This window comes from Pseudomonas stagnisoli, assembly GCF_048595745.1.
Taxonomy (GTDB): Bacteria; Pseudomonadota; Gammaproteobacteria; order Pseudomonadales; family Pseudomonadaceae; genus Aquipseudomonas; species Aquipseudomonas alcaligenes_A.
The window spans coordinates 669273-725090 of the sequence record NZ_CP184361.1; the positions used below are offsets into that span (position 1 = coordinate 669273).

52 protein-coding genes, 8 tRNA genes and 6 rRNA genes (2 of these 66 running past the window's edge) are annotated in these 55818 nt (G+C 59.2%); 57 read left to right on the forward strand and 9 right to left on the reverse strand.

The window, feature by feature from the left end:
* Together trpD and trpC are read left to right on the forward strand one after the other, a co-directional pair.
* A protein-coding gene (gene trpD / locus ACOAPY_RS03155) for an anthranilate phosphoribosyltransferase (RefSeq protein WP_465155014.1) crosses the window boundary here: on the forward strand, window positions 1–551 show its 3' portion. It extends 496 nt beyond the left edge of the window; only the last 551 of its 1047 coding nucleotides appear in the window; the start codon falls outside the window, past its left edge; the stop codon is at window positions 549–551.
* Window positions 548–1384, forward strand: coding sequence for an indole-3-glycerol phosphate synthase TrpC (gene trpC / locus ACOAPY_RS03160; protein WP_465155015.1), 837 nt, complete (start codon window positions 548–550; stop codon window positions 1382–1384). The genes trpD and trpC overlap by 4 nt, the downstream gene beginning before the upstream one ends.
* Before the next feature lie 77 nt (window positions 1385–1461).
* Here trpC and crp read toward each other — a convergent pair whose 3' ends face one another.
* Window positions 1462–2106: a cAMP-activated global transcriptional regulator CRP gene (gene crp, locus ACOAPY_RS03165; RefSeq protein WP_021702474.1), complete on the reverse strand. Its 645-nt coding sequence runs from the start codon at window positions 2104–2106 to the stop codon at window positions 1462–1464.
* Between the two features lie 226 nt (window positions 2107–2332).
* Here crp and ACOAPY_RS03170 point away from each other — a divergent pair, with 226 nt between their 5' ends.
* Both ACOAPY_RS03170 and speD read left to right on the forward strand, forming a co-directional pair.
* Window positions 2333–2755: an OsmC family protein gene (locus ACOAPY_RS03170; RefSeq protein ID WP_021702473.1), complete on the forward strand. Its 423-nt coding sequence runs from the start codon at window positions 2333–2335 to the stop codon at window positions 2753–2755.
* Window positions 2756–2966: 211 nt separating this feature from the next.
* Window positions 2967–3761, forward strand: coding sequence for an adenosylmethionine decarboxylase (gene speD / locus ACOAPY_RS03175; protein ID WP_076427551.1), 795 nt, complete (start codon window positions 2967–2969; stop codon window positions 3759–3761).
* Window positions 3762–3815: 54 nt separating this feature from the next.
* Here the strand turns inward: speD and coq7 are convergent, their stop codons facing one another.
* On the reverse strand, window positions 3816–4463 hold the full coding sequence (gene coq7 / locus ACOAPY_RS03180; RefSeq protein ID WP_076581031.1) for a 2-polyprenyl-3-methyl-6-methoxy-1,4-benzoquinone monooxygenase: 648 nt from the start codon (window positions 4461–4463) through the stop codon (window positions 3816–3818).
* Window positions 4464–4549: 86 nt separating this feature from the next.
* Window positions 4550–4888 (reverse strand): histidine triad nucleotide-binding protein, encoded by a 339-nt coding sequence (locus tag ACOAPY_RS03185; RefSeq protein ID WP_076581029.1) that lies wholly within the window; start codon window positions 4886–4888, stop codon window positions 4550–4552.
* A 71-nt stretch (window positions 4889–4959) separates the two neighbouring features.
* On the opposite strand from ACOAPY_RS03185, the gene ACOAPY_RS03190 reads away from it, so the two are divergent.
* Window positions 4960–6441, forward strand: a complete 1482-nt coding sequence (locus tag ACOAPY_RS03190; protein WP_465155016.1) for an AAA family ATPase — start codon at window positions 4960–4962, stop codon at window positions 6439–6441.
* On the opposite strand, the gene ACOAPY_RS03195 is transcribed toward ACOAPY_RS03190, so the two are convergent.
* From ACOAPY_RS03195 to hemJ, 4 genes are all read right to left on the reverse strand, one after another.
* Window positions 6438–7259 carry an SDR family NAD(P)-dependent oxidoreductase gene (locus ACOAPY_RS03195; RefSeq protein WP_465155017.1) on the reverse strand — a complete coding sequence of 274 codons (822 nt, stop codon included), beginning with the start codon at window positions 7257–7259 and terminating at the stop codon, window positions 6438–6440. The genes ACOAPY_RS03190 and ACOAPY_RS03195 overlap by 4 nt on opposite strands.
* A 3-nt stretch (window positions 7260–7262) precedes the next feature.
* The gene (locus ACOAPY_RS03200; RefSeq protein WP_465155018.1) at window positions 7263–8273 is read right to left on the reverse strand and encodes a DUF805 domain-containing protein; all 1011 of its coding nucleotides are present in this window, start codon (window positions 8271–8273) and stop codon (window positions 7263–7265) included.
* Window positions 8274–8360: 87 nt separating this feature from the next.
* Window positions 8361–9323, reverse strand: coding sequence for an NAD(P)H-dependent flavin oxidoreductase (locus ACOAPY_RS03205; RefSeq protein ID WP_465155019.1), 963 nt, complete (start codon window positions 9321–9323; stop codon window positions 8361–8363).
* 18 nt (window positions 9324–9341) lie between these two features.
* Window positions 9342–9767 (reverse strand): protoporphyrinogen oxidase HemJ, encoded by a 426-nt coding sequence (hemJ, locus tag ACOAPY_RS03210; RefSeq protein WP_061905535.1) that lies wholly within the window; start codon window positions 9765–9767, stop codon window positions 9342–9344.
* Window positions 9768–9911: 144 nt separating this feature from the next.
* On the opposite strand from hemJ, the gene argC reads away from it, so the two are divergent.
* Window positions 9912–10946, forward strand: a complete 1035-nt coding sequence (gene argC, locus ACOAPY_RS03215) for an N-acetyl-gamma-glutamyl-phosphate reductase (protein ID WP_465155020.1) — start codon at window positions 9912–9914, stop codon at window positions 10944–10946.
* Between the two features lie 133 nt (window positions 10947–11079).
* A complete protein-coding gene (erpA, locus tag ACOAPY_RS03220; protein WP_021702463.1) occupies window positions 11080–11430 on the forward strand; it encodes an iron-sulfur cluster insertion protein ErpA in 351 nt (116 codons plus the stop codon).
* A 61-nt stretch (window positions 11431–11491) separates the two neighbouring features.
* Here erpA and ACOAPY_RS03225 read toward each other — a convergent pair whose 3' ends face one another.
* A complete protein-coding gene (locus tag ACOAPY_RS03225) occupies window positions 11492–12586 on the reverse strand; it encodes an anhydro-N-acetylmuramic acid kinase (protein WP_465155021.1) in 1095 nt (364 codons plus the stop codon).
* A 1-nt stretch (window position 12587) separates the two neighbouring features.
* Window positions 12588–14006 carry a peptidoglycan DD-metalloendopeptidase family protein gene (locus tag ACOAPY_RS03230; protein WP_465155022.1) on the reverse strand — a complete coding sequence of 473 codons (1419 nt, stop codon included), beginning with the start codon at window positions 14004–14006 and terminating at the stop codon, window positions 12588–12590.
* Between the two features lie 180 nt (window positions 14007–14186).
* Here ACOAPY_RS03230 and tyrS point away from each other — a divergent pair, with 180 nt between their 5' ends.
* The 50 genes from tyrS to rpsE form a co-directional block, all read left to right on the forward strand.
* Window positions 14187–15386 carry a tyrosine--tRNA ligase gene (gene tyrS, locus ACOAPY_RS03235; protein WP_465155023.1) on the forward strand — a complete coding sequence of 400 codons (1200 nt, stop codon included), beginning with the start codon at window positions 14187–14189 and terminating at the stop codon, window positions 15384–15386.
* 552 nt (window positions 15387–15938) lie between these two features.
* A 16S ribosomal RNA gene (locus tag ACOAPY_RS03240) occupies window positions 15939–17474 on the forward strand.
* A 91-nt stretch (window positions 17475–17565) separates the two neighbouring features.
* Window positions 17566–17642: transfer RNA gene (locus tag ACOAPY_RS03245), tRNA-Ile, on the forward strand.
* 25 nt (window positions 17643–17667) lie between these two features.
* A tRNA-Ala gene (locus tag ACOAPY_RS03250) sits at window positions 17668–17743 on the forward strand.
* Between the two features lie 230 nt (window positions 17744–17973).
* Window positions 17974–20864 (forward strand): 23S ribosomal RNA (locus tag ACOAPY_RS03255).
* A 137-nt stretch (window positions 20865–21001) separates the two neighbouring features.
* Window positions 21002–21117 (forward strand): 5S ribosomal RNA (gene rrf / locus ACOAPY_RS03260).
* Window positions 21118–21482: 365 nt separating this feature from the next.
* A 16S ribosomal RNA gene (locus ACOAPY_RS03265) occupies window positions 21483–23018 on the forward strand.
* 91 nt (window positions 23019–23109) lie between these two features.
* A tRNA-Ile gene (locus tag ACOAPY_RS03270) sits at window positions 23110–23186 on the forward strand.
* 25 nt (window positions 23187–23211) lie between these two features.
* Window positions 23212–23287, forward strand: a tRNA-Ala gene (locus tag ACOAPY_RS03275).
* 230 nt (window positions 23288–23517) lie between these two features.
* A 23S ribosomal RNA gene (locus ACOAPY_RS03280) occupies window positions 23518–26408 on the forward strand.
* A gap of 137 nt (window positions 26409–26545) precedes the next feature.
* Window positions 26546–26661 (forward strand): 5S ribosomal RNA (rrf, locus tag ACOAPY_RS03285).
* Together the 16S, 23S and 5S rRNA genes with 4 tRNA genes alongside form the textbook arrangement of a ribosomal RNA operon.
* 255 nt (window positions 26662–26916) lie before the next feature.
* A complete protein-coding gene (gene birA / locus ACOAPY_RS03290; protein WP_465155024.1) occupies window positions 26917–27882 on the forward strand; it encodes a bifunctional biotin--[acetyl-CoA-carboxylase] ligase/biotin operon repressor BirA in 966 nt (321 codons plus the stop codon).
* Window positions 27872–28630: a pantothenate kinase gene (locus tag ACOAPY_RS03295; RefSeq protein ID WP_465155025.1), complete on the forward strand. Its 759-nt coding sequence runs from the start codon at window positions 27872–27874 to the stop codon at window positions 28628–28630. The genes birA and ACOAPY_RS03295 overlap by 11 nt, the downstream gene beginning before the upstream one ends.
* Window positions 28630–29307, forward strand: coding sequence for an SPOR domain-containing protein (locus tag ACOAPY_RS03300; protein WP_465155026.1), 678 nt, complete (start codon window positions 28630–28632; stop codon window positions 29305–29307). The genes ACOAPY_RS03295 and ACOAPY_RS03300 overlap by 1 nt, the downstream gene beginning before the upstream one ends.
* Before the next feature lie 128 nt (window positions 29308–29435).
* Window positions 29436–29520, forward strand: a tRNA-Tyr gene (locus ACOAPY_RS03305).
* A 25-nt stretch (window positions 29521–29545) separates the two neighbouring features.
* Window positions 29546–29619, forward strand: a tRNA-Gly gene (locus tag ACOAPY_RS03310).
* Between the two features lie 26 nt (window positions 29620–29645).
* Window positions 29646–29721, forward strand: a tRNA-Thr gene (locus ACOAPY_RS03315).
* 84 nt (window positions 29722–29805) lie between these two features.
* Complete coding sequence (gene tuf, locus ACOAPY_RS03320; protein WP_021702710.1) at window positions 29806–30999, forward strand: elongation factor Tu; 1194 nt, start codon at window positions 29806–29808, stop codon at window positions 30997–30999.
* Between the two features lie 54 nt (window positions 31000–31053).
* Window positions 31054–31129: transfer RNA gene (locus tag ACOAPY_RS03325), tRNA-Trp, on the forward strand.
* Between the two features lie 51 nt (window positions 31130–31180).
* The gene (gene secE, locus ACOAPY_RS03330; protein ID WP_465156696.1) at window positions 31181–31549 is read left to right on the forward strand and encodes a preprotein translocase subunit SecE; all 369 of its coding nucleotides are present in this window, start codon (window positions 31181–31183) and stop codon (window positions 31547–31549) included.
* 9 nt (window positions 31550–31558) lie between these two features.
* Window positions 31559–32092 carry a transcription termination/antitermination protein NusG gene (gene nusG / locus ACOAPY_RS03335; protein WP_021702718.1) on the forward strand — a complete coding sequence of 178 codons (534 nt, stop codon included), beginning with the start codon at window positions 31559–31561 and terminating at the stop codon, window positions 32090–32092.
* A gap of 118 nt (window positions 32093–32210) precedes the next feature.
* On the forward strand, window positions 32211–32642 hold the full coding sequence (gene rplK / locus ACOAPY_RS03340; protein WP_110683326.1) for a 50S ribosomal protein L11: 432 nt from the start codon (window positions 32211–32213) through the stop codon (window positions 32640–32642).
* Complete coding sequence (gene rplA / locus ACOAPY_RS03345; protein ID WP_021702717.1) at window positions 32642–33337, forward strand: 50S ribosomal protein L1; 696 nt, start codon at window positions 32642–32644, stop codon at window positions 33335–33337. Before rplK ends, rplA begins: the two co-directional genes overlap by 1 nt.
* A 207-nt stretch (window positions 33338–33544) precedes the next feature.
* Window positions 33545–34045, forward strand: a complete 501-nt coding sequence (gene rplJ, locus ACOAPY_RS03350; RefSeq protein WP_021702716.1) for a 50S ribosomal protein L10 — start codon at window positions 33545–33547, stop codon at window positions 34043–34045.
* Window positions 34046–34122: 77 nt separating this feature from the next.
* A complete protein-coding gene (gene rplL / locus ACOAPY_RS03355; protein ID WP_021702715.1) occupies window positions 34123–34491 on the forward strand; it encodes a 50S ribosomal protein L7/L12 in 369 nt (122 codons plus the stop codon).
* A gap of 218 nt (window positions 34492–34709) precedes the next feature.
* Window positions 34710–38783, forward strand: coding sequence for a DNA-directed RNA polymerase subunit beta (gene rpoB / locus ACOAPY_RS03360; protein ID WP_076580069.1), 4074 nt, complete (start codon window positions 34710–34712; stop codon window positions 38781–38783).
* A gap of 56 nt (window positions 38784–38839) precedes the next feature.
* On the forward strand, window positions 38840–43039 hold the full coding sequence (gene rpoC / locus ACOAPY_RS03365; protein WP_076426752.1) for a DNA-directed RNA polymerase subunit beta': 4200 nt from the start codon (window positions 38840–38842) through the stop codon (window positions 43037–43039).
* Between the two features lie 155 nt (window positions 43040–43194).
* Window positions 43195–43566 (forward strand): 30S ribosomal protein S12, encoded by a 372-nt coding sequence (rpsL, locus tag ACOAPY_RS03370; RefSeq protein ID WP_021217014.1) that lies wholly within the window; start codon window positions 43195–43197, stop codon window positions 43564–43566.
* 106 nt (window positions 43567–43672) lie between these two features.
* A complete protein-coding gene (gene rpsG / locus ACOAPY_RS03375) occupies window positions 43673–44143 on the forward strand; it encodes a 30S ribosomal protein S7 (protein WP_021702712.1) in 471 nt (156 codons plus the stop codon).
* A gap of 30 nt (window positions 44144–44173) precedes the next feature.
* Window positions 44174–46303: an elongation factor G gene (gene fusA / locus ACOAPY_RS03380; RefSeq protein WP_076580071.1), complete on the forward strand. Its 2130-nt coding sequence runs from the start codon at window positions 44174–44176 to the stop codon at window positions 46301–46303.
* A gap of 30 nt (window positions 46304–46333) precedes the next feature.
* On the forward strand, window positions 46334–47527 hold the full coding sequence (gene tuf, locus ACOAPY_RS03385) for an elongation factor Tu (protein WP_021702710.1): 1194 nt from the start codon (window positions 46334–46336) through the stop codon (window positions 47525–47527).
* Window positions 47528–47679: 152 nt separating this feature from the next.
* Window positions 47680–47991 carry a 30S ribosomal protein S10 gene (gene rpsJ / locus ACOAPY_RS03390; protein ID WP_003243886.1) on the forward strand — a complete coding sequence of 104 codons (312 nt, stop codon included), beginning with the start codon at window positions 47680–47682 and terminating at the stop codon, window positions 47989–47991.
* Window positions 47992–48074: 83 nt separating this feature from the next.
* Complete coding sequence (gene rplC, locus ACOAPY_RS03395; protein WP_076580073.1) at window positions 48075–48710, forward strand: 50S ribosomal protein L3; 636 nt, start codon at window positions 48075–48077, stop codon at window positions 48708–48710.
* Between the two features lie 14 nt (window positions 48711–48724).
* Complete coding sequence (rplD, locus tag ACOAPY_RS03400) at window positions 48725–49327, forward strand: 50S ribosomal protein L4 (protein ID WP_021702708.1); 603 nt, start codon at window positions 48725–48727, stop codon at window positions 49325–49327.
* On the forward strand, window positions 49324–49623 hold the full coding sequence (gene rplW / locus ACOAPY_RS03405) for a 50S ribosomal protein L23 (RefSeq protein WP_021702707.1): 300 nt from the start codon (window positions 49324–49326) through the stop codon (window positions 49621–49623). Before rplD ends, rplW begins: the two co-directional genes overlap by 4 nt.
* A gap of 14 nt (window positions 49624–49637) precedes the next feature.
* Window positions 49638–50459 carry a 50S ribosomal protein L2 gene (rplB, locus tag ACOAPY_RS03410; RefSeq protein ID WP_076426754.1) on the forward strand — a complete coding sequence of 274 codons (822 nt, stop codon included), beginning with the start codon at window positions 49638–49640 and terminating at the stop codon, window positions 50457–50459.
* A 16-nt stretch (window positions 50460–50475) separates the two neighbouring features.
* On the forward strand, window positions 50476–50751 hold the full coding sequence (rpsS, locus tag ACOAPY_RS03415; protein WP_003448728.1) for a 30S ribosomal protein S19: 276 nt from the start codon (window positions 50476–50478) through the stop codon (window positions 50749–50751).
* 13 nt (window positions 50752–50764) lie between these two features.
* The gene (gene rplV / locus ACOAPY_RS03420; protein WP_003210077.1) at window positions 50765–51097 is read left to right on the forward strand and encodes a 50S ribosomal protein L22; all 333 of its coding nucleotides are present in this window, start codon (window positions 50765–50767) and stop codon (window positions 51095–51097) included.
* Between the two features lie 13 nt (window positions 51098–51110).
* Entirely contained in the window at window positions 51111–51797 is a 687-nt protein-coding gene (gene rpsC / locus ACOAPY_RS03425) for a 30S ribosomal protein S3 (protein ID WP_021702705.1), read from the forward strand.
* Window positions 51798–51809: 12 nt separating this feature from the next.
* A complete protein-coding gene (gene rplP / locus ACOAPY_RS03430; RefSeq protein WP_021702704.1) occupies window positions 51810–52223 on the forward strand; it encodes a 50S ribosomal protein L16 in 414 nt (137 codons plus the stop codon).
* A complete protein-coding gene (gene rpmC, locus ACOAPY_RS03435) occupies window positions 52223–52414 on the forward strand; it encodes a 50S ribosomal protein L29 (RefSeq protein ID WP_021702703.1) in 192 nt (63 codons plus the stop codon). The genes rplP and rpmC overlap by 1 nt, the downstream gene beginning before the upstream one ends.
* Before the next feature lie 2 nt (window positions 52415–52416).
* Window positions 52417–52683, forward strand: coding sequence for a 30S ribosomal protein S17 (gene rpsQ / locus ACOAPY_RS03440; protein ID WP_076426755.1), 267 nt, complete (start codon window positions 52417–52419; stop codon window positions 52681–52683).
* 22 nt (window positions 52684–52705) lie between these two features.
* Complete coding sequence (gene rplN, locus ACOAPY_RS03445) at window positions 52706–53074, forward strand: 50S ribosomal protein L14 (RefSeq protein WP_003243907.1); 369 nt, start codon at window positions 52706–52708, stop codon at window positions 53072–53074.
* Between the two features lie 12 nt (window positions 53075–53086).
* Entirely contained in the window at window positions 53087–53401 is a 315-nt protein-coding gene (gene rplX, locus ACOAPY_RS03450; protein WP_021702701.1) for a 50S ribosomal protein L24, read from the forward strand.
* Between the two features lie 19 nt (window positions 53402–53420).
* On the forward strand, window positions 53421–53960 hold the full coding sequence (gene rplE, locus ACOAPY_RS03455; RefSeq protein ID WP_021702700.1) for a 50S ribosomal protein L5: 540 nt from the start codon (window positions 53421–53423) through the stop codon (window positions 53958–53960).
* A gap of 12 nt (window positions 53961–53972) precedes the next feature.
* Window positions 53973–54278, forward strand: a complete 306-nt coding sequence (rpsN, locus tag ACOAPY_RS03460; protein ID WP_021702699.1) for a 30S ribosomal protein S14 — start codon at window positions 53973–53975, stop codon at window positions 54276–54278.
* A gap of 175 nt (window positions 54279–54453) precedes the next feature.
* Complete coding sequence (gene rpsH, locus ACOAPY_RS03465) at window positions 54454–54846, forward strand: 30S ribosomal protein S8 (RefSeq protein WP_021702698.1); 393 nt, start codon at window positions 54454–54456, stop codon at window positions 54844–54846.
* 12 nt (window positions 54847–54858) lie between these two features.
* A complete protein-coding gene (rplF, locus tag ACOAPY_RS03470) occupies window positions 54859–55392 on the forward strand; it encodes a 50S ribosomal protein L6 (RefSeq protein WP_076426757.1) in 534 nt (177 codons plus the stop codon).
* Between the two features lie 10 nt (window positions 55393–55402).
* Window positions 55403–55753 (forward strand): 50S ribosomal protein L18, encoded by a 351-nt coding sequence (gene rplR / locus ACOAPY_RS03475; protein ID WP_021702696.1) that lies wholly within the window; start codon window positions 55403–55405, stop codon window positions 55751–55753.
* A 3-nt stretch (window positions 55754–55756) separates the two neighbouring features.
* A protein-coding gene (rpsE, locus tag ACOAPY_RS03480) for a 30S ribosomal protein S5 (protein ID WP_076426758.1) crosses the window boundary here: on the forward strand, window positions 55757–55818 show its beginning. Its footprint extends 469 nt past the window's final position; only the first 62 of its 531 coding nucleotides appear in the window; it begins with the start codon at window positions 55757–55759; its stop codon lies off the right edge, out of view.

Here is a 55818-nt window from a genome sequence, read left to right on the forward strand (position 1 = left end):
CGCGCCGCGAGCTGGGCCTGCGCACCGTGTTCAACATGCTCGGCCCGATGACCAATCCGGCCGGGGTCAAGCACCAGGTGATCGGCGTGTTCAGCCAGGCCCTGTGCCGGCCGATGGCCGAGGTGCTGCAGCGCCTCGGCAGCCAGCACGTGCTGGTGGTGCATGCGCAGGACGGCCTGGACGAGATCAGTCTGGCCGCACCGACCCATGTCGCCGAGCTCAAGGACGGTGTGATCAGCGAGTACCGCATCCAGCCGGAAGACTTCGGCATCCGCAGCCAGACCCTGATCGGCCTGACCGTGGAGGGCGCGCAGGACTCGCTGGCGCTGATCCGCGATGCGCTGGGCAAGCGCAAGACCGACAACGGCCAGAAGGCCGCCGACATGATCGTGCTCAACGCCGGCGCGGCCCTGTATGCCGCCGACATCGCCACCAGCCTCAAGGAAGGTGTGCAGCTGGCGCAGGATGCCCTGCACACCGGCCTGACCTGGGAGAAGCTGGACGAACTGGTGTCCTTTACCGCCGTGTTCCGCGTGGAGAACGAAGGATGAGCATTCCAACCGTGCTGGAGAAGATCCTCGCCCGCAAGGCCGAGGAAGTCGCCGAGCGGCGTGCCCGCGTCAGCTTCGCCGAAGTCGAGGCCGCAGCCCGCGCCGCCGACCCTGTGCGCGGTTTCGCCCGCGCCCTGCAGGAGCGGGTGGCACGCAAACAGGCGGCGGTGATCGCCGAGGTGAAGAAGGCTTCGCCGAGCAAGGGCGTGCTGCGCGAGGACTTCGTGCCTGCCGAGATCGCCAGGAGCTACGAGGCTGGCGGTGCGGCCTGCCTGTCGGTACTGACCGACATCGACTTCTTCCAGGGTGCCGACGCATACCTGCAGCAGGCCCGCGCGGCCTGCAGCCTGCCGGTGATTCGCAAGGACTTCATGATCGACCCGTATCAGATCGTCGAAGCGCGTGCTCTGGGCGCCGACTGCGTGCTGCTGATCGTCTCGGCGCTGGACGACGTGCGCATGGCCGAACTGGCTGCCACGGCCAAGGATGTCGGCCTCGATGTGCTGGTGGAAGTGCACGACGGCGCCGAGCTGGAGCGTGCCCTGAATACCCTGGACACGCCGCTGGTGGGTATCAACAACCGCAACCTGCACACCTTCGAGGTCAGCCTGGAAACAACCCTGGATCTGTTGCCGCGTATCCCCAGTGATCGTCTGGTGATCACCGAGAGCGGCATCCTCACCCGCGCCGATGTGGAGCTGATGGAGATCAACCGGGTCTATTCCTTCCTGGTTGGCGAGGCCTTCATGCGCGCCGAAGATCCGGGTGAGGAGCTGAAGCGCCTGTTCTTCCCGGATGGCAAGCGAGTGGTGCTAGGCGCCGATCCGGACTGATCCGCTGCAGGCATGAAAAAGCCCGCCAATTGGCGGGCTTTTTCATTCATCGGATTCGCCTACGCGTAGCAGCCCGATCAGCGGGTGCCGAACACCACCATGGTCTTGCCTTTGACGTGCACCAGGCCCTGTTCCTCCAGGGACTTGAGCACGCGTCCGACCATTTCCCGGGAGCAGCCGACGATACGGCCGATTTCCTGACGGGTGATCTTGATCTGCATGCCATCCGGGTGGGTCATGGCGTCCGGTTGCTTGCACAGGTCCAGCAGGGTACGGGCCACGCGTCCGGTGACGTCGAGGAAGGCCAGGTCACCCACTTTGCGCGTGGTATTGCGCAGGCGATCGGCCATCTGGCTGCCCAGGGCGTAGAGAATCTCCGGGTCCTGTTGGGTGAGCTCACGGAACTTGGCGTAGCTCAGTTCCGCCACCTCGCACTCGGTCTTGGCGCGGACCCAGGCACTGCGCTCCTTCTCGGTGCCTTCCTTCTCGAACAGCCCCATCTCGCCGAAGAAGTCGCCGGCGTTGAGGTAGGCGATGATCATCTCGCGGCCGTCGTCGTCCTCGATGAGGATGGTGACCGAGCCTTTGATGATGAAGAACAGGGTTTCGCAACGATCCCCTGCATAGATGATGGTGCTTTTGGCCGTGTAGCGGCGGCGGTGACAATGCGCGAGCAGTTTGTCGATGTTCTTGATCTTTGGTGTAAGGGTAATAGCGACCATGCCCGAGTCCCGAAAATTAGAGTAAGCCTTTGTCCAGCAGGCGAATTTCTTATTAGTTATCCGAACAAGTGTGCCAGTTATCCGGAGTCAGCTTAACAGACAGAGGGGGGGCGGCAATGCCAAATTGCGACGCAGTCGGCACGCAGTGCGGCCCATTGGCCGGGAACGGGCGCTACAGCGCGCTGTGATAAGCTACTCGCCTTTTTCGGGCAGTGGAGTCCTGGCAATGAAAGCGCGCATTCAATGGGCCGGCGAGGCCATGTTCCTCGGCGAATCCGGCAGCGGTCATGTGGTGGTGATGGACGGCCCGCCCGAGGCTGGTGGTCGCAACCTCGGCGTGCGCCCGATGGAAATGGTGCTGATCGGCCTGGGCGGCTGCAGCAACTTCGACGTGGTCAGCATCCTCAAGAAGGCGCGCCAGCCGGTGGAGAGCTGCGAAGCCTTCCTCGAGGCCGAACGTGCTGACGAAGATCCCAAGGTGTTCACCAAGATCCACCTGCACTTCGTGGTCAAGGGGCGTGGCCTCAAGGAGCCCCAGGTCAAGCGCGCCGTCGAGCTGTCGGCGGAGAAGTACTGCTCGGCCTCGATCATGCTCGGCCGTGCCGGCGTCGAGATCACCCACGACTACGAAATCGTCGAACTGGGCTGACCCACGTTCGTCATTCCCCGCGCGCATGCTCTGGCGGAGCCGGTCCCGGCTCTGCATAATGCGCGCCTTTTCGCGGGCCCCCGCCCGCAACCCCAAACCACAATCGCCATCGCGAAGAGGTGTTAACCGTCCTACGCAGCTGAGTTGTTCCCAGCTGACGGGCATGCTCGATCACGCGGCAGGGCCGCATCCACATAGAGAGTTCCAAACGGTGAAAAGCAAACTCAAGCTCCACGGGTTCAACAACCTGACGAAGACCTTGAGCTTCAACATCTACGACATCTGCTACGCGGAAACGCCGGAAGACCAGCAGGCCTACGTCCAGTACATCGATGAAGAGTACGACGCCGAGCGCCTGACGCAGATCCTCACCGATGTTGTCGACATCATCGGCGCCAATATCCTGAACATCGCCCGTCAGGACTACGACCCGCAAGGCGCCAGCGTGACCATCCTGATCTCCGAGCAGCCGGTGGAACCCACCGCCAGCCAGATCGAGGAGTCCCCGGGGCCGCTGCCGGAGACCATCCTGGCGCACCTGGACAAGAGTCACATCACCGTGCACACCTACCCGGAGATTCATCCGGTCGAGGGCATTGCGACTTTCCGCGTGGACATCGACGTGTCGACCTGTGGCGTGATCTCGCCGCTGAAGGCGCTCAACTACCTGATCCACCAGTTCGACTCGGACATCGTCACCGTCGACTACCGGGTGCGTGGCTTCACCCGCGATGTGGAGGGCAAGAAGCACTTCATCGACCACGAGATCAACTCGATCCAGAACTACCTCTCCGACGACACCCTCGACGCCTATCAGATGATGGACGTCAACGTGTATCAGGAGAACCTGTTCCACACCAAGATGCTGCTCAAGCAGTTCGAGCTGGACAACTATCTGTTCGGCGACGCCACTCGCAACCTCACCGCCGAACAGCGCAAGCAGGTGGAAGAGCGCGTGCGTCACGAGATGCTGGAGATCTTTTACGCACGCAACATGCCGCGTTGATCCTCCTGCAATGAAAAAGGGCGCCGATTGGCGCCCTTTTTCGTGGCTACTGCGTTAAATGCGGTAGGTGCTCGTGGTCATCACTTTCGACAGCAGGCTCATGCCCAGCTTCACCGGCGCCGGGAAGCGCAGCCCGCCGGCATCCAGGGCGCTGGTGGCGTGCTGCTCTTCGTCCTCGCGCATCTGCTCGAGAATGGCGCGGGTCTTGGCGTCGTCCGCCGGGATCTGCTCCAGGTGTTCGTCCAGGTGCTTGACCACCTGATCCTCGGTGGCGGCGACGAAGCCCAGGCTGACACGGTCGCCGATCAGCCCGGCCACCGCGCCGACACCGAAGGATAGGCCGTAGAACAGCGGGTTGAGCACGCTCGGATGGCTGCCCAGCTCACGGATACGCTGCTCGCACCAGGCCAGATGGTCGATCTCTTCGTCAGCGGCATGCTCCATGGCCTTGCGTACCTGCGGCAGCTTGGCGGTCAGCGCCTGGCCCTGATACAGCGCCTGGGCGCAGACTTCGCCGGTGTGGTTGATGCGCATCAGGCCGGCCACATGACGGGCTTCGTCGTCGCTCAGCTCTGCCTCGTTCTGCAGGATCGCGGGTGAGGGGCGCGCCGGGGCGCCACTGAAAGGCAGCAGCGTGCGCATGGCAGCATCAGCCTGGATCAGCAGGCGGTCGAGGGGGGAAAACTGGCGTTCGTTGCTCATGGCCAACTCCACGGAAAGCATGCGGTCAGTTTACCTGAAGGACCGGACAGAAAAATGACCGGTGACAAGAGGCCGCAGTGCGCCGCTCAGCCCGGCGGCCAGTGCAGCTGGCGCTGGCCGAGCACGTGCATGTGGATGTGATGCACGGTCTGCCCGCCCAGGTCGTTGCAGTTCATCACCACGCGGAATCCCTCCGCGCATCCCTCCTGCATGGCCAGGCGCTGGGCGGTGTAGAGGATGTGTCCGGCCAGGGCCCGGTCACCCTCGGTGAGCTGGTCGAGGCGGGGGATGTGGCGCTTGGGGATTACCAGAAAGTGCACCGGCGCCTGTGGGCCGATGTCATGGAAGGCCAGCACCTGGTCGTCCTCGTACAGCGTGCGGGCCGGTATTTCGCCGGCGACGATGCGACAGAACAGGCAGTCCATGCGCTTTCCCTCGATGACTTTGGGTATTCTGCGAGTTTAATCGTGTTGGCAGGCTGCACAAGGAGTGCGTGTTGAAGAACGATATCCACGATCTCGGGCTGGTGCTGGAGTCGCGCGTCAAGCTGGTGGTGATCGAGTCCTGGGATGAACCGCGGGTGCTGGAAACCCTCACCTCGCTGGCGATCAAGCGTGGCCTGGGCATCTGCACCTGGGCGGTCACCGAAGGCCTGCAGCGCCTGGCCTTCGGCGGCGAGCCGGTGGGCGAGCAGGACAGCCGCGAACCGGAGCAGGCGCTGCGCCTGATCAAGGCCGATCCGACGCCCAACCTCTACGTGATGTGCGACCTGCATCCGTTCCTGGTCGATGACCCCAAGCTGGTACGCCTGCTCAAGGAAATCGCCATGAACGAGGCGCCGCACAAGCCGACCCTGGTGCTGGTGTCGCATGCGGTCAAGCTGCCGGCCGAAGTGCAGCGCTACGCCGCACGCTTCAGCCTGGCGCTGCCGACCGAGGAGGAGCTGCTGGCGATCGTGCGCGAGGAGGCTACGCGCTGGAGCGAGCGCAACCGCGGCGCGCGGGTGCGTACCGACAACCGCACCCTGCAGCAGGTGGTGAAGAACCTGCGCGGCATGAGCCATGCGGAGGCGCGGGCGCTGGCGCGCAACCTGATCTGCGACGATGGCGCCATCACCCAGGAAGATCTGCCGGAGTTGAACAAGGCCAAGTTCCAGCTGCTTGACCTGGAAGGCGTGCTCAGTTTCGAGCACGACACCGCGCGCTTTGCCGAAGTCGGCGGCCTGGCCAACCTCAAGCGCTGGCTCGGCGAGCGTCAGGACATCTTCCTCAACGGCAAGGGCGAAGACATGCCCAAGGGCATGCTGCTGGTCGGCGTGCAGGGCGGCGGCAAGAGCCTGGCGGCCAAGGCCGTGGCCGGGCTCTGGGGTCTGCCTCTGCTGCGCCTGGACTTCGCCAGCCTGTACAACAAGTTCTTCGGCGAGACCGAGCGCAACCTGCGCGAGGCGCTGAAGCTGGCCGAGCAGATGGCTCCCTGCGTGCTGTGGATGGACGAACTGGAGAAGGGCCTGGCCACTGCCGATAACGACGACGGCGTGAGCCAGCGCGTACTGGGCTCCCTGCTGACCTGGATGGCCGAGCGCAAGGCGCCGGTGTTCATGGTGGCCACCGCCAACGCCATTCACCGTCTGCCGCCGGAACTGGTGCGCAAGGGCCGCTTCGACGAGCTGTTCTTCGTTGACCTGCCGGATGCGGCGGTGCGCGCGGAGATCTTCGCCATCCACCTGCGGCGCCGCGAGATGGACCCCGAGCAGTTCGACCTGGCTGCGCTGGCGACGGCCTGTGACGGTTTCTCCGGGGCTGAGATCGAGCAGGTGGTGGTCAGCGCCCTCTATGCCGCGCAAGCCCGCCAGCAGACCGTGGATCAGGCGTTGCTGTTGAGCACTATCCAGGGCACGGCGCCGCTGTCGGTGGTGATGGCGGAGGATCTGGCTGCCCTGCGCGCCTGGGCGGATGGCCGCACGGTGAACGCCGGCTAGTCGAGCGTGCGGGCCTGCTCGCCGTCCGGCGTTCGCGGCAGCAGCGGGCGCACCATGCGCATGGCGATGCGGCGGACCAACGCGCGCGGGGTCAGGCGCAGCAACTGGGGCAGCAGGCGGTTGCGCCATCCGGGGATGATGATGGCGCGATTCTTTTCCAGACCGCGCATGGCAGCCAGGGCAACCTGCTCGGGGCTGGCCAGTTGCTGGTGCCGCTCCAGCCCGCCGCTGTAGAGACCGGCGCGGCGGAAGAAGGCGGTGGCCACCGGCCCCGGGCACAGCACCGAGACCTTGACGCCGAAGGGCGCCAGCTCGCAGCGCAGGGCTTCGGACAGATGCAGCACATAGGCCTTGCTGGCGAAGTAATTGCTCATCAGCGGCCCGGGCTGGAAGGCCGCCACTGACGCGACATTGAGGATCTGCCCGCCGCCGCGCCGCTTCATGTCCGCGCCCAGGGCATGGCAGAGGCGGGCGACAGCCAGCATGTTGAGCTCGATCAGGTCCTGTTCCTGTCCCCAGTCCTGGTCGACGAACAGCCCGGCGCTGCCGATGCCGGCATTGTTCACCAGCAAGTCGATGTGGCGCTCGCCCTGTTCCAGTTCCTGGATCAGCCCGGTGAGCTGCAGGGGTTCGGTCAGGTCACAGATGCGCAGCAGCGCCTCGATGCCGAAGCGCTGGCTCAGCTCGCAGGCGATACTTTCCAGGGCGTCGCGCTGGCGTGCCACCAGAATCAGGTTATGCCCGCGCCGGGCCAGCGCCTCGGCCAAGGCCAGGCCGAGGCCGCTGGAGGCTCCGGTGATCAGGGCGTAACCGCTCAAGATTTACTCCTCGAAGTCCGGACTCACGTAGGGCTCGGCGGCGTCTGCGGGCGCCACCTGTTCCATACCCTGGGCGCGCTCGACATAGTCCTGATAGGCCGGAATCGAGATAGCCGCGACAATACCAATGATGGGCACCAGCAGCGCACACCAGGCCAGCACGATCACGCCACGGCTGTTTGGCGGCGGTGGTGCACCGTAGCGGTTGGCGCCCTGGGTGCCGGGTACGACCAGCATCAGGAGAGCGAATACGCTGCCGACCAGGGGGACCAGGTTGAGCAGCCACAGCCAGCCGGACCAGCCGATATCGTGCAGGCGCTGTACGCCGATCATCACGCTGACCACCACGGCGGCGATCACCAGCGGGATCATCAGGATGCCGCCCAGTATCGGCGAGACCAGCATCAGGCCCGCCGAGATGCCATAGGCCAGCATGGCCAGCAGCATCACCGCGATGGACCAGCCCAGGTAGCGTACACGGCCGATGCGACCATCCACGGTGAGTACCTTCAGCGCGCCATATTCCGGCAGGCCGTTGCTGACTTCAGCGCGCGGTGGGCTGTAGGGCGATTGTGCGCCGAGCGCGGCCGCTGCCGGGGCGCTCTCGGCCAGCTGGGCCTGGCGCGCCAGGTACTTGTCGATGATGATGCCGCATGCCGCGCACTCGGCGGCCTTGTCCTGCTGATGGCCACACTTGGGGCAGGTCATGCCATAGGCGGGGACCGCAGGCTTGCTGGTGCTGGCCGGCTCCGGTGTGCTGTCCACCAGGCTCAGCGCGACCGCTTCCTGCTCCTTGCGGGCCTGGGCCCCGGCCTGCTGCAGAGCAGCCAGGTATCGGTCCGCTTCGGTCTCTGCGAGGTCGCGCTTGAGCGCTACCGGCGAGCCGCTGAACAGTGCGTCGATCTTGCTCGGGTCGCTCTTGAACAGGCGAGCGAGGTTGTCCTTGACCGTTGCGAGCGTCATCTCCGGCATCAGCTGGCCGTCGAAGACGATCTTGTAGCGAGCTTCTGTCATGCGTGCATCCCTGTCTGCGTTATTAAAATGCCTAGAGCCTAGGGGCTTTGCCGAGGGCGGACAAGCGACGGCTGTGCAAATTCCTGCTCAGCGCGGCCAATGCTGGCCGAGCTGCGTGGAGCGTTCCCGGGCTGCGCGGTACTCGGCATCCAGGCGCGCCACCAGCTCGGCTACCGAGGGTACATCGGCGATGCCGCCGACACCCTGGCCAGCCGACCATACGGTTTTCCAGGCCTTGGCCTCGTCGCTGATCGGTTTGAGCTTCTCGCCGTAGTTGACGTCTCCCTTGTCCTGCAGGCGTGCCAGGTCGTAGCCAGCCTTCTCCAGGCTCTGGCGCATGAAGCTGGCCGGTACGCCGGACACCGCTGGGGTGTGCACGATATCCGCGGCGCGGGCGTCGAGGATCATCTGCTTGTACTCGGCGTCGGCGTTGCTCTCGCGGGTGGCGATGAAACGGGTACCCATGTAGGCCAGGTCGGCGCCGAGCAGCTGCGCGGTCAGCACCTCATGGCCATGATTGAGGCAGCCGGAGAGCAGCAGCGTCTTGTCGAAGAACTGGCGGATCTCGGCGATCAGGGCGAACGGGCTCCAGGTACCGGCATGCCCGCCGGCGCCGGCGGCTACCGCAATCAGTCCGTCGACCCCGGCCTCGGCGGCCTTCTCGGCATGACGGCGGGTAGTGACGTCGTGGAACACCAGGCCGCCGTAGCTGTGCACCGCGTCCACCACTTCCTTCACCGCGCCCAGGCTGGTGATCACCACCGGCACCCTATGTTCGACGCAGATGGCCAGGTCGGCCTGCAGGCGCGGATTGCTGCCATGTACGATGAGGTTGACCGCATAGGGCGCGGAATCGGCCTTGAGACCGGCCTCGATTTCTTCCAGCCAGGCCTTGAAACCACTGCTCTCGCGCTGGTTGAGGGCGGGAAAGCTGCCCAGCACGCCGCTGTGGCAGCAGGCCAGCACCAGTTGCGGGGTGGACACCAGGAACATCGGCGCAGCCACCACGGGCAGGCGCAGGCGCTGGTCGAGCAGGGCGGGCAGGGACATGGGACTTTCCTCTTGTTATCAGAAGGGTTTGACCACCACGAGGATCACGATGCCCAGCAGGAACAGTACCGGTACCTCGTTGAACCAGCGGTAGAACACATGGCCGCGGGCGTTCTCGCCGCGCGCGAAGCGCTTGAGCTGGGCGCCGCAGACGTGGTGGTAGCCGACCAGCAGAACCACCAGCAACAGCTTGGCGTGCAGCCAGCCCATCTTCAGCCAGGCCGGATTGAGGTAGAGCAGCCAGGCACCGAAGACCAGGGTGGCGATCATCGAGGGATTCATGATGCCGCGGTACAGCTTGCGCTCCATCACGCAGAAGCGTTCGCGGCTGGTCTGGTCCTCGGCCATGGCGTGGTAGACGAATAGGCGCGGCAGATAGAACAGGCCGGCGAACCAGCAGACGATGGCGATGATGTGCAGGGCCTTGATCCAGAGATAGAGCATTGACGGCATCCAGCTGAAGAGTTGCCTGCGATAGTAGTGAAAGCTGCGCCTGCGCGTCATCCTCTCGCCGTTCGAGGTTGGCCGGCGCGGCCACGGGCCTTATCATCGCAGCCTTTCTCAACGGTCTCGCAGCGGGGGTATGCAATGGTCAAGGTCGGAATCGTCGGCGGCACGGGTTACACCGGAGTGGAGCTGCTGCGCCTGCTGGCTCAGCACCCGCAGGCCGAGGTGGCGGTGATTACCTCGCGCTCCGAGGCCGGGGTCAAGGTCGCCGACATGTACCCCAATCTGCGTGGCCACTACGACAATCTGGCGTTCAGCGTGCCGGATGCGGCCACTCTGGGGGCCTGTGATGTGGTGTTCTTCGCCACACCGCATGGCGTGGCCCATGCCCTGGCCGGTGAACTGCTGGCGGCCGGTACCAAGGTCATCGACCTGTCGGCCGACTTCCGCCTGCAGGATGCGCAGGAGTGGGCCAAGTGGTACGGCCAGCCGCACGGCGCCCCGGATCTGTTGCCGGAAGCGGTCTACGGCCTGCCGGAAGTCAATCGCGAGGCGATCAAGGGCGCACGCCTGATCGCCGTACCGGGTTGCTACCCGACGGCGACTCAGCTCGGCCTGATCCCGCTGCTCGAAGCCGGTCTGGCCGACCCGAGTCGCCTGATCGCCAACTGCGCCTCCGGCGTCAGCGGCGCGGGCCGTGGCGCCAAGGTCGGTTCGCTGCTGTGCGAGGCCAGCGAGAGCATGATGGCCTACTCGGTGAAGGGTCACCGCCACCTGCCGGAGATCAGCCAGGGGCTGCGCCGCGCTGCCAACGGCCCGGTCGGCCTGACCTTCGTGCCGCACCTGGCGCCGATGATCCGCGGCATCCACGCGACCCTGTACGCCACTGTCGCCGATCGTGGCGTGGACCTGCAGGCGCTGTTCGAGCAGCGCTACGCCAACGAGCCCTTCGTTGATGTGATGCCGGCCGGAAGCCATCCGGAAACCCGCAGTGTGCGTGGCGCCAACGTCTGCCGCATCGCCGTACACCGTCCGCAGGGCGGCGAGCTGGTGGTGGTGCTGTCGGCCATCGACAACCTGGTCAAGGGCGCCTCCGGCCAGGCGGTGCAGAACATGAACATCCTCTTTGACCTGGATGAGCGCCTGGGCCTGGCCCACGCGGCACTGCTGCCCTGACCCATGCGGAGCCTGCGTGAGCAGGCTCCTCGCCAACCTTGGCGCGGAATAATTGACCGATTTGCTCGGGTAAGCGGATAATCGTCACCCGTGTGGTATGTAAGTTGGCGCCTGGCGCCGGGAGAGCAGCAAGATGAGCGTCGAGACCTTCACTCCAACCCCCCTGATCTTCACCCAGGGCGCGGCGAACAAGGTGAAGAGCCTGGTCGATGAAGAGGGCAATCCGCGCCTGAAGCTGCGCGTGTTCGTCACCGGCGGTGGCTGCTCGGGCTTTCAGTATGGTTTCACCTTCGATGAGGATGTTGCAGACGACGACACCATCGTCGAGCGCGAGGGTGTCAGCCTGGTGGTCGATCCGATGAGCTTCCAGTACCTGGCGGGTGCCGAGGTGGACTACCAGGAAGGCCTGGAAGGCTCCCGTTTCGTCATCAACAACCCCAATGCCACTACCACCTGTGGCTGCGGGTCGTCCTTCTCGATCTGAGCCTGCTGGTCATGAAAAAGCCGCGCTGATGCGCGGCTTTTTCGTTTCCGGCTGGGCTCCGTCAAGCGGCGGGGTAGATGGCACCCAAGACACGCAGCCCCCTGGCGCCGGTCACGCTGGGGCGGTTGGCGGGGACTCGCTCCAGGCAGCAGTGTGCCAGCCAGGCGAAGGCCATGGCTTCGACCCAGTCCGGTGGTACGCCGCGCGCGCTGGTGCTGGCCACCTGGCAGGCCGGCAGCAGCTCTTGCAGGCGCTGCATGAGCGTCAGGTTATGGGCGCCACCACCGCAGACTAGCAGTTCGGTGGTGTAGCTCTGGGCCCGCTGCAACGAGTCGACGATGCTGCGTGCGGTCAGCTCCAGGAGGGTGCGTTGTACGTCGGCTGCAGGCAGCGCCGGGATTTCGCCCAGATGGCTTTCCAGCCAGGGCAGGTTGAACAGCTCGCGGCCAGTGCTCTTCGGGCCCTGGCCGGCAAAGTAGGGGTCGCTCAGCAACCGGTGCAGCAACGTCTCGCTCAATGTACCGCTGGCGGCCCAGGCACCATCGCGGTCGAAGCTCTCGCCCTGGTGCCTGTTGATCCAGGCATCCAGCAGCACGTTGCCTGGGCCACAGTCGAAGCCGCGTACCGGTTGTGCCGTTTCAATCAGGCTGAGGTTGCTGAAACCGCCGACATTGAGCACGGCGCAGGGGCTGTCCTGATTATCGAACAGCGCCTCGTGGAAGGCGGGTACCAGGGGAGCGCCCTGGCCCCCAGCCGCTACGTCACGGCGGCGGAAGTCGGCGACCACATCGATACCGGTCAGCTCGGCCAGCAGGGCAGGATTGCCGATCTGCACCGTGAAGCCACGCGCCGGCTCGTGCCGCACGGTCTGGCCGTGGCTACCGATGGCGCGGATATCGGTTGCGCCCAGGCCCTCGCGTTGCAGTAGTGCATCGATGCCAGAGGCTGCCAGCTCTACCCAGCGCTGCTCGGCAAGGGCGGCGCGGGCCAGCTCATCGGGGCCGGAGGCGCACAGTGCCAGCAGCTCGGCGCGCAAGGCGTCGGGCATTGGCAGGTAATGGTGAGCGAGAAGGATGGGGTGGGTGTCTTGTTGGATCAGGGCGATGTCCAGCCCGTCTAGGCTGGTACCGGACATCACCCCCAGGTAGCGCGGCATATCAGGGCTGCTTGTTGGCGGCCAGCAGAGTGGCCTTTTCCTGATCCATGCGGGCCATCAGCGGCTTGCTCTGCTGCAGGAAACGCTGCTTCTCGTTGCGAGCGATGGGGTCGGCCATCGGCAGCTTCTGGCTGAGCGGGTCGACGTGACGGCCGTTGACCTGAAACTCGTAGTGCAGGTGCGGCCCGGTGGACAGGCCTGTGGTGCCGATATAGCCGATGATCTGGCCCTGTTTCACGCTCACGCCGTTGCGGATGCCCTTGGCAAAGCCCTGCATGTGTCCGTAGAGCGTGCGATAGGTATTGCCGTGCTGAATGATCACGGTATTGCCGTAGCCGCCGCGCCGTCCAGCCAGCATGACGCGTCCGTCGCCGGCAGCCTTGATTGGCGTGCCGCGCGGCGCCGCATAATCGACGCCCTTGTGTGCGCGGATCTTGTTCAGAATCGGGTGGCGACGGCCCATGGAGAACTTCGAGCTGATGCGGGCGAAGTCTACCGGAGTGCGGATGAACGCCTTGCGCATGCTCATGCCGTCAGCGTTGTAGTAGCTGGTCACGCCCTGTTTGCTGGTGTAGCGAACTGCGGTATAGGTCTTGCCGCGGTTGGTGAAGCGCGCTGAAAGGATGTTGCCGCTCCCAACCTTCTTGTTGCCGACCACATGCTCCTCATAGATGAGCTCGAACTCGTCGCCCTCACGGATGTCCTGGGCGAAGTCGATGTCGTAGCCGAACACGTTGGCCAGATCCATGGTCAGGCTGTGCGACAGACCGGCACGCTTGGCGGAGAGGAACAGCGAGCTGTTGATCACGCCGTGGGCGTAGGTGGTGCGTACGTCCGGCTTGACCAGCTCGCGCTTGAAGGAGAAGCCTTTGTCGCTGCGCGTCAGGGAGATGCTTTCGAGGTCGCTCAGCTTGCTGCCCAGGCGTTCCAGTTTGCCGTCGGGAGTCAGCTTGAATTCCAGTACCTGGCCAACATGCAGGCGACCGAAGCGCTTGGCTTCCTTGCTGCTGCCAATGGCTTCGTGCAGCGCATTGGCATCCAGACCGACCCGCGAGAATACGGTCGACAGTGTGTCGCCACTGGCAACAGTGACGCTTTTCTGTAGCGGATCGGTAGGAAGACTGGCTTGGTTGTTCTTATCCGCGTCTGCTTGGGCGCTGTTCTTGTTGTCGCTGAGGCCGGCATCGGCAAAAGGCGATGCGCCTCCATCCCCGGCGGTCTGGCCGGGTCGGAGATCGTCCTTTTCCTGGACGATCTGCTCGGAGCCGTTGTCTAGCTCCAGGCTCAGGTAGGTCTTCTTCGCCTCGACTTCGCGGGAGGGGAACACCAGCAGGGCCAGGCTCAGCAGCGCCGCTACGCCGCTGGCTGCCAGCAGGTGGCTCCTCGGGTAGGGCGGGGCTTTGGGTACAGAATGCGTCATGGCTAAGGGTGTTTCTTGGAAGAATGCATTAACTGTCTAAAATATAATCAAAATTCCCTATAGGCAACCCTGTGGCTGACCTATCGGCCGAGTGGCCGGCCCTGGGGGCAAAGCTTGTAATTGGTCAGTGATCTTGTATGGTTGGTTCCCTTTTGGTCTGTGGGTAGCGTGAGTTCTGTCATGAAGTCGGTTGAAGAGCAGCTGGCGCTGATCAAGCGCGGTGCGGAAGAGGTTCTGGTTGAGTCTGAACTGGTAGAGAAGCTCAAGCGCGGCGAGCCGCTGCGTATCAAGGCTGGTTTCGATCCGACGGCGCCCGACCTGCACCTGGGGCATACCGTGCTTATTAATAAGCTGCGCCAGTTCCAGGAGCTGGGCCATCAGGTGGTCTTCCTGATCGGCGATTTCACCGGGATGATCGGTGATCCCAGTGGCAAGAGCGCGACTCGCCCTCCACTGACCCGTGAGCAGGTGCTGGACAACGCGGAGACCTACAAGGCGCAGGTGTTCAAGATTCTCGATCCGGCCAAGACCGAGGTGGCGTTCAACTCCGCCTGGATGGATCAGCTGACGCCGGCCGACTTCATTCGTCTGGCTTCTCAGTACACCGTGGCGCGCATGCTCGAGCGCGATGATTTCCAGAAGCGTTATGAAGGCAATCAGCCGATCGCCATTCATGAGTTCCTCTATCCCTTGGTGCAGGGCTATGACTCGGTAGCGCTGCGGGCTGATGTCGAGCTGGGCGGTACCGACCAGAAGTTCAATCTGCTGATGGGGCGCGAACTGCAGCGTGCCTATGGTCAGTCGTCGCAATGCATCGTCACCATGCCGCTGCTTGAGGGGCTGGATGGCGTGAAGAAGATGTCCAAGTCGTTGGGTAACTATGTGGGCATCCAGGAAGCGCCAGGCGTGATGTACAACAAGCTGGTCTCCATGCCGGATGCGCTGATGTGGCGTTACTTCGAACTGCTGAGCTTCCGCTCCATGGAGGAGATCGAGCAGTTCAAGCAGGACGTGGCTGCTGGCGCCAATCCTCGCGATATCAAGATCAAGCTGGCTGAGGAGATCGTGGCGCGCTTCCACGGTGAAGAGGCTGCCGCAAATGCGCATCGCTCGGCGGGCAATCGCCTCAAGGATGGCGAGCTGCCTGACGACCTTCCGGAAGTGGAGCTGCTTTCTGCCGAAGATATGCCGATCTCGTCCGTCCTTAATAAGGCAGGCCTGGTGAAGAACGCTGCGGCGGCTCGTGATCTGCTCAATGCGGGTAGCGTGAAGGTCGATGGCGAGGTGGTCGACCGCGCTTTCATCTTCAAGCTGGGCTCCGCGCATGTCTGCCAGGCGGGCAAGAAGGCTTTCGCGCGCATCAGCCTCAAGGCTGAGTAAAAGTCCGAGGAACGGGCTTGACGGCCCGTTCAGGGTCCTTATAATGCGCGCCTCTTCCGGTGCAGTCCTCTCGGAAAACTCCTTGAAAATCAAAGAGTTGTACGAAATAAAAGATTGCATCGGCGGCGGATTCAGTTAGAATGCGCCGGGCTGACAGGGTGGTGGTTTGGCTCTGTCGGTGCTTCGATTCTTCGGAGTCGAAAGCGCTAGAAAGGAGGTGGTTGACAGCGGTTTTGAACGCTGTAGAATTCGCCTCCCGCTGATGAGATCGGAAGCGATGTTGGAAGCGCAAGCGGTTGAGAAGAAACGAAAAATTCTTCAAAAACAGCTTGACAGGTTGAAAGGCTGCTGTAAAATGCGCGGCCTCGGTTGAGACGAAAGACTTAATCGAAACGCTCTTTAACAACTGAATCAAGCAATTCGTGTGGGTGCTTGTGAGGTAAGACTGATAGTCAACTGATTATCAGCAACACAAGTAACACTCGTGAATTCGAGAGTTTATTTGCGATTGCTGAGCCAAGTTTAGGGTTTTCTCAAAACCCAAGCAGTATTGAACTGAAGAGTTTGATCATGGCTCAGATTGAACGCTGGCGGCAGGCCTAACACATGCAAGTCGAGCGGATGAGTGGAGCTTGCTCCATGATTCAGCGGCGGACGGGTGAGTAATGCCTAGGAATCTGCCTGGTAGTGGGGGACAACGTTTCGAAAGGAACGCTAATACCGCATACGTCCTACGGGAGAAAGCAGGGGACCTTCGGGCCTTGCGCTATCAGATGAGCCTAGGTCGGATTAGCTAGTAGGTGAGGTAATGGCTCACCTAGGCGACGATCCGTAACTGGTCTGAGAGGATGATCAGTCACACTGGAACTGAGACACGGTCCAGACTCCTACGGGAGGCAGCAGTGGGGAATATTGGACAATGGGCGAAAGCCTGATCCAGCCATGCCGCGTGTGTGAAGAAGGTCTTCGGATTGTAAAGCACTTTAAGTTGGGAGGAAGAGCAGTAAGTTAATACCTTGCTGTTTTGACGTTACCAACAGAATAAGCACCGGCTAACTTCGTGCCAGCAGCCGCGGTAATACGAAGGGTGCAAGCGTTAATCGGAATTACTGGGCGTAAAGCGCGCGTAGGTGGTTCAGCAAGTTGGAGGTGAAATCCCCGGGCTCAACCTGGGAACTGCCTCCAAAACTACTGAGCTAGAGTACGGTAGAGGGTAGTGGAATTTCCTGTGTAGCGGTGAAATGCGTAGATATAGGAAGGAACACCAGTGGCGAAGGCGACTACCTGGACTGATACTGACACTGAGGTGCGAAAGCGTGGGGAGCAAACAGGATTAGATACCCTGGTAGTCCACGCCGTAAACGATGTCGACTAGCCGTTGGGATCCTTGAGATCTTAGTGGCGCAGCTAACGCATTAAGTCGACCGCCTGGGGAGTACGGCCGCAAGGTTAAAACTCAAATGAATTGACGGGGGCCCGCACAAGCGGTGGAGCATGTGGTTTAATTCGAAGCAACGCGAAGAACCTTACCTGGCCTTGACATGCTGAGAACTTTCCAGAGATGGATTGGTGCCTTCGGGAACTCAGACACAGGTGCTGCATGGCTGTCGTCAGCTCGTGTCGTGAGATGTTGGGTTAAGTCCCGTAACGAGCGCAACCCTTGTCCTTAGTTACCAGCACCTCGGGTGGGCACTCTAAGGAGACTGCCGGTGACAAACCGGAGGAAGGTGGGGATGACGTCAAGTCATCATGGCCCTTACGGCCAGGGCTACACACGTGCTACAATGGTCGGTACAAAGGGTTGCCAAGCCGCGAGGTGGAGCTAATCCCATAAAACCGATCGTAGTCCGGATCGCAGTCTGCAACTCGACTGCGTGAAGTCGGAATCGCTAGTAATCGTGAATCAGAATGTCACGGTGAATACGTTCCCGGGCCTTGTACACACCGCCCGTCACACCATGGGAGTGGGTTGCTCCAGAAGTAGCTAGTCTAACCGCAAGGGGGACGGTTACCACGGAGTGATTCATGACTGGGGTGAAGTCGTAACAAGGTAGCCGTAGGGGAACCTGCGGCTGGATCACCTCCTTAATCGAAGACTTCAGCTTCTTCATAAGTTCCCACACGAATTGCTTGATTCACTTGCGAAAAGCGATTGGGTTGAGACCCGAGAGTGACGATTGGGTCTGTAGCTCAGTTGGTTAGAGCGCACCCCTGATAAGGGTGAGGTCGGCAGTTCGAATCTGCCCAGACCCACCAATTGTCGGGATGGCCAGTGTCAAATGGGGCCATAGCTCAGCTGGGAGAGCGCCTGCTTTGCACGCAGGAGGTCAGGAGTTCGATCCTCCTTGGCTCCACCATCAACTCACGATCGCTGAAAGCTCAGAAATGAACATTGGTAGTTCAATGTTGATTTCTGGTCTTTGCGCCAGAACTGTTCTTTAAAAATTTGGGTATGTGATAGAAGTGACTAACAGCGTGTTTCACTGCACGTTGTTAATCAAGGCAAAATTTGCGAGTTCAAGCGCGAATTTTCGGCGAATGTCGTCTTCACGTTACGAATCTATAACCAGATTGCTTGGGGTTATATGGTCAAGTGAAGAAGCGCATACGGTGGATGCCTTGGCAGTCAGAGGCGATGAAAGACGTGGTAGCCTGCGATAAGCTTCGGGGAGTCGGCAAACAGACTTTGATCCGGAGATCTCTGAATGGGGGAACCCACCTAGGATAACCTAGGTATCTTGTACTGAATCCATAGGTGCAAGAGGCGAACCAGGGGAACTGAAACATCTAAGTACCCTGAGGAAAAGAAATCAACCGAGATTCCCTTAGTAGTGGCGAGCGAACGGGGATTAGCCCTTAAGCTTCTTTGATTTTAGCGGAACGCTCTGGAAAGTGCGGCCATAGTGGGTGATAGCCCTGTACGCGAAAGGATCTTAGAAGTGAAATCGAGTAGGACGGCGCACGTGAAACGTTGTCTGAATATGGGGGGACCATCCTCCAAGGCTAAATACTACTGACTGACCGATAGTGAACCAGTACCGTGAGGGAAAGGCGAAAAGAACCCCGGAGAGGGGAGTGAAATAGAACCTGAAACCGTATGCGTACAAGCAGTGGGAGCCTACTTTGTTAGGTGACTGCGTACCTTTTGTATAATGGGTCAGCGACTTATATTCAGTGGCGAGCTTAACCGAATAGGGGAGGCGTAGCGAAAGCGAGTCTTAATAGGGCGTCTAGTCGCTGGGTATAGACCCGAAACCGGGCGATCTATCCATGGGCAGGTTGAAGGTTAGGTAACACTGACTGGAGGACCGAACCGACTACCGTTGAAAAGTTAGCGGATGACCTGTGGATCGGAGTGAAAGGCTAATCAAGCCCGGAGATAGCTGGTTCTCCTCGAAAGCTATTTAGGTAGCGCCTCACGTATCACTCCAGGGGGTAGAGCACTGTTTCGGCTAGGGGGTCATCCCGACTTACCAAACCGATGCAAACTCCGAATACCTGGAAGTGCCGAGCGTGGGAGACACACGGCGGGTGCTAACGTCCGTCGTGAAAAGGGAAACAACCCAGACCGTCAGCTAAGGTCCCAAAGTTATGGTTAAGTGGGAAACGATGTGGGAAGGCTTAGACAGCTAGGAGGTTGGCTTAGAAGCAGCCACCCTTTAAAGAAAGCGTAATAGCTCACTAGTCGAGTCGGCCTGCGCGGAAGATGTAACGGGGCTCAAACCATACACCGAAGCTACGGGTATCACGTAAGTGATGCGGTAGAGGAGCGTTCTGTAAGCCTGTGAAGGTGAGTTGAGAAGCTTGCTGGAGGTATCAGAAGTGCGAATGCTGACATGAGTAACGACAATGCGAGTGAAAAACTCGCACGCCGAAAGACCAAGGTTTCCTGCGCAACGTTAATCGACGCAGGGTTAGTCGGCCCCTAAGGCGAGGCAGAAATGCGTAGTCGATGGGAAGCAGGTTAATATTCCTGCACTTCTAGTTACTGCGATGGGGGGACGGAGAAGGCTAGGCCAGCACGGCGTTGGTTGTCCGTGTTTAAGGTGGTAGGCAGAGATCTTAGGTAAATCCGGGATCTTAATGCCGAGAGCTGATGACGAGTGTCCTTTTGGACATGAAGTGGTTGATGCCATGCTTCCAGGAAAAGCCTCTAAGCTTCAGGTAACTAGGAACCGTACCCCAAACCGACACAGGTGGTTGGGTAGAGAATACCAAGGCGCTTGAGAGAACTCGGGTGAAGGAACTAGGCAAAATGGCACCGTAACTTCGGGAGAAGGTGCGCCGGTGAGGGTGAAGGACTTGCTCCGTAAGCTCATGCCGGTCGAAGATACCAGGCCGCTGCGACTGTTTATTAAAAACACAGCACTCTGCAAACACGAAAGTGGACGTATAGGGTGTGACGCCTGCCCGGTGCCGGAAGGTTAATTGATGGGGTTAGCGCAAGCGAAGCTCTTGATCGAAGCCCCGGTAAACGGCGGCCGTAACTATAACGGTCCTAAGGTAGCGAAATTCCTTGTCGGGTAAGTTCCGACCTGCACGAATGGCGTAACGATGGCGGCGCTGTCTCCACCCGAGACTCAGTGAAATTGAAATCGCTGTGAAGATGCAGTGTATCCGCGGCTAGACGGAAAGACCCCGTGAACCTTTACTGTAGCTTTGCACTGGACTTTGAGTCTGCTTGTGTAGGATAGGTGGGAGGCTTTGAAGCGTGGACGCCAGTTCGCGTGGAGCCATCCTTGAAATACCACCCTGGCATGCTTGAGGTTCTAACTCTGGTCCGTCATCCGGATCGAGGACAGTGTATGGTGGGCAGTTTGACTGGGGCGGTCTCCTCCCAAAGAGTAACGGAGGAGTACGAAGGTGCGCTCAGACCGGTCGGAAATCGGTCGTAGAGTATAAAGGCAAAAGCGCGCTTGACTGCGAGACAGACACGTCGAGCAGGTACGAAAGTAGGTCTTAGTGATCCGGTGGTTCTGTATGGAAGGGCCATCGCTCAACGGATAAAAGGTACTCCGGGGATAACAGGCTGATACCGCCCAAGAGTTCATATCGACGGCGGTGTTTGGCACCTCGATGTCGGCTCATCACATCCTGGGGCTGAAGCCGGTCCCAAGGGTATGGCTGTTCGCCATTTAAAGTGGTACGCGAGCTGGGTTTAGAACGTCGTGAGACAGTTCGGTCCCTATCTGCCGTGGACGTTTGAGATTTGAGAGGGGCTGACCTTAGTACGAGAGGACCGGGTTGGACGAACCTCTGGTGTTCCGGTTGTCACGCCAGTGGCATTGCCGGGTAGCTATGTTCGGAAAAGATAACCGCTGAAAGCATCTAAGCGGGAAACTTGCCTCAAGATGAGATCTCACTGGAGCCTTGAGCTCCCTAAAGGGCCGTCGAAGACTACGACGTTGATAGGTTGGGTGTGTAAGCGCTGTGAGGCGTTGAGCTAACCAATACTAATTGCCCGTGAGGCTTGACCATATAACACCCAAACAATCTGTAGATTGTCGGTGATGGTGAAGTCGACAAACAAACCGAAAGTTCGCTAAGAACCGCAAAGCCAAGATCACATACCCAATTCGCTGTGGCGACTTAACACCGACACAGCAACCGAATTGCTTGACGACCATAGAGCGTTGGAACCACCTGATCCCATCCCGAACTCAGAAGTGAAACGACGCATCGCCGATGGTAGTGTGGGGCTTCCCCATGTGAGAGTAGGTCATCGTCAAGCTCCTATCCGGAAACCCCGTCCTGCATGCAGGGCGGGGTTTTCCTTTTTATGTAAGCCCTCGCTTTTTGGTGAGGGTGCTGTAGGAAGGAATTCCGCAGGAGATAAGTTGTTGAGAAGAAACGAAAAATTCTTCAAAAACAGCTTGACAGGTTGAAAGGCTGCTGTAAAATGCGCGGCCTCGGTTGAGACGAAAGACTTAATCGAAACGCTCTTTAACAACTGAATCAAGCAATTCGTGTGGGTGCTTGTGAGGTAAGACTGATAGTCAACTGATTATCAGCAACACAAGTAACACTCGTGAATTCGAGAGTTTATTTGCGATTGCTGAGCCAAGTTTAGGGTTTTCTCAAAACCCAAGCAGTATTGAACTGAAGAGTTTGATCATGGCTCAGATTGAACGCTGGCGGCAGGCCTAACACATGCAAGTCGAGCGGATGAGTGGAGCTTGCTCCATGATTCAGCGGCGGACGGGTGAGTAATGCCTAGGAATCTGCCTGGTAGTGGGGGACAACGTTTCGAAAGGAACGCTAATACCGCATACGTCCTACGGGAGAAAGCAGGGGACCTTCGGGCCTTGCGCTATCAGATGAGCCTAGGTCGGATTAGCTAGTAGGTGAGGTAATGGCTCACCTAGGCGACGATCCGTAACTGGTCTGAGAGGATGATCAGTCACACTGGAACTGAGACACGGTCCAGACTCCTACGGGAGGCAGCAGTGGGGAATATTGGACAATGGGCGAAAGCCTGATCCAGCCATGCCGCGTGTGTGAAGAAGGTCTTCGGATTGTAAAGCACTTTAAGTTGGGAGGAAGAGCAGTAAGTTAATACCTTGCTGTTTTGACGTTACCAACAGAATAAGCACCGGCTAACTTCGTGCCAGCAGCCGCGGTAATACGAAGGGTGCAAGCGTTAATCGGAATTACTGGGCGTAAAGCGCGCGTAGGTGGTTCAGCAAGTTGGAGGTGAAATCCCCGGGCTCAACCTGGGAACTGCCTCCAAAACTACTGAGCTAGAGTACGGTAGAGGGTAGTGGAATTTCCTGTGTAGCGGTGAAATGCGTAGATATAGGAAGGAACACCAGTGGCGAAGGCGACTACCTGGACTGATACTGACACTGAGGTGCGAAAGCGTGGGGAGCAAACAGGATTAGATACCCTGGTAGTCCACGCCGTAAACGATGTCGACTAGCCGTTGGGATCCTTGAGATCTTAGTGGCGCAGCTAACGCATTAAGTCGACCGCCTGGGGAGTACGGCCGCAAGGTTAAAACTCAAATGAATTGACGGGGGCCCGCACAAGCGGTGGAGCATGTGGTTTAATTCGAAGCAACGCGAAGAACCTTACCTGGCCTTGACATGCTGAGAACTTTCCAGAGATGGATTGGTGCCTTCGGGAACTCAGACACAGGTGCTGCATGGCTGTCGTCAGCTCGTGTCGTGAGATGTTGGGTTAAGTCCCGTAACGAGCGCAACCCTTGTCCTTAGTTACCAGCACCTCGGGTGGGCACTCTAAGGAGACTGCCGGTGACAAACCGGAGGAAGGTGGGGATGACGTCAAGTCATCATGGCCCTTACGGCCAGGGCTACACACGTGCTACAATGGTCGGTACAAAGGGTTGCCAAGCCGCGAGGTGGAGCTAATCCCATAAAACCGATCGTAGTCCGGATCGCAGTCTGCAACTCGACTGCGTGAAGTCGGAATCGCTAGTAATCGTGAATCAGAATGTCACGGTGAATACGTTCCCGGGCCTTGTACACACCGCCCGTCACACCATGGGAGTGGGTTGCTCCAGAAGTAGCTAGTCTAACCGCAAGGGGGACGGTTACCACGGAGTGATTCATGACTGGGGTGAAGTCGTAACAAGGTAGCCGTAGGGGAACCTGCGGCTGGATCACCTCCTTAATCGAAGACTTCAGCTTCTTCATAAGTTCCCACACGAATTGCTTGATTCACTTGCGAAAAGCGATTGGGTTGAGACCCGAGAGTGACGATTGGGTCTGTAGCTCAGTTGGTTAGAGCGCACCCCTGATAAGGGTGAGGTCGGCAGTTCGAATCTGCCCAGACCCACCAATTGTCGGGATGGCCAGTGTCAAATGGGGCCATAGCTCAGCTGGGAGAGCGCCTGCTTTGCACGCAGGAGGTCAGGAGTTCGATCCTCCTTGGCTCCACCATCAACTCACGATCGCTGAAAGCTCAGAAATGAACATTGGTAGTTCAATGTTGATTTCTGGTCTTTGCGCCAGAACTGTTCTTTAAAAATTTGGGTATGTGATAGAAGTGACTAACAGCGCGTTTCACTGCACGTTGTTAATCAAGGCAAAATTTGCGAGTTCAAGCGCGAATTTTCGGCGAATGTCGTCTTCACGTTACGAATCTATAACCAGATTGCTTGGGGTTATATGGTCAAGTGAAGAAGCGCATACGGTGGATGCCTTGGCAGTCAGAGGCGATGAAAGACGTGGTAGCCTGCGATAAGCTTCGGGGAGTCGGCAAACAGACTTTGATCCGGAGATCTCTGAATGGGGGAACCCACCTAGGATAACCTAGGTATCTTGTACTGAATCCATAGGTGCAAGAGGCGAACCAGGGGAACTGAAACATCTAAGTACCCTGAGGAAAAGAAATCAACCGAGATTCCCTTAGTAGTGGCGAGCGAACGGGGATTAGCCCTTAAGCTTCTTTGATTTTAGCGGAACGCTCTGGAAAGTGCGGCCATAGTGGGTGATAGCCCTGTACGCGAAAGGATCTTAGAAGTGAAATCGAGTAGGACGGCGCACGTGAAACGTTGTCTGAATATGGGGGGACCATCCTCCAAGGCTAAATACTACTGACTGACCGATAGTGAACCAGTACCGTGAGGGAAAGGCGAAAAGAACCCCGGAGAGGGGAGTGAAATAGAACCTGAAACCGTATGCGTACAAGCAGTGGGAGCCCACTTTGTTGGGTGACTGCGTACCTTTTGTATAATGGGTCAGCGACTTATATTCAGTGGCGAGCTTAACCGAATAGGGGAGGCGTAGCGAAAGCGAGTCTTAATAGGGCGTTTAGTCGCTGGGTATAGACCCGAAACCGGGCGATCTATCCATGGGCAGGTTGAAGGTTAGGTAACACTGACTGGAGGACCGAACCGACTACCGTTGAAAAGTTAGCGGATGACCTGTGGATCGGAGTGAAAGGCTAATCAAGCCCGGAGATAGCTGGTTCTCCTCGAAAGCTATTTAGGTAGCGCCTCACGTATCACTCCAGGGGGTAGAGCACTGTTTCGGCTAGGGGGTCATCCCGACTTACCAAACCGATGCAAACTCCGAATACCTGGAAGTGCCGAGCGTGGGAGACACACGGCGGGTGCTAACGTCCGTCGTGAAAAGGGAAACAACCCAGACCGTCAGCTAAGGTCCCAAAGTTATGGTTAAGTGGGAAACGATGTGGGAAGGCTTAGACAGCTAGGAGGTTGGCTTAGAAGCAGCCACCCTTTAAAGAAAGCGTAATAGCTCACTAGTCGAGTCGGCCTGCGCGGAAGATGTAACGGGGCTCAAACCATACACCGAAGCTACGGGTATCACGTAAGTGATGCGGTAGAGGAGCGTTCTGTAAGCCTGTGAAGGTGAGTTGAGAAGCTTGCTGGAGGTATCAGAAGTGCGAATGCTGACATGAGTAACGACAATGCGAGTGAAAAACTCGCACGCCGAAAGACCAAGGTTTCCTGCGCAACGTTAATCGACGCAGGGTTAGTCGGCCCCTAAGGCGAGGCAGAAATGCGTAGTCGATGGGAAGCAGGTTAATATTCCTGCACTTCTAGTTACTGCGATGGGGGGACGGAGAAGGCTAGGCCAGCACGGCGTTGGTTGTCCGTGTTTAAGGTGGTAGGCAGAGATCTTAGGTAAATCCGGGGTCTTAATGCCGAGAGCTGATGACGAGTGTCCTTTTGGACATGAAGTGGTTGATGCCATGCTTCCAGGAAAAGCCTCTAAGCTTCAGGTAACTAGGAACCGTACCCCAAACCGACACAGGTGGTTGGGTAGAGAATACCAAGGCGCTTGAGAGAACTCGGGTGAAGGAACTAGGCAAAATGGCACCGTAACTTCGGGAGAAGGTGCGCCGGTGAGGGTGAAGGACTTGCTCCGTAAGCTCATGCCGGTCGAAGATACCAGGCCGCTGCGACTGTTTATTAAAAACACAGCACTCTGCAAACACGAAAGTGGACGTATAGGGTGTGACGCCTGCCCGGTGCCGGAAGGTTAATTGATGGGGTTAGCGCAAGCGAAGCTCTTGATCGAAGCCCCGGTAAACGGCGGCCGTAACTATAACGGTCCTAAGGTAGCGAAATTCCTTGTCGGGTAAGTTCCGACCTGCACGAATGGCGTAACGATGGCGGCGCTGTCTCCACCCGAGACTCAGTGAAATTGAAATCGCTGTGAAGATGCAGTGTATCCGCGGCTAGACGGAAAGACCCCGTGAACCTTTACTGTAGCTTTGCACTGGACTTTGAGCCTGCTTGTGTAGGATAGGTGGGAGGCTTTGAAGCGTGGACGCCAGTTCGCGTGGAGCCATCCTTGAAATACCACCCTGGCATGCTTGAGGTTCTAACTCTGGTCCGTCATCCGGATCGAGGACAGTGTATGGTGGGCAGTTTGACTGGGGCGGTCTCCTCCCAAAGAGTAACGGAGGAGTACGAAGGTGCGCTCAGACCGGTCGGAAATCGGTCGTAGAGTATAAAGGCAAAAGCGCGCTTGACTGCGAGACAGACACGTCGAGCAGGTACGAAAGTAGGTCTTAGTGATCCGGTGGTTCTGTATGGAAGGGCCATCGCTCAACGGATAAAAGGTACTCCGGGGATAACAGGCTGATACCGCCCAAGAGTTCATATCGACGGCGGTGTTTGGCACCTCGATGTCGGCTCATCACATCCTGGGGCTGAAGCCGGTCCCAAGGGTATGGCTGTTCGCCATTTAAAGTGGTACGCGAGCTGGGTTTAGAACGTCGTGAGACAGTTCGGTCCCTATCTGCCGTGGACGTTTGAGATTTGAGAGGGGCTGACCTTAGTACGAGAGGACCGGGTTGGACGAACCTCTGGTGTTCCGGTTGTCACGCCAGTGGCATTGCCGGGTAGCTATGTTCGGAAAAGATAACCGCTGAAAGCATCTAAGCGGGAAACTTGCCTCAAGATGAGATCTCACTGGAGCCTCGAGCTCCCTAAAGGGCCGTCGAAGACTACGACGTTGATAGGTTGGGTGTGTAAGCGCTGTGAGGCGTTGAGCTAACCAATACTAATTGCCCGTGAGGCTTGACCATATAACACCCAAACAATCTGTAGATTGTCGGTGATGGTGAAGTCGACAAACGAACCGAAAGTTCGCTAAGAACAGCAAAGCCAAGATCACATACCCAATTCGCTGTGGCGACTCAACACCGACACAGCAACCGAATTGCTTGACGACCATAGAGCGTTGGAACCACCTGATCCCATCCCGAACTCAGAAGTGAAACGACGCATCGCCGATGGTAGTGTGGGGCTTCCCCATGTGAGAGTAGGTCATCGTCAAGCTCCTATCCCCAAACCCCCATCCGCATTAGCGGGTGGGGGTTTGGCCTTTCTGGGGCTAAAGTTTCAAGGTCTGATGGGCGGGCCGCTGCTGTCGGATCGGTGCATGCCTAAGTCGCGGGCATTAAAAGTGCTCCCGAATATGGCAGCTCTTATCTTTAGTGCCTTACTTCGTTCTTGTCCCCTGTCGTGTGCATTTCTAGGCAATTTCTGGCTGCGTCGTTATGATGCCTGCCTCTTTGCATGGGCGTTATTTTGATGCGCGAAGTGCTGCAACTGCTGCGAGATGGCCAGTTTCATTCCGGCGAGTCCCTGGGGGCGGTGCTGGGTGTGAGCCGTGCGGCCGTCTGGAAGCGGCTTCAGCATCTTGAGGCCGAGCTTGGTCTCGAGATACACCGTTTGCGTGGTCGCGGCTACAAGTTGGCTTCTCCGCTATCCCTGCTCGACCCCGAGGCCATTGTGGCTGCCTGTCTGGAGTGCGGCTGGGAGGCTTTGGTCATCGACAGTGTTGACTCGACAAATGCTGAGGTTCTGCGTCGTCTGGCTGTCGGCGCGCCTGCGCCTCTGTTGGTCCTGGCGGAAAGACAGGAGAGCGGACGGGGGCGTCGTGGTCGCCAGTGGGTGAGCCCTTTTGCCGAGAACCTTTATTACAGCCTCGGGCTGCGCCTGGAGGGTGGGGTCTTCTCGCTTGATGGGCTCAGTCTCTCCGTTGGGCTGGCCGTATTGCGTTGCTTGCACGAGCAGGGTGTGGTCGAGGCCGGGCTCAAGTGGCCTAACGATCTGCTGGTCGCGGGGCGGAAGATCGCCGGTGTGCTGTTGGAGCTTTCTGGTGATCCGGCCGGAGAGTGCCAGGTGGTGATTGGTATTGGTGTGAATGTGAATATGCTGCCTGGCTCCCGTGTTGTGATCGATCAGCCCTGGACGTCGCTGCGTGAGTGCGTTGGTCGCCTGGTCGATCGTACGGCGCTGGCGCTGGCTCTCGGGCGCTGGTTGCAGCATTACCTCTCCCTGCATGCGCGCGGCGGATTCGCCGCTTTACATGAGGAATGGGAGACCTGTCATCTCTGGCAGGGTAAAGAGGCCAGCTTGCTAGCTGGGCCGCAGCGTATAGATGGCGTTGTTCTGGGGGTCGATGCCCTTGGCGCTCTGCGTCTGGATGTGGCTGGCCAGGAGCGTCAGTTCAGTGGTGGCGAGCTTAGCCTGAGGTTGCGTAATGATTCTTGAGCTGGACTGTGGCAACAGTCTGATCAAATGGCGTGTGCTGAATGCAGAGTCTGGCGCGGGCCTTGCTGGCGGCGTGGTCGACTCTGATGAGGCGTTGCTGCAGGCGTTGAATGCCGTCGAGGGGCTTGCGCTGGTTGGTTGTCGTCTTGTCAGTGTGCGCAGTGATGCTGAAACGACCGCGCTGGTCGAACTGCTGCAGTCCAGGTTCGCCGCTACTGTGTTGTGCGCACAGCCAGCGCAGGTGCTCGGCGGTGTACGTAACGGCTACGACGAATATGCTCGCCTGGGGCTGGATCGTTGGCTCGCGGTGGTGGGTGCTTATCAGCTTTCCAGTGGCGCCTGCCTGGTGCTGGATCTGGGAACCGCGGTAACGGCTGACTTTGTGGCTGCCGACGGAGAGCATATGGGTGGTTATATTTGCCCCGGCCTACCGCTGATGCGCAATCAGTTACGCACCCATACCCGGCGCATTCGCTATGACGACATCTCGGCGGAGCGAGCGCTGCAGAGCCTGCAGCCGGGGCGGTCCACTGTGGAGGCTGTCGAGCGTGGCTGTGCTCTCATGCTGCGCGGCTTTGTCCTGACTCAGGTCGAACTCGCGCGCGAGCGTTGGGGGGAGGATTTCACGGTGTATCTGACAGGGGGAGATGCGGCTCTGGTCAGTGAAGTGTTGCCGAGGGCGCGCCTGGTCTCCGATCTGGTCTTCGTCGGGCTTGCGCTGGCCTGTCCGTTGCCTGGAGTTCGCTAATGCGCTGGTTCTTTCTGCTTCTATTGGTTCTGAATCTCTTCTATTACGTCTGGCATCAGCAGCAGGCTCCGCTGCGAGTCAAGGAAGTGGAGCCGATGGCGCTGTATCAGGGCGCTCAGCAGGGTTTGCGTCTGCTTGATGCAACGGATCGGGCGAAGGTGCGTCCCGAACTTGCGCAGTCAACCTCCAGGTCGCTCGATGAAACCTGTCTGTTTCTGGGCAGTTTTCAACAGGAGGATGGTGCGCGACAGGTCGAGCAGCGCCTGATGGTGCTGGATATCCAGGCCGAGATTCGCTCGGTGGATGCGGCGGCAGGCTTGGATTACTGGGTGTATCTGGCTCCCCTGGCTTCTCGGCAGGCGTCCCTGCGCCAATTGAAGGAGCTACAGGCGCGCAAGATCGACAGTTACATCATTACCCAGGGGGATCTGGCCAACGGTATCTCGCTGGGTATCTTCCCGCGCAGCGATTCGGCTGAGAGCGTCATGCTGCGCTTGCGGGATGCGGGATATGAGCCGCTGTTGCGCGAGTTGCCGCGGGCGCAGCGCAGTTTTTGGGTACGCATTGCGCCGGAGAGCCGGCGCCTGGCTGATGATGTGATGCCCCAGCTGGCCGCGGACTTCCAGGATTTGCAGCATCAAATAATGCCGTGCGAAAGCGTTGCAACTGGTCAGTAGTTTGCATAGAATGGCGCCCGCTTGAGGGGGAGGCCCCCTGAGGCGGCTGTCGAAATGCGCTAACCTCAAGTTTTTATTGAGAAAATGCTTGACAGTCAGGTGGTAGCGGTTAAAATGCCGCCCACTTTGGAGGGGTTCCCGAGCGGCCAAAGGGATCAGACTGTAAATCTGACGTCATAGACTTCGAAGGTTCGAATCCTTCCCCCTCCACCAGATTTAAGCGTGAGCTACAAGCTCCGCGGGCATAGTTCAGTGGTAGAACCTCAGCCTTCCAAGCTGATGATGCGGGTTCGATTCCCGCTGCCCGCTCCAAGTTTGTTGTTTGTGCAAAGTGTTTCGCTCATGTAGCTCAGCTGGTAGAGCACACCCTTGGTAAGGGTGAGGTCAGCGGTTCAAATCCGCTCATGAGCTCCACTTCTACAAAGGCAGATATGCAGATATCTGCCTTTGTTTTAATGGCAGTGTCAGTTCTCAATTCCTAGTTCGGAGACGAGTCAGATGGCTAAGGAAAAATTCGAGCGTAACAAACCGCACGTCAACGTTGGCACCATCGGTCACGTTGACCACGGTAAAACCACTCTGACCGCTGCTCTGACCCGCGTCTGCTCCGAAGTTTTCGGTTCGGCCAAGGTCGACTTCGACAAGATCGACTCGGCTCCGGAAGAGAAGGCTCGCGGTATCACCATCAACACCGCTCACGTTGAGTACGACTCGGCTGTTCGCCACTACGCGCACGTTGACTGCCCGGGCCACGCCGACTACGTGAAGAACATGATCACCGGTGCTGCTCAGATGGACGGCGCGATCCTGGTTTGCTCGGCTGCCGATGGCCCGATGCCGCAAACCCGTGAGCACATCCTGCTGTCCCGTCAGGTAGGCGTTCCTTACATCGTCGTGTTCCTGAATAAGGCCGACATGGTTGACGACGCCGAACTGCTGGAACTGGTCGAGATGGAAGTTCGCGACCTGCTGTCCACCTATGACTTCCCGGGTGACGACACTCCGATCATCATCGGTTCCGCTCTGATGGCTCTGAACGGCCAGGACGACAACGAGATGGGCACCAGCGCTGTTAAGAAGCTGGTCGAGACTCTGGATGCCTACATCCCTGAGCCGGTTCGTGCCATCGACATGCCGTTCCTGATGCCGATCGAAGACGTGTTCTCGATCTCCGGTCGCGGCACCGTGGTAACCGGTCGCGTTGAGCGCGGTATCGTCAAGGTTCAGGAAGAGATCGAGATCGTCGGTCTGCGTCCGACCACCAAGACCACCTGCACCGGCGTTGAAATGTTCCGCAAGCTGCTCGACGAAGGTCGTGCTGGCGAGAACTGTGGCGTGCTGCTGCGCGGCACCAAGCGTGATGAGGTCGAGCGTGGCCAGGTTCTGGCCAAGCCGGGCACCATCAAGCCGCACACCAAGTTCGAAGCTGAAGTGTACGTTCTGTCCAAGGAAGAAGGTGGTCGTCACACCCCGTTCTTCAAGGGCTACCGTCCGCAGTTCTACTTCCGTACCACCGACGTAACCGGTTCGTGCGAACTGCCGGAAGGCGTTGAGATGGTAATGCCGGGCGACAACATCAAAATGGTTGTCACCCTGATCAAGCCGATCGCCATGGACGACGGCCTGCGTTTCGCAATTCGCGAAGGCGGCCGTACCGTTGGCGCCGGCGTGGTTGCTAAGGTCATCGAGTAATCGGTTGATCCGCCTCGGTAAGGTCGGCATAATGGTCGGCCTTACTTCGATTTTAGGCCAGTAGCTCAATTGGCAGAGCGGCGGTCTCCAAAACCGCAGGTTGGGGGTTCGATTCCCTCCTGGCCTGCCAGATTCCTGCTTGGATGTGGATCTGGCGTTTCTTTCGACAGGGTTTTTTCTCATGAATGCCAAGGCTGAAGCTAAAGACTCCCGCTTTGATGTGCTGAAGTGGCTCGCGGTAGTCGCTCTGGTCGTCGCTGCTGTGGTCGGCAATCAGTACTTCTCGGCTGAACCGCTTCTGTATCGCGTGCTGGCTCTGCTGGCGCTGGCCGTTGTGGCTGGTTTCATTGCGCTGCAGACGGTGAAGGGTCAGGCGTTCTTTGCTCTGGCAAAAGAAGCGCGCGTCGAGATTCGCAAGGTTGTCTGGCCGACTCGCCAGGAAACCACGCAGACCACCTTGATCGTGGTTGCTGTGGTTCTGGTGATGTCGCTGGTCCTCTGGGGCCTGGATAGCCTGCTGGGTTGGCTTGTTTCGTTGATTGTCGGTTAAGGGTGTCCCGTGGCTAAGCGTTGGTACGTCGTGCATGCTTACTCGGGTTACGAGAAGCATGTCATGCGCTCGTTGATCGAGCGCGTCAAGCTGGCTGGCATGGAAGACGAGTTCGGCGAAATTCTGGTCCCCACCGAAGAAGTGGTGGAAATGCGTAACGGCCAGAAGCGCAAGAGCGAGCGTAAGTTCTTCCCTGGCTATGTGCTGGTTCAGATGGAAATGAACGAGGCGACTTGGCACCTGATCAAGGATACGCCGCGTGTCATGGGCTTCATTGGTGGCACTGCCGACAAGCCGGCGCCGATCACCGAGAAGGAAGCCGATGCCATTCTGCGTCGCGTAGCTGATAGCGGTGACAAGCCGAAGCCGAAGACGCTGTTCGAGCCGGGTGAGACCGTGCGCGTTATCGATGGCCCGTTCGCCGACTTCAATGGTGTCGTTGAAGAAGTTAACTACGAAAAAAGTCGGATCCAAGTGGCCGTGCTTATTTTCGGTCGCTCCACGCCGGTGGAGCTGGAGTTCAGTCAGGTCGAGAAGGCATAACTGGACAATGCATCCCGAACCCCGCAGCCGCTGGCTGCGGGGTTTTGTCGTCACTGGGATAAATGCGTACTAACCGGGGAGCCTCACTGAGGCGTCTGACCCGAAATTGGAGTAGCTCATGGCTAAGAAGATTCAGGCTTACATCAAGCTGCAAGTAAAGGCCGGCCAGGCCAACCCGTCGCCGCCCGTTGGTCCCGCTCTGGGTCAACACGGTGTGAACATCATGGAATTCTGCAAGGCGTTCAACGCCAAGACCCAGGGCATGGAACCTGGTCTGCCGACTCCTGTGATCATCACCGTTTACAGCGACCGCAGCTTCACCTTTGAAACCAAAAGCACCCCGGCTTCGGTGCTGCTGAAGAAGGCCGCCGGCCTGACCAGCGGTTCCGCTCGTCCGAACACCGTCAAAGTGGGCACCGTTACCCGTGCTCAGCTGGAAGAGATCGCCAAGGCCAAGCAGGCCGATCTGACTGCAGCTGACCTGGATGCGGCCGTGCGTACCATCGCCGGCTCCGCGCGTAGCATGGGCCTGAACGTGGAGGGTGTGTAATGGCTAAGCTGACCAAGCGCCAGAAGGCTATCGCCGAGAAAGTAGAAGCCGGCAAGGCTTACAACTTCGAAGAGGCCGCCAAGCTGCTGGCCGAGCTGTCCACCGTCAAGTTCACCGAGTCTTTCGACATCTCCGTGAACCTGGGCGTGGATCCGCGTAAATCCGACCAGGTTGTTCGTGGTGCCACCGTTCTGCCGAACGGCACCGGCAAAACCGTCCGCGTGGCCGTGTTCACTCAGGGGCCGGCTGCTGAAGCCGCTCTGGCTGCCGGTGCCGACAAGGTCGGTATGGATGAGCTGGCTGCCGAAATGAAGGCTGGCGATCTGAACTACGACGTGGTCATCGCTTCCCCGGATGCCATGCGCGTCGTTGGCCAGCTGGGCCAGGTTCTCGGTCCGCGTGGTCTGATGCCGAACCCGAAAGTCGGCACCGTAACTCCGGACGTGGCTACCGCTGTGAAGAATGCCAAAGCTGGTCAGGTGCGTTTCCGTACCGACAAGAACGGCATCATCCACACCTCCGTTGGCAAGGTCGGCTTCGAAGCCGCCGCGCTGAAGCAGAACGTGGAAGCCCTGCTGAGCGATCTGAAGCGCCTGAAGCCGTCCACCTCCAAAGGTGTGTACGTCAAGCGCGTGACCCTGAGCACCACCATGGGCCCGGGTCTGGTGATCGATCAGGCTTCCCTGGAAGCGTAAGTGTTATGGCCGGCGGATTCGTCCGCCGGCTGGAAAGATTGGGGTCCCTGCCTGGCGGGGGCTATCCAAGACCGTAGGCGGCGCAAGCCTTAAACCAGGTTGTTTCTAAGCCTACGCAGATGGTGCTCCCGATTCCTTACCGAATCAGACACCAAAACGACACCCGGCTCCGGCCAGGTGAAACGGTAACAAGCAGGAGTTTTACCCGTGGCAATTAAACTCGAAGACAAGAAGGCCATCGTCGCTGAAGTCAACGAGGCTGCCAAAGTTGCCCTGTCCGCTGTTGTGGCTGATGCCCGTGGCGTGACTGTTGGCGCTATGACCGGACTCCGTAAAGAGGCTCGCGAAGCTGGTGTGTACGTGAAAGTCGTACGTAACACCCTGCTCAAGCGCGCCGTTGCCGACACTGAATTCAGTGTTCTCAACGACGTGTTCGCCGGCCCGACCTTGATTGCGTTCTCCAACGAGCATCCGGGCGCTGCTGCCCGTCTGTTCAAAGAGTTCGCCAAGGGTAACGACAAGTTCGAGATCAAGGCAGCTGCGTTCGAGGGCAAGTTCCTCGCAGCTAACCAGATCGACGTACTGGCAACTCTGCCGACCTACGACGAAGCCATTTCGCAGCTGATGAGCGTGATCCAAGGCGCTACCAGCAAGCTGGCTCGTACTCTGGCGGCCGTTCGCGACCAGAAAGAAGCCGCCGCTGCCTAAGGCAACGAAAGCCCTTTCAAATCACATGTTTAATTTGATGGCTGCGTAGGCTGTCACCCCAATACAGGATTTAAGTCATGTCTCTGACTAACGAGCAAATCATCGAAGCCATCGGCCAGAAAACCGTTCTGGAAGTTGTTGAGCTGATCAAGGCAATGGAAGAGAAGTTCGGCGTTACCGCCGCTGCTGCCACCGTTGCTGCTGCTGGCCCGGCTGCTGCCGCTGTTGAAGAGCAAACCGAGTTCAACGTTGTTCTGGCCGACGCCGGCGAGAAGAAAGTCAACGTGATCAAGGCTGTTCGCGAACTGACCGGTCTGGGCCTGAAAGAAGCCAAAGAAAAAGTCGACACCGCTCCTCAGGTCATCGCCGAAGGCCTGTCCAAGGAAGCTGCCGAAGACGCCAAGAAGAAGCTGGAAGAAGCTGGCGCCAAGGTCGAGCTCAAGTAAGCTCGCACCTTGCGTCTACAGCCCGAGCGTTAAGCGAAAGGCTGATGGCTGGTGGCAAATGCCACCGGCCTTTTTCCGTTATGGGCAGTGGCCGAAATGCCCTGTCCATGGCGTGAAAGTCCCGCCCGAGGGCGGCGCAAACCGAGGGTTTGCACGATTTTCTGGTCATTGCCGCCGGCAGTGGCCAAACAAGCAGGTGACCAAGCTGGGGAACGCTGATGGCTTACTCATACACTGAGAAAAAACGTATCCGCAAGGACTTTAGCAAGTTGCCGGATGTGATGGATGTGCCGTATCTCCTGGCCATCCAGCTGGATTCGTATCGCGAATTCCTGCAGCAAGGAGTGAGCAAGGAGCAGTTCCGCGACGTTGGCCTGCATGCGGCCTTCAAGTCCGTATTCCCGATCATCAGCTACTCTGGCAATGCCGCTCTGGAGTACGTCGGCTATCGCCTGGGCGAGCCCGCGTTCGACGTCAAAGAGTGCGTGCTGCGTGGCGTGACCTTCGCCGTGCCGCTGCGCGTTAAAGTCCGTCTGATCATTTTCGACAAAGAATCGTCGAACAAAGCGATCAAGGACATCAAAGAGCAAGAAGTGTACATGGGCGAAATTCCGCTCATGACCGAGAACGGTACCTTCATCATCAACGGTACCGAGCGTGTGATCGTTTCCCAGCTGCACCGCTCCCCGGGTGTGTTCTTCGACCACGACCGTGGCAAGACCCACAGCTCCGGCAAGCTGCTGTACTCCGCGCGCATCATTCCCTACCGCGGTTCCTGGCTGGACTTCGAGTTCGACCCGAAGGACTGCGTGTTCGTCCGTATCGACCGTCGCCGTAAGCTGCCGGCCTCCGTCCTGCTGCGCGCCCTGGGCTACAGCACCGAGGAGGTTCTGGACGCCTTCTACGACACCAACGTATTCCATGTGAAGGGCGAGACCCTCAGTCTGGAACTGGTTCCGTCGCGCCTGCGTGGCGAGATCGCCGCGTTCGACATCAAGGACGAGAAGGGCAAGGTCATCGTTGAGCAGGGCCGCCGTATCACCGCGCGCCACATCAACCAGATCGACAAGGCCGGCATCAAGGAGCTGGAAGTTCCGCTCGACTACGTGCTCGGTCGCACCACCGCCAAGGTCATCGTGCATCCGGCCACCGGCGAGATCGTTGCTGAGTGCAACACCGAGCTGACCACCGACGTGCTGGCCAAGATCGTCAAGGCCCAGGTCGTTCGCATCGAGACCCTGTACACCAACGACATCGATTGCGGTCCGTTCATCTCCGACACGCTGAAGATCGACTCCACCGGCAACCAGCTGGAAGCCCTGGTCGAGATCTACCGCATGATGCGTCCTGGCGAGCCGCCAACCAAGGATGCCGCCGAGACTCTGTTCAACAACCTGTTCTTCAGCGCCGAGCGTTACGACCTGTCCGCCGTCGGCCGCATGAAGTTCAACCGTCGTATCGGTCGCACCGAGATCGAAGGCTCCGGCGTTCTGTCCAAGGAAGACATCGTCGACGTGCTGAAGACCCTGGTCGACATCCGTAACGGCAAGGGCATCGTCGACGACATCGACCACCTGGGTAACCGTCGTGTGCGTTGCGTCGGCGAGATGGCCGAGAACCAGTTCCGCGTCGGCCTGGTGCGCGTCGAGCGCGCGGTCAAAGAGCGTCTGTCGATGGCCGAAAGCGAAGGCCTCATGCCGCAGGACCTGATCAACGCCAAGCCGGTTGCGGCGGCGGTCAAGGAGTTCTTCGGTTCCAGCCAGCTCTCGCAGTTCATGGACCAGAACAACCCGCTCTCCGAGATCACCCACAAGCGCCGTGTCTCCGCACTCGGCCCGGGCGGTCTGACCCGTGAGCGCGCCGGCTTCGAAGTTCGCGACGTACACCCGACCCACTACGGCCGTGTATGCCCGATCGAAACCCCTGAAGGTCCGAACATCGGTCTGATCAACTCCCTGGCCGCCTATGCCCGCACCAACCAGTACGGCTTCCTGGAAAGCCCGTACCGCGTGGTCAAGGAAGGCAAGGTCACCGACGAAATCGTGTTCCTCTCCGCCATCGAAGAGGCCGACCACGTCATCGCCCAGGCATCCGCCACCCTGAACGCCAAGGGCGAGCTGATCGACGAACTGGTGAACGTGCGTCACCTCAACGAGTTCACCGTCAAGGCACCGGAAGACGTGACCCTGATGGACGTGTCGCCGAAGCAGGTGGTTTCCGTCGCTGCGTCGCTGATTCCGTTCCTCGAGCACGACGACGCCAACCGTGCACTCATGGGCTCGAACATGCAGCGTCAGGCCGTGCCGACCCTGCGTGCCGACAAGCCGCTGGTGGGTACCGGCATGGAGCGCAACGTCGCCCGTGACTCCGGTGTCTGCGTCGTGGCCCGTCGTGGGGGCGTGATCGACTCCGTCGACGCCAGCCGTATCGTTGTGCGCGTAGCCGACGACGAAGTCGAAACCGGTGAAGCCGGTGTCGACATCTACAACCTGACCAAGTACACCCGCTCCAACCAGAACACCTGCATCAACCAGCGTCCGCTGGTGAGCAAGGGTGACAAGGTTTCGCGCGGCGACATCATGGCCGACGGTCCGTCCACCGACATGGGTGAACTGGCTCTGGGTCAGAACATGCGCGTGGCTTTCATGCCGTGGAACGGCTTCAACTTCGAAGACTCCATCTGCCTGTCCGAGCGCGTGGTCCAGGAAGACCGCTTCACCACGATCCACATCCAGGAACTGACCTGTGTGGCCCGTGACACCAAGCTTGGCCCAGAGGAAATCACCGCGGACATCCCGAACGTGGGTGAGGCTGCGCTGAACAAGCTGGACGAAGCCGGTATCGTCTACGTCGGTGCCGAAGTGCTGGCCGGCGACATTCTGGTCGGCAAGGTCACTCCGAAAGGCGAGACCCAGCTGACTCCGGAAGAGAAGCTGCTGCGTGCGATCTTCGGTGAGAAGGCGTCCGACGTTAAAGACACCTCCCTGCGCGTGCCGACCGGTACCAAGGGTACCGTCATCGACGTGCAGGTCTTCACCCGCGACGGCGTTGAGCGCGACAGCCGCGCCCTGGCCATCGAGAAGCAACAGCTCGACGAGATCCGCAAGGACCTGAACGAAGAGTTCCGCATCGTCGAAGGTGCGACCTTCGAGCGTCTGCGTTCCGCTCTGGTCGGCGCCAAAGCCGAAGGCGGTGCCGGCCTGAAGAAAGGCACCGTGATCGACGATGCCTACCTCGACGGTCTGGAGCGTGGTCAGTGGTTCAAGCTGCGCATGGCTGACGATGCTCTGAACGAGCAGCTGGAGAAGGCCCAGGCCTACATCAGCGATCGTCGCCAGATGCTGGACGACAAGTTCGAAGACAAGAAGCGCAAGCTGCAGCAGGGCGATGACCTGGCGCCGGGCGTGCTGAAGATCGTCAAGGTCTACCTGGCCATCAAGCGCCGCATCCAGCCGGGCGACAAGATGGCCGGTCGTCACGGTAACAAGGGTGTGGTCTCGGTGATCATGCCGGTCGAAGACATGCCGCACGATGCCAATGGCACCCCGGTCGACATCGTCCTCAACCCGCTGGGCGTACCGTCGCGTATGAACGTCGGTCAGATTCTCGAAACCCACCTGGGCCTGGCGGCCAAGGGCCTGGGCGAGAAGATCAACCGCATGCTCGAAGAGCAGCGCAAGATCGCCGAACTGCGCAAGTTCCTCAACGAGATCTACAACGAGATCGGTGGTCGTCAGGAAAGCCTGGATACCTTCTCCGATGCCGAGATTCTGGATCTGGCGAAGAACCTGAAGGGCGGCGTGCCGATGGCTACTGCCGTATTCGACGGCGCCAAGGAAAGCGAGATCAAGGCCATGCTGAAGCTGGCCGATCTGCCGGAAAGCGGCCAGATGCGCCTGTTCGACGGCCGTACCGGTAACCAGTTCGAGCGTCCGACCACCGTCGGCTACATGTACATGCTCAAGCTGAACCACCTGGTCGACGACAAGATGCACGCTCGTTCCACCGGTTCCTACAGCCTGGTTACCCAGCAACCGCTGGGTGGTAAGGCGCAGTTCGGTGGTCAGCGCTTCGGTGAGATGGAGGTCTGGGCGCTGGAAGCCTACGGCGCCGCCTACACCCTGCAGGAAATGCTGACCGTGAAGTCGGACGACGTGAACGGCCGGACCAAGATGTACAAGAACATCGTGGACGGCGATCACCGCATGGAGGCCGGCATGCCCGAGTCCTTTAACGTGTTGATCAAAGAGATCCGCTCGCTCGGTATCGACATCGAACTGGAAACCGAATAACACGCCTTGCTGCGGCCGCACCGTCGGCCGCAGCAAGTCTGTGAGGAGGAAAGGCCTTGAAAGACTTGCTGAATCTGCTGAAAAACCAGGGTCAGGTTGAAGAGTTCGATGCGATCCGTATCGGTCTGGCTTCGCCTGAGATGATCCGTTCCTGGTCTTTCGGTGAAGTGAAAAAACCGGAAACCATCAACTACCGTACCTTCAAGCCCGAGCGCGACGGTCTGTTCTGCGCCAAGATCTTTGGCCCGGTCAAGGACTACGAGTGCCTGTGCGGCAAGTACAAGCGCCTCAAGCACCGCGGCGTGATCTGCGAGAAGTGCGGCGTGGAAGTGGCCCTGGCCAAGGTCCGTCGTGAGCGCATGGCGCACATCGAACTGGCCTCGCCGGTCGCCCACATCTGGTTCCTGAAGTCCCTGCCGTCCCGTATCGGCCTGCTGCTGGACATGACCCTGCGTGATATCGAGCGCGTGCTCTATTTCGAGAGCTACGTGGTGATCGATCCGGGCATGACCACCCTGGAAAAAGGCCAGCTGCTGAACGACGAGCAGTACTTCGAAGCGCTCGAAGAGTTCGGTGACGACTTCGACGCGCGCATGGGCGCCGAGGCCGTTCGCGAGCTGCTCAACGCCATCGATCTGGATCACGAAATCGGCCGCCTGCGCGAAGAAATCCCGCAGACCAACTCCGAGACCAAGATCAAGAAGCTGTCCAAGCGCCTGAAGTTGATGGAGGCCTTCAAGGACTCCGGCAACCACCCGGAGTGGATGGTCCTGACCGTTCTGCCGGTACTGCCGCCGGACCTGCGTCCGCTGGTTCCGTTGGATGGCGGCCGCTTCGCGACTTCCGATCTGAACGATCTGTATCGCCGCGTGATCAACCGTAACAACCGTCTGAAGCGCCTGCTCGACCTGGCCGCGCCGGACATCATCGTGCGCAACGAAAAGCGCATGCTGCAGGAAGCGGTCGACGCCCTGCTCGACAACGGCCGTCGCGGTCGCGCCATCACTGGCTCGAACAAGCGTCCGCTGAAGTCGCTGGCCGACATGATCAAGGGTAAGCAAGGTCGCTTCCGTCAGAACCTGCTCGGTAAGCGCGTGGACTACTCCGGTCGTTCCGTGATCACCGTGGGCCCGACCCTGCGCCTGCACCAGTGCGGTCTGCCGAAGAAGATGGCCCTCGAGCTGTTCAAGCCGTTCATCTTCGGCAAGCTGGAAGCCCGCGGCATGGCCACCACCATCAAGGCGGCCAAGAAGATGGTCGAGCGTGAACTGCCCGAGGTCTGGGACGTTCTCGCCGAAGTCATCCGCGAACATCCCGTGCTGCTCAACCGCGCACCGACCCTGCACCGTCTGGGCATCCAGGCGTTCGAACCGGTTCTGATCGAAGGTAAAGCCATCCAGCTGCACCCGCTGGTCTGCGCCGCGTACAACGCCGACTTCGACGGTGACCAGATGGCCGTGCACGTTCCGCTGACCCTCGAGGCCCAGCTGGAAGCCCGCGCGCTGATGATGTCGACCAACAACGTGCTGTCGCCCGCCAACGGCGAGCCGATCATCGTGCCGTCGCAGGACGTGGTACTGGGTCTGTACTACATGACCCGCGAAGCCGTTAACGCCAAGGGCGAAGGTCGCGTGTTCGCCGACCTGCAGGAAGTCGACCGCGTGTTCCGCGCTGGCGAAGCTTCGCTGCACGCCAAGGTCAAGGTGCGCATCAACGAGACCGTCAAGCAGAAGGACGGCAGCCTGGTCAAGAACACCCGCATCGTCGACACCACCGTCGGCCGCGCGCTGCTGTTCCAGATCGTGCCGGCCGGCCTGTCCTACGACGTGGTCAACCAGTCGATGAAGAAGAAGGCGATCTCCAAGCTGATCAACCAGTGCTACCGCACCGTGGGTCTGAAGGACACCGTGATCTTCGCCGACCAGCTGATGTACACCGGTTTCGCCTACTCGACCATCTCCGGTGTGTCGATCGGCGTGAACGACTTCGTCATCCCGGATGAGAAGGCGCGCATCATCGACGCCGCCACCGAGGAAGTGAAGGAAATCGAATCGCAGTACGCCTCCGGCCTGGTCACCCAGGGCGAGAAGTACAACAAGGTGATCGACCTCTGGTCCAAGGCCAACGACGAAGTGTCCAAGGCGATGATGGCCAACCTCTCGAAAGAGAAGGTCATCGACCGCGAGGGCAAGGAAGTCGAACAGGAGTCCTTCAACTCCATGTACATGATGGCGGACTCCGGTGCGCGTGGTAGCGCCGCCCAGATCCGTCAGCTGGCCGGTATGCGTGGTCTGATGGCCAAGCCGGACGGCTCCATCATCGAGACCCCGATCACCGCGAACTTCCGTGAGGGCCTGAACGTACTCCAGTACTTCATCTCCACTCACGGTGCGCGTAAAGGTCTGGCGGATACCGCACTGAAGACCGCGAACTCCGGTTACCTGACCCGTCGTCTGGTCGACGTGGCCCAGGACCTGGTGGTGACCGAAGTCGACTGCGGCACCGAGCACGGTCTGCTGATGACTCCGCACATCGAAGGCGGCGACGTGGTCGAGCCGCTCGGCGAGCGCGTACTCGGCCGTGTGATCGCCAAGGACGTGCCGAAGCCGGGCAGCGACGAGATCATCGTCCCGGCCGGTACCCTGGTCGACGAGAAGTGGGTCGAGTTCATCGAGCGCAACAGCATCGACGAAGTGGTCGTGCGTTCGCCGATCACCTGCGAAACGCGCTACGGCATCTGCGCCAAGTGCTACGGCCGCGATCTGGCCCGTGGTCACCAGGTCAACATCGGTGAAGCGGTCGGCGTTATCGCCGCCCAGTCCATCGGTGAGCCGGGTACCCAGCTGACCATGCGTACCTTCCACATCGGTGGTGCCGCCAGCCGTACCTCGGCTGCCGACAGCGTCCAGGTGAAGAACGGTGGTGCGATCCGTCTGCACAACCTGAAGCATGTCGAGCGTGCCGACGGCGCCCTGGTCGCGGTATCGCGTTCCGGTGAGCTGGCCATCGCTGACGAATTCGGTCGTGAGCGCGAGCGCTACAAGCTGCCGTACGGTGCCGTGATTTCGGTGAAGGAAGGCGACAAGGTCGAAGCTGGCGCCATCGTCGCCAAGTGGGACCCGCACACCCACCCGATCGTGACCGAAATGAAGGGTACCGTGACCTTCGTCGGCATGGAGGAGGGCATCACCATCAAGCGTCAGACCGACGAACTGACCGGTCTGACCAACATCGAAGTGCTGGATCCGAAAGATCGTCCGGCCGCTGGCAAGGACATCCGTCCGGCGCTGAAGATGGTCGACGCCAATGGCAAGGAACTGCTGCTGCCGGGTACCGACGTACCGGCCCAGTACTTCCTGCCGGCCAACGCCCTGGTTGGCGTGGCTGACGGTGCGCAGATCGGTGTCGGTGACGTCATCGCCCGTATCCCGCAGGAAACCTCGAAGACCCGCGACATCACCGGTGGTCTGCCGCGCGTTGCCGACCTGTTCGAAGCCCGTCGTCCGAAAGAGGCTTCGATCCTGGCGGAAATCAGCGGCACCATCAGCTTCGGCAAGGAGACCAAGGGCAAGCGCCGTCTGGTCATCACCCCGACCGATGGCAGCGATCCGTACGAGGAGCTGATTCCGAAGTGGCGTCACCTGAACGTCTTCGAAGGCGAACAAGTGAACCGCGGCGAAGTGATCTCCGACGGTCCGAGCGATCCGCACGACATCCTGCGTCTGCTGGGTGTCAGCGCGCTGGCCAAGTACATCGTCAACGAGATCCAGGACGTGTACCGTCTGCAGGGCGTGAAGATCAACGACAAGCACATCGAGACCATCCTGCGTCAGATGCTGCGCAAGGTCGAGATCAGCGAGTCCGGCGACTCCAGCTTCATCAAGGGCGACCAGATGGAACTGACCCACGTGCTGGGCGAGAACGAGCAGCTGGCGGCCGAAGACAAGTTCATCGCCAAGTACGAGCGCGTTCTGCTGGGTATCACCAAGGCCTCGCTGTCCACCGAGTCGTTCATCTCCGCGGCCTCCTTCCAGGAGACCACCCGCGTACTGACCGAAGCAGCCGTGACTGGCAAGCGTGATTACCTGCGCGGCCTTAAGGAGAACGTGGTCGTGGGTCGTCTGATTCCGGCCGGTACCGGTCTGGCGTATCACAGCGAGCGCAAGCGCAAGCGTGATGCCGACAAGCCGCAGCGCGTGAGCGCCAGTGAGGTAGAAGCCGCACTGACCGAAGCGCTGAACTCCAGCGGCAACTGATGGATCGAGGCCCCGGGCGAGTGATCGCCCGGGGCCTCGTCTTGACTGGGGGCGTGAGTCTCTTTAGACTCATGCACCCCTAAATTTGGCAGGGCGCTTGCTCTGCCATTTTGCTTTAGGGCAATAGCGTCGAAAGACAACAGTGGAGCTTATAGATGGCAACTATCAACCAGCTGGTACGCCAGCCGCGCAAGCGTATCGTCGAGAAATCCGACGTTCCTGCGCTGCAGAACTGCCCGCAGCGTCGTGGCGTGTGCACCCGTGTGTACACCACCACGCCGAAGAAACCGAACTCCGCACTGCGTAAGGTGTGCCGTGTTCGTCTGACCAACGGTTTTGAAGTCACCTCCTACATCGGTGGTGAGGGTCACAACCTGCAAGAGCACAGCGTCGTGCTGATCCGTGGCGGTCGTGTAAAAGACCTTCCGGGTGTGCGCTACCACACTGTGCGCGGTTCGCTGGATACCACCGGCGTTAAAGACCGTAAGCAGGGCCGTTCCAAGTACGGTACCAAGCGTCCGAAGTAATTTTCGGGGCGCCATTTTTCTTTTTATTGAGTCGATAAGAGTAAGGTCGGGCGTAACCGAATGGTTATGGTCCCGGGCTAACCTGAAGACCGTTTGAGGGCTTATCATGCCAAGACGTCGTGTAGCAGCTAAGCGTGAGATTCTGGACGATCCGAAATACGGAAGCCTGATTCTCGCCAAGTTCATGAACCACGTGATGGAGAGCGGTAAAAAGGCCGTGGCCGAGCGCATCGTTTACGGTGCTCTGGAAACCGTCAAAACCCGCAAGAACAGCGATCCCCTGGAAATCTTCGAGAAAGCTCTCGACGCCATCGCTCCGCTGGTCGAAGTCAAGTCCCGCCGTGTAGGCGGTGCTACCTACCAGGTTCCGGTCGAAGTTCGTCCGTCCCGTCGTAACGCCCTGGCCATGCGCTGGCTGGTTGAAAGCGCGCGCAAGCGTGGTGAGAAGTCCATGGCTCTGCGCCTGGCTGGTGAGCTGCTGGATGCCTTCGAAGGCAAAGGCGCTGCCGTCAAGAAGCGTGAAGACGTGCACCGTATGGCCGAGGCCAACAAGGCTTTCTCGCACTACCGCTTCTAATTACGGCATCACTACTTTTGCGAGGGCTTTATGGCTCGTACTACAGCAATTAACCGCTACCGGAACATCGGTATCTGTGCCCACGTTGACGCGGGCAAGACCACCACTACCGAGCGGATCCTGTTCTACACAGGTCTCAGTCACAAGATGGGTGAGGTACACGACGGCGCTGCGACCACCGACTGGATGGTGCAGGAGCAGGAGCGTGGTATCACCATCACTTCCGCGGCGATCACCACCTTCTGGGAAGGTTCGCGCGGCCAGTACGACAAGTACCGCGTAAACGTCATCGACACCCCCGGCCACGTAGACTTCACCATTGAAGTTGAGCGCTCCCTGCGCGTGCTGGACGGTGCGGTCGTGGTGTTCTGCGGTACCTCCGGCGTTGAGCCGCAGTCCGAAACCGTATGGCGTCAGGCCAACAAGTACGGTGTTCCGCGTATCGTGTACGTGAACAAGATGGACCGCGCTGGTGCCGACTTCCTGCGCGTCGTTGGTCAGATCAAGAACCGCCTGGGTCACACCCCGGTTCCGGTTCAGCTGGCCATTGGCGCTGAAGATGACTTCCAGGGTCAGATCGACCTGATGAAGATGAAGGCCATCTACTGGAACGAAGACGACAAGGGCACCTCTTACCGTGAGGAAGAGATCCCTGCCGAGCTGGTCGACCTGGCCACCGAGTGGCGCAGCAACATGGTCGAGGCGGCTGCCGAGGCCAGCGAAGAGCTGATGAACAAGTACCTGGAAGAAGGTGAGCTGTCGATCGAAGAGATCAAGGCTGGCCTGCGTGCTCGTACCATCGCCTGCGAAATCGTCCCGGCTGTCTGCGGTTCCTCGTTCAAGAACAAGGGCGTGCCCCTGGTTCTCGACGCCGTCATCGACTTCCTGCCTGCTCCGACCGAAATCCCTGCCATCCAGGGCGTTCACCCGGACAGCACTGATGACAACGAAATCCACGACGAGCGTCATGCCGACGATGCCGAGCCGTTCTCCGCTCTGGCGTTCAAGATCGCAACCGACCCGTTCGTGGGTACTCTGACCTTCGTGCGCGTCTACTCGGGCTTCCTGAGCTCTGGTGACTCGGTTCTGAACTCGGTCAAGGGCAAGAAAGAGCGCGTTGGTCGTATGGTGCAGATGCACGCCAACCAGCGTGACGAGATCAAAGAAGTGCGCGCTGGCGACATCGCGGCTCTGATCGGTATGAAGGACGTCACCACCGGTGACACCCTGTGCGACATCGAGAAGCCGATCATCCTCGAGCGTATGGACTTCCCGGAGCCGGTAATCTCGGTAGCTGTTGAGCCGAAGACCAAGGCTGACCAGGAGAAGATGGGTATCGCTCTGGGCAAGCTGGCCCAGGAAGACCCGTCGTTCCGCGTCAAGACCGACGAAGAAACCGGCCAGACCATCATCTCCGGTATGGGTGAGCTGCACCTGGACATCCTCGTCGACCGCATGAAGCGCGAGTTCGGCGTCGAGGCCAACATCGGCAAGCCGCAGGTTTCCTACCGTGAAACCATCACCGGCGTTAACGTCGAGATCGAAGGCAAGTTCGTTCGTCAGTCCGGTGGTCGTGGTCAGTTCGGTCACTGCTGGATCCGCTTCTCTGCCGCTGATGTGGACGAGAAGGGCAACATCACCGAAGGTCTGGTGTTCGCCAACGAGGTTGTGGGTGGTGTGGTTCCGAAGGAATACATCCCGGCTATCCAGAAGGGTATCGAAGAGCAGATGAAGAACGGCGTCGTTGCCGGTTATCCGCTGATCGGCCTGAAGGCGACCGTGTTCGATGGTTCCTACCACGACGTCGACTCCAACGAGATGGCGTTCAAGATCGCTGCGTCCATGGCGACCAAGCAGCTGGCCCAGAAGGGTGGCGGCAAGGTGCTGGAGCCGATCATGAAGGTCGAAGTAGTGACTCCCGAGGACTACATGGGTGACGTGATGGGTGACCTGAACCGTCGTCGTGGTCTGATCCAGGGTATGGAAGATTCGGTTTCCGGTAAGGTAATCCGTGCCGAAGTTCCGCTGGGCGAGATGTTCGGTTATGCGACCGACGTTCGTTCCATGTCTCAGGGTCGCGCCAGCTACTCCATGGAATTCTCCAAGTACGCAGAAGCTCCGTCGAACATCGTCGAAGCGCTGGTTAAAAAACAAGGCTAATCCCGCCCTTTAAGTAAGAGGTTTACTGTCGTGGCTAAGGAAAAATTCGAACGTAACAAACCGCACGTCAACGTTGGCACCATCGGTCACGTTGACCACGGTAAAACCACCCTGACCGCTGCTCTGACCCGCGTCTGCTCCGAAGTTTTCGGTTCGGCCAAGGTCGACTTCGACAAGATCGACTCGGCTCCGGAAGAGAAGGCTCGCGGTATCACCATCAACACCGCTCACGTTGAGTACGACTCGGCTGTTCGCCACTACGCGCACGTTGACTGCCCGGGCCACGCCGACTACGTGAAGAACATGATCACCGGTGCTGCTCAGATGGACGGCGCGATCCTGGTTTGCTCGGCTGCCGATGGCCCGATGCCGCAAACCCGTGAGCACATCCTGCTGTCCCGTCAGGTAGGCGTTCCTTACATCGTCGTGTTCCTGAATAAGGCCGACATGGTTGACGACGCCGAACTGCTGGAGCTGGTCGAGATGGAAGTTCGCGACCTGCTGTCCACCTATGACTTCCCGGGTGACGACACTCCGATCATCATCGGTTCCGCTCTGATGGCTCTGAACGGCCAGGATGACAACGAGATGGGCACCAGCGCTGTTAAGAAGCTGGTCGAGACTCTGGATGCCTACATCCCTGAGCCGGTTCGTGCCATCGACATGCCGTTCCTGATGCCGATCGAAGACGTGTTCTCGATCTCCGGTCGCGGCACCGTGGTAACCGGTCGCGTTGAGCGCGGTATCGTCAAGGTTCAGGAAGAGATCGAGATCGTCGGTCTGCGTCCGACCACCAAGACCACCTGCACCGGCGTTGAAATGTTCCGCAAGCTGCTCGACGAAGGTCGTGCTGGCGAGAACTGCGGCGTGCTGCTGCGCGGCACCAAGCGTGATGAAGTCGAGCGTGGCCAGGTTCTGGCCAAGCCGGGCACCATCAAGCCGCACACCAAGTTCGAAGCTGAAGTGTACGTTCTGTCCAAGGAAGAAGGTGGTCGTCACACCCCGTTCTTCAAGGGCTACCGTCCGCAGTTCTACTTCCGTACCACCGACGTAACCGGTTCGTGCGAACTGCCGGAAGGCGTTGAGATGGTAATGCCGGGCGACAACATCAAAATGGTTGTCACCCTGATCAAGCCGATCGCCATGGACGACGGCCTGCGTTTCGCAATTCGCGAAGGCGGCCGTACCGTTGGTGCCGGCGTGGTTGCCAAAGTCATCGAGTAATCGACGACTGCTGGAGAAAGGGGCCCTTCGGGGCCCTTTTCTTTTAACTGGTTAAAAGTTGACACCCCCGGGGGGCATCCGTACAATCACGCCTCCTTTTAACGGGCGTAGTCCGTCCGTTGGGGAAAGCAGAGATAGAGTCTGAGGTCAAAATGCAAAACCAACAAATCCGTATTCGGTTGAAGGCTTTTGACCATCGCCTGATCGATCAATCCACCCAGGAAATCGTGGAAACCGCGAAACGTACTGGTGCTCAGGTGCGTGGTCCTATTCCTCTGCCTACTCGCAAAGAGCGGTACACCGTTCTGATCTCCCCGCACGTCAACAAAGACGCGCGTGATCAGTACGAAATTCGTACCCACAAGCGTGTGCTGGACATCGTTCAGCCGACGGATAAAACCGTCGACGCGCTGATGAAGCTCGACCTTGCGGCAGGCGTGGAAGTGCAGATCAGCCTCGGCTAAAACCTGGCGGTTTTAGTCGTGTAACGCTCTGAAATGGGCGGCCATAGCGGGTGAAAGCCCCGTACACTCATGAGGTTTACAACATGACTATTGGTGTAGTCGGTCGTAAATGCGGCATGACCCGCATTTTCACCGAAGAAGGTGTCTCCATTCCGGTCACGGTCATTGAGATCGAGCCGAATCGCGTCACCCAGTTCAAATCCGAAGAAAGCGATGGCTACCGTGCTGTGCAGGTAACCGTGGGCGAGCGTCGTGCTTCCCGCGTTACCAAGGCTCAGGCCGGTCACTTCGCCAAGGCTAATGTCGCTGCTGGTCGTGGCGTCTGGGAATTCCGCCTGGAAGAAGGCGAGTACCAGGCTGGCGATCAGATTACTGCCGAACTGTTCCAAGCTGGCCAGCTGGTAGACGTTACCGGTGAGTCCAAAGGTAAAGGCTATGCCGGTACCATCAAGCGCTGGAACTTCCGCGGTCAGGACAATACCCACGGTAACTCCGTTTCCCACCGCGCTCCGGGCTCCATCGGCCAGTGCCAGACTCCTGGTCGTGTATTCAAGGGCAAGAAAATGTCCGGTCATCTTGGCGCCGAGCGCGTGACCGTGCAGTCCCTGGAAGTGGTCCGTGTCGACGCCGAGCGTAATCTGCTGCTGGTCAAGGGTGCCGTTCCGGGCGCTACCGGTGGCGACGTGCTGGTGCGTCCGGCTGTCAAAGCTCGCGGTTAATAGGGGAAGCTGAGATGCAACTGAATGTAAATGGCGCTCAGGCTATCGAAGTCAGCGAGCGCACTTTCGGTGGTGAGTTCAACGAGACTCTGGTGCACCAGGCAGTCGTCGCCTACATGGCTGGCGGTCGTCAGGGCACTCGTGCTCAGAAAACTCGCGCTGAAGTCACCGGTGGTGGCAAAAAGCCGTGGCGCCAGAAGGGCACTGGTCGTGCTCGTTCCGGTTCCAGCGTTGGCCCGATCTGGCGTGGCGGTGGCGTGACCTTCGCTGCCAAGCCGCAGGATCACAGCCAGAAGCTGAACAAGAAGATGTACCGCGCTGCTCTGCGCTCCATCCTCTCCGAGCTGGTTCGTCTGGATCGTCTGGTCGTGGTTGAAGACTTCGCTGTTGAAGCTCCGAAAACCAAGGCTCTGCTGGGCAAGCTTAACGGCATGGGTCTGAGCGATGTGCTGATCGTCACCGAGGCCGTTGACCAGAATCTGTACCTGGCTGCGCGCAACCTGCCGCACGTTGATGTTCGTGACGTTCAAGGCACCGATCCGGTCAGCCTGATCGCCTTCGACAAAGTGCTGGTAACCGTGTCGGCCGTGAAGAAATTCGAGGAGCTGCTGGCATGAACCAGGAACGCGTATTCAAAGTGCTGGTTGGCCCGCACATCTCCGAGAAAGCCTCCGTGCTGGCAGATGGTAAGAGCCAATTCGTTTTCAAGGTTGCCGTTGATGCAACCAAGCTGGAAATCAAGAAGGCCGTTGAAAGCCTGTTCAGCGTAAAAGTGGACGAGGTCCGCACTGTCAATGTACAGGGCAAGACCAAGCGTACCGCTCGCGGTCTGGGCAAGCGCAACGACTGGAAGAAGGCATATGTCTCCCTCCAGGCTGGCCAAGATCTCGATTTCACCAGCAGTGCTGAGTAAGGTAGGGGCGCATCATGGCAATCGTTAAATGCAAACCGACTTCCGCTGGCCGCCGTTTCGTGGTCAAAGTGGTCAATCAGGAGCTGCACAAAGGCGCTCCTTATGCTCCGCTGCTCGAGAAGAAGTCGAAGACTGGCGGCCGTAACAACAACGGTCGTATCACCACTCGCCACATCGGCGGTGGCCACAAGCAGCACTACCGTCTGGTCGACTTCCGTCGCAACAAGGATGGCATTCCCGCCGTCGTTGAGCGCGTGGAATACGATCCGAACCGTACCGCCCACATCGCTCTGCTGAAATATGCCGACGGTGAGCGTCGCTACATCATCGCCCCGAAAGGCGTGAGCGCTGGCGATCAACTGGTATCCGGTGCTGCTGCTCCGATCAAGGCCGGTAACTGCCTGCCGCTGCGCAATATCCCTGTTGGTTCGACCGTTCACGGTATCGAGCTGAAGCCGGGTAAAGGTGCTCAGCTGGTTCGTTCCGCTGGTGCTTCTGCTCAGCTGGTAGCCCGTGAAGGTGCCTACGTCACCCTGCGTCTGCGCTCCGGCGAGATGCGCAAGGTCCTCTCCGAGTGCCGTGCAACCCTGGGTGAAGTATCCAACTCCGAGCACAGCCTGCGTTCCCTGGGTAAAGCCGGTGCCAAGCGTTGGCGCGGCGTTCGCCCGACCGTTCGTGGTGTTGCCATGAACCCGGTCGACCACCCGCATGGTGGTGGTGAGGGTCGTACCTCTGGTGGTCGTCACCCGGTTTCGCCGTGGGGCTTCCCGACCAAGGGTGCGAAGACCCGTGCGAACAAGCGTACCGACAACATGATCGTTCGCCGCCGTAAGTAATTAGAGGGATACGACAGTGCCGCGTTCTCTGAAAAAAGGTCCTTTTATCGATCTTCACCTACTGAAGAAGATCGAAGTGGCGGTGGAAAAGAACGATCGCAAGCCGGTTAAAACCTGGTCGCGTCGCTCCATCATTCTGCCGCAGATGGTCGGTCTGACCATCGCTGTGCATAACGGTCGTCAGCATGTCCCGGTCCTCGTGAACGAAGACATGGTCGGCCACAAACTCGGCGAGTTCGCTGGTACCCGCACTTATCGTGGGCACGCTGCGGACAAGAAAGCCAAGCGTTAAGGGGTAAGGAAAGATGGAAGTAGCCGCTAAGCTGTCGGGCGCTCGAATCTCCGCCCAGAAAGCCCGCTTGGTCGCCGACCAGATCCGCGGGAAGAAGGTGGGCGAAGCGCTCAACCTGCTGGCTTTCAGTTCGAAGAAAGCCGCCGAGATCATCAAGAAAGTGCTGGAGTCGGCCGTTGCCAACGCCGAGCACAACGAAGGCGCAGACGTTGATGACCTGAAGGTCAGCACCGTTTTCGTCAACGAGGGGCGTTCGCTTAAGCGCATCATGCCGCGTGCCAAAGGCCGTGCTGATCGCATCGTCAAGCGGTCTTGCCATATCACTGTCAAGGTTGCGGACAAGTAACGGAGTCGATCAGATGGGTCAGAAAGTACATCCCGTTGGCATCCGCCTGGGAATCGTCAAGGAGCACACCTCCGTCTGGTACGCAGAAAAGCGTCAATACGCTGATTATCTGCTGGCCGACCTGCAGGTTCGTGAGTATCTCCAGGACAAACTAAAAAGCGCGTCCGTAAGCCGCATCGACATCGCTCGTCCGGCTCAAACCGCACGCATCACCATCCACACCGCTCGTCCCGGCATTGTGATCGGCAAGAAAGGTGAAGATGTTGAGAAGCTGCGTCAGGACCTGACCAAGCAAATGGGTGTGCCGGTGCACATCAACATCGAAGAGATCCGCAAGCCGGAACTCGACGGTATGCTGGTAGCTCAGAGCGTTGCTCAGCAGCTGGAGCGCCGCGTTATGTTCCGTCGCGCCATGAAGCGCGCCGTACAGAACGCCATGCGTATTGGTGCCAAGGGCATCAAGATCCAGGTAAGCGGTCGTCTCGGTGGTGCGGAAATCGCCCGTACCGAATGGTATCGCGAAGGTCGTGTGCCCCTGCACACCCTGCGTGCCGATATCGATTACGCCACCTACGAAGCGCACACCACTTACGGTGTGATCGGTGTGAAGGTGTGGATCTTCAAAGGCGAGGTCATTGGTGGCCAGCTGGAAGAGTCCAAGCCTGCCGCTCCGGCGCCGCGTAAAAAAGCTGCTAAGTAAGGAGTACGCAAAATGCTGCAACCCAAGCGTACAAAATTCCGCAAGCAAATGACCGGCCACAACCGTGGTCTGGCTCAGCGCGGTAGCAAGGTCAGCTTCGGCGAATTCGCCCTGAAAGCTGTTTCCCGTGGTCGCCTGACTGCTCGTCAAATCGAAGCAGCCCGTCGTGCCCTGACCCGTCACGTGAAGCGTGGCGGTAAAATCTGGATCCGCGTGTTCCCGGACAAGCCGGTTACCAAAAAGCCCCTCGAAGTTCGTATGGGTAAAGGTAAGGGTGGTGTCGAGTACTGGGTAGCCCAGATCCAGCCGGGCAAGGTGCTGTACGAGATCGAAGGTGTTCCGGAAGAGCTGGCGCGTGAGGCTTTCGCCCTGGCTGCTGCAAAGCTGCCCCTCGCCACCTCCTTTGTTAAGCGGACGGTGATGTGATGAAAGCGAAAGAACTCCGTGAAAAATCGGTTCAGCAGCTGAACGAGCAACTGCTCGGCCTGCTGCGCGACCAGTTCAATCTGCGCATGCAGAAGGCGACTGGTCAGTTGGGGCAGTCTCACCTGCTCTCGCAAGTGAAGCGCGACATCGCTCGCGTGAAAACTGTGCTCAACCAGCAGGCAGGTAAGTGATCATGGCTGAAGCAGAGAAAACCGTCCGTACGCTGACCGGCCGTGTCGTCAGCGACAAAATGGACAAGACCATCACCGTTCTGATCGAGCGTCGCGTTAAGCACCCGATCTACGGTAAGTACGTGAAGCGCTCGACCAAGCTGCACGCCCACGACGAAACCAACCAGTGCAAAATCGGCGACAAGGTCACCATTCGTGAGACCCGTCCGCTGGCCAAGACCAAGTCCTGGGCCCTGGTGGAAATCGTCGAACGTGCCGTGGAAGTCTAAGGACTAAGGGTCGGAGAAAGATATGATTCAGACTCAATCCATGCTCGACGTCGCTGACAACAGCGGTGCTCGTCGCGTTATGTGCATCAAGGTCCTTGGTGGTTCGCACCGTCGTTATGCCGGTATCGGCGACATCATCAAGGTCACCGTGAAGGAAGCGATTCCGCGCGGCAAGGTGAAGAAAGGCCAGGTGATGACCGCTGTTGTGGTCCGCACCCGTCACGGCGTACGCCGTGCCGATGGCTCGATCATCCGCTTCGATGGCAACGCCGCTGTTCTGCTGAACAACAAGCAAGAGCCGATCGGCACCCGTATCTTCGGGCCGGTGACTCGTGAACTGCGTTCCGAGAAGTTCATGAAGATCGTCTCGCTCGCCCCCGAAGTGCTCTAAGGAGAAGCCGTCATGCAAAAGATTCGTCGTGACGACGAGATCATCGTCATCGCCGGCAAAGACAAGGGCAAGCGTGGCAAGGTGCTGAAAGTGCTGGCTGACGATCGTCTGATCGTCGGCGGCATCAACCTCGTCAAGCGTCATACCAAACCGAACCCGATGGCTGGTGTTCAGGGCGGTATCGTCGAGAAAGAGGCGCCGCTGCACGTTTCCAACGTCGCTATCTTCAACGGCGAAACCAACAAGGCTGACCGCGTTGGTTTCAAAGTCGAAGACGGTAAGAAAATTCGTGTCTTCAAGTCCACCCAAAAGCCGGTTGGCGCTTGAGAATCATAGGTAAAACACCATGGCACGACTGAAAGAGATTTACCGGAAAGAAATCGCGCCCAAGCTGAAGGAAGAACTTCAGCTGGCCAACGTGATGGAAGTTCCGCGCGTTACCAAAATCACCCTGAACATGGGTCTTGGCGAAGCGATCGGTGACAAGAAAATCATCGAAAACGCTGTTGCCGACCTGGAAAAGATCACCGGTCAAAAGCCTGTCGTGACCTTCGCCCGCAAGTCCATTGCTGGCTTCAAGGTTCGTGAAGGTTGGCCGATCGGTGTCAAGGTGACCCTGCGTCGCGATCGCATGTACGAATTCCTGGATCGCCTGCTCTCCATCTCCCTGCCGCGCGTGCGTGACTTCCGCGGCCTGAATGCCAAGTCCTTCGATGGTCGTGGCAACTACAGCATGGGTGTCAAAGAGCAGATCATCTTCCCGGAAATCGATTACGACAAGATCGATGCTCTGCGTGGTCTGGACATCACCCTGACCACCACCGCCCGTACGGACGATGAAGGTCGCGCCCTGCTGCGCGCCTTCAAGTTCCCGTTCCGCAACTGATTGGAGTAGGAAATGGCCAAGAAGAGCATGAAAAACCGCGAGCTGAAGCGTCAGCTGACGGTTGCCAAGTTCGCTAAGAAGCGTGCTGAGCTCAAAGCTGTGATTGCCAACCCGAACTCCACTCCGGAGCAGCGTTGGGAAGCCCAGATCGCCCTGCAAAAGCAACCGCGTGACGCCAGCGCCAGCCGCCTGCGTAACCGTTGCCGCATCACCGGCCGTCCGCACGGCGTGTACCGCAAGTTCGGCCTCGGTCGTAACAAGCTGCGCGAAGCTGCGATGCGCGGTGACGTACCGGGTCTGGTGAAAGCCAGCTGGTAATGAAAGCGAAGCCGGCCTAGTGCCGGCTTTGTTTTATCGATCAAGCCCCTTTTGGGGCTTGATTCATTTTTGATCGATCTCTAGAATGTCCGGCTCTCCTGAGCCTGGCATTTGCCGAGCTCGTGGATGGTTCCAGCCGAAAGGCTGTTCTTTTTGTATCAGGAGCATCTAGCCCATGAGTATGCAGGACCCGTTAGCGGACATGCTAACTCGTATCCGTAATGCCCAGATGGCTGAAAAGTCGGTAGTAAGCATGCCGTCTTCCAAGCTGAAGGTGGCAGTAGCCAACGTTCTCAAGAACGAAGGTTACATCGCGGGATACCAGGTCAGCAGCGACGCCAAGCCGCAGCTGTCCATCGAGCTGAAGTATTTCGAAGGCCGTCCGGTCATCGAAGAAGTGAAGCGCGTCAGCCGTCCTGGCCTGCGCCAGTACAAGCCTGTCGACCAGCTGCCGAAAGTTCGTGGCGGTCTGGGCGTTTCCATCGTCTCCACCAACAAAGGTGTGATGACTGATCGCGCTGCACGCGCTGCCGGTGTCGGCGGTGAAGTGCTCTGCACCGTGTTCTAAGGGGGGATAAGCATGTCTCGCGTCGCTAAGAACCCCGTTAAGCTGCCGGCAGGTGTCGAGGTCAAACTCGCAGGCCAGCAGCTTTCGATCAAGGGCGCCAAGGGCACCCTGGAACTGAATGTGCACTCGTCCGTGGAGATCATCCAGGAGGCTGGTGAGCTGCGTTTTGCCGCCCGCAATGGCGATCAGCAGAACCGCGCTATGGCCGGTACCACTCGTGCACTGGTCAACAACATGGTTATTGGCGTGAGCCAAGGCTTCGAGCGCAAGCTGCAGCTGGTCGGTGTGGGTTACAAGGCCCAGGCCAAAGGCCAGGTACTGAACCTCGCGCTGGGCTTCTCCCACCCGATCGACTACGAACTGCCGCAAGGCGTTACCGCTGAAACCCCCAGCCAGACCGATATCCTGATCAAGGGCATCGACAAGCAGCTGGTCGGTCAGGTGGCTGCGGAGATCCGCGACTTCCGTCGTCCTGAGCCGTACAAAGGCAAAGGCGTGCGTTATTCCGACGAAGTCGTACGTCGCAAAGAAGCTAAGAAGAAGTAGGGCATAGCAAATGAGCGAAAAGAAAGAAACTCGTCTGCGTCGCGCTCGCAAGGCACGCCTGAAAATGCGCGAGCTGGAAACCGTACGCCTCAGCGTGTACCGCTCTTCCCAGCACATCTACGCCCAGGTCATTTCGGCCGACGGCGCCAAGGTTCTGGCCAGCGCCTCGACCCTGGACAAAGAACTGCGTGACGGCGCCACTGGCAACGTCGACGCGGCCAAGAAAGTCGGTCAGCTGGTTGCCGAGCGCGCGAAAGCCGCTGGTGTAACCCAGGTGGCGTTCGACCGTTCTGGCTTCAAGTACCACGGCCGCGTGAAGGCGCTGGCTGATGCTGCTCGTGAAGGCGGGCTGGAGTTCTAAGTTATGGCAAATCACGAGCAAAAGCGCGATCGCGACAATCGCGGTGACGACGCCCAGGGCGAAGG

What these genes read in the sequence shown, in the direction of transcription:
- rplW (WP_021702707.1), top strand. Translation starts at nt 49,324, where the DNA reads ATGAACCAGGAACGCGTATTCAAAGTGCTGGTTGGCCCGCACATCTCC.
- rpsN (WP_021702699.1), top strand. Translation starts at nt 53,973, where the DNA reads ATGGCCAAGAAGAGCATGAAAAACCGCGAGCTGAAGCGTCAGCTGACG.
- ACOAPY_RS03295 (WP_465155025.1), top strand. Translation starts at nt 27,872, where the DNA reads ATGATTCTTGAGCTGGACTGTGGCAACAGTCTGATCAAATGGCGTGTG.
- ACOAPY_RS03185 (WP_076581029.1), bottom strand. Translation starts at nt 4,888, where the DNA reads ATGGACTGCCTGTTCTGTCGCATCGTCGCCGGCGAAATACCGGCCCGC.
- rplP (WP_021702704.1), top strand. Translation starts at nt 51,810, where the DNA reads ATGCTGCAACCCAAGCGTACAAAATTCCGCAAGCAAATGACCGGCCAC.
- rplL (WP_021702715.1), top strand. Translation starts at nt 34,123, where the DNA reads ATGTCTCTGACTAACGAGCAAATCATCGAAGCCATCGGCCAGAAAACC.
- rpmC (WP_021702703.1), top strand. Translation starts at nt 52,223, where the DNA reads ATGAAAGCGAAAGAACTCCGTGAAAAATCGGTTCAGCAGCTGAACGAG.
- erpA (WP_021702463.1), top strand. Translation starts at nt 11,080, where the DNA reads ATGAGCGTCGAGACCTTCACTCCAACCCCCCTGATCTTCACCCAGGGC.
- rpsC (WP_021702705.1), top strand. Translation starts at nt 51,111, where the DNA reads ATGGGTCAGAAAGTACATCCCGTTGGCATCCGCCTGGGAATCGTCAAG.
- rplE (WP_021702700.1), top strand. Translation starts at nt 53,421, where the DNA reads ATGGCACGACTGAAAGAGATTTACCGGAAAGAAATCGCGCCCAAGCTG.
- ACOAPY_RS03200 (WP_465155018.1), bottom strand. Translation starts at nt 8,273, where the DNA reads ATGACAGAAGCTCGCTACAAGATCGTCTTCGACGGCCAGCTGATGCCG.
- rplB (WP_076426754.1), top strand. Translation starts at nt 49,638, where the DNA reads ATGGCAATCGTTAAATGCAAACCGACTTCCGCTGGCCGCCGTTTCGTG.
- fusA (WP_076580071.1), top strand. Translation starts at nt 44,174, where the DNA reads ATGGCTCGTACTACAGCAATTAACCGCTACCGGAACATCGGTATCTGT.
- argC (WP_465155020.1), top strand. Translation starts at nt 9,912, where the DNA reads ATGGTCAAGGTCGGAATCGTCGGCGGCACGGGTTACACCGGAGTGGAG.
- rplV (WP_003210077.1), top strand. Translation starts at nt 50,765, where the DNA reads ATGGAAGTAGCCGCTAAGCTGTCGGGCGCTCGAATCTCCGCCCAGAAA.
- rpsH (WP_021702698.1), top strand. Translation starts at nt 54,454, where the DNA reads ATGAGTATGCAGGACCCGTTAGCGGACATGCTAACTCGTATCCGTAAT.
- rplX (WP_021702701.1), top strand. Translation starts at nt 53,087, where the DNA reads ATGCAAAAGATTCGTCGTGACGACGAGATCATCGTCATCGCCGGCAAA.
- rpoB (WP_076580069.1), top strand. Translation starts at nt 34,710, where the DNA reads ATGGCTTACTCATACACTGAGAAAAAACGTATCCGCAAGGACTTTAGC.
- ACOAPY_RS03225 (WP_465155021.1), bottom strand. Translation starts at nt 12,586, where the DNA reads ATGCCGCGCTACCTGGGGGTGATGTCCGGTACCAGCCTAGACGGGCTG.
- coq7 (WP_076581031.1), bottom strand. Translation starts at nt 4,463, where the DNA reads ATGAGCAACGAACGCCAGTTTTCCCCCCTCGACCGCCTGCTGATCCAG.
- rpsG (WP_021702712.1), top strand. Translation starts at nt 43,673, where the DNA reads ATGCCAAGACGTCGTGTAGCAGCTAAGCGTGAGATTCTGGACGATCCG.
- rplK (WP_110683326.1), top strand. Translation starts at nt 32,211, where the DNA reads ATGGCTAAGAAGATTCAGGCTTACATCAAGCTGCAAGTAAAGGCCGGC.
- rplN (WP_003243907.1), top strand. Translation starts at nt 52,706, where the DNA reads ATGATTCAGACTCAATCCATGCTCGACGTCGCTGACAACAGCGGTGCT.
- crp (WP_021702474.1), bottom strand. Translation starts at nt 2,106, where the DNA reads ATGGTCGCTATTACCCTTACACCAAAGATCAAGAACATCGACAAACTG.
- rpsQ (WP_076426755.1), top strand. Translation starts at nt 52,417, where the DNA reads ATGGCTGAAGCAGAGAAAACCGTCCGTACGCTGACCGGCCGTGTCGTC.
- rplA (WP_021702717.1), top strand. Translation starts at nt 32,642, where the DNA reads ATGGCTAAGCTGACCAAGCGCCAGAAGGCTATCGCCGAGAAAGTAGAA.
- secE (WP_465156696.1), top strand. Translation starts at nt 31,181, where the DNA reads ATGAATGCCAAGGCTGAAGCTAAAGACTCCCGCTTTGATGTGCTGAAG.
- trpC (WP_465155015.1), top strand. Translation starts at nt 548, where the DNA reads ATGAGCATTCCAACCGTGCTGGAGAAGATCCTCGCCCGCAAGGCCGAG.
- ACOAPY_RS03170 (WP_021702473.1), top strand. Translation starts at nt 2,333, where the DNA reads ATGAAAGCGCGCATTCAATGGGCCGGCGAGGCCATGTTCCTCGGCGAA.
- rplC (WP_076580073.1), top strand. Translation starts at nt 48,075, where the DNA reads ATGACTATTGGTGTAGTCGGTCGTAAATGCGGCATGACCCGCATTTTC.
- rplR (WP_021702696.1), top strand. Translation starts at nt 55,403, where the DNA reads ATGAGCGAAAAGAAAGAAACTCGTCTGCGTCGCGCTCGCAAGGCACGC.
- rpsJ (WP_003243886.1), top strand. Translation starts at nt 47,680, where the DNA reads ATGCAAAACCAACAAATCCGTATTCGGTTGAAGGCTTTTGACCATCGC.
- tuf (WP_021702710.1), top strand. Translation starts at nt 29,806, where the DNA reads ATGGCTAAGGAAAAATTCGAGCGTAACAAACCGCACGTCAACGTTGGC.
- rplF (WP_076426757.1), top strand. Translation starts at nt 54,859, where the DNA reads ATGTCTCGCGTCGCTAAGAACCCCGTTAAGCTGCCGGCAGGTGTCGAG.
- rpsL (WP_021217014.1), top strand. Translation starts at nt 43,195, where the DNA reads ATGGCAACTATCAACCAGCTGGTACGCCAGCCGCGCAAGCGTATCGTC.
- tyrS (WP_465155023.1), top strand. Translation starts at nt 14,187, where the DNA reads ATGAAGTCGGTTGAAGAGCAGCTGGCGCTGATCAAGCGCGGTGCGGAA.
- ACOAPY_RS03300 (WP_465155026.1), top strand. Translation starts at nt 28,630, where the DNA reads ATGCGCTGGTTCTTTCTGCTTCTATTGGTTCTGAATCTCTTCTATTAC.
- birA (WP_465155024.1), top strand. Translation starts at nt 26,917, where the DNA reads ATGCGCGAAGTGCTGCAACTGCTGCGAGATGGCCAGTTTCATTCCGGC.
- ACOAPY_RS03230 (WP_465155022.1), bottom strand. Translation starts at nt 14,006, where the DNA reads ATGACGCATTCTGTACCCAAAGCCCCGCCCTACCCGAGGAGCCACCTG.
- hemJ (WP_061905535.1), bottom strand. Translation starts at nt 9,767, where the DNA reads ATGCTCTATCTCTGGATCAAGGCCCTGCACATCATCGCCATCGTCTGC.
- rplD (WP_021702708.1), top strand. Translation starts at nt 48,725, where the DNA reads ATGCAACTGAATGTAAATGGCGCTCAGGCTATCGAAGTCAGCGAGCGC.
- ACOAPY_RS03205 (WP_465155019.1), bottom strand. Translation starts at nt 9,323, where the DNA reads ATGTCCCTGCCCGCCCTGCTCGACCAGCGCCTGCGCCTGCCCGTGGTG.